General features: G+C 71.2%; 49 protein-coding genes, 1 tRNA gene and 1 pseudogene (1 of these 51 only partly in view). 18 read left to right on the forward strand and 33 right to left on the reverse strand.

Annotated elements, in window-relative coordinates:
• Positions 1 to 241: 241 nt before the first annotated feature.
• The 12 genes and pseudogenes from OO63_RS44955 to OO63_RS43930 all read right to left on the reverse strand — a co-directional run bounded on the left by OO63_RS44955 (position 242) and on the right by OO63_RS43930 (position 12,790).
• A complete protein-coding gene (locus OO63_RS44955; protein WP_030362053.1) occupies positions 242 to 1,231 on the reverse strand; it encodes an alpha/beta hydrolase in 990 nt (329 codons plus the stop codon).
• Positions 1,232 to 1,462: 231 nt separating this feature from the next.
• On the reverse strand, positions 1,463 to 2,767 hold the full coding sequence (kynU, locus tag OO63_RS27560) for a kynureninase (protein ID WP_078619391.1): 1,305 nt from the start codon (positions 2,765 to 2,767) through the stop codon (positions 1,463 to 1,465).
• A complete protein-coding gene (locus OO63_RS27565) occupies positions 2,760 to 3,644 on the reverse strand; it encodes a tryptophan 2,3-dioxygenase family protein (protein ID WP_234311373.1) in 885 nt (294 codons plus the stop codon). The genes kynU and OO63_RS27565 overlap by 8 nt, the downstream gene beginning before the upstream one ends.
• 178 nt (positions 3,645 to 3,822) lie before the next feature.
• Positions 3,823 to 4,236 carry a DUF3151 domain-containing protein gene (locus OO63_RS46090; protein WP_030362056.1) on the reverse strand — a complete coding sequence of 138 codons (414 nt, stop codon included), beginning with the start codon at positions 4,234 to 4,236 and terminating at the stop codon, positions 3,823 to 3,825.
• A 144-nt stretch (positions 4,237 to 4,380) separates the two neighbouring features.
• Positions 4,381 to 5,451: pseudogene (locus tag OO63_RS27570) on the reverse strand (MalY/PatB family protein); the annotation flags it as partial.
• Positions 5,452 to 5,544: 93 nt separating this feature from the next.
• Positions 5,545 to 6,567 carry a class II fructose-bisphosphate aldolase gene (fbaA, locus tag OO63_RS27575; protein ID WP_030362058.1) on the reverse strand — a complete coding sequence of 341 codons (1,023 nt, stop codon included), beginning with the start codon at positions 6,565 to 6,567 and terminating at the stop codon, positions 5,545 to 5,547.
• Positions 6,568 to 6,731: 164 nt separating this feature from the next.
• A complete protein-coding gene (gene pyrE / locus OO63_RS27580) occupies positions 6,732 to 7,283 on the reverse strand; it encodes an orotate phosphoribosyltransferase (protein WP_030362059.1) in 552 nt (183 codons plus the stop codon).
• 74 nt (positions 7,284 to 7,357) lie between these two features.
• A complete protein-coding gene (locus tag OO63_RS27585) occupies positions 7,358 to 8,161 on the reverse strand; it encodes an aldose epimerase family protein (protein WP_030362060.1) in 804 nt (267 codons plus the stop codon).
• A 612-nt stretch (positions 8,162 to 8,773) separates the two neighbouring features.
• Positions 8,774 to 9,649, reverse strand: a complete 876-nt coding sequence (locus OO63_RS27590; protein ID WP_030362061.1) for an SRPBCC domain-containing protein — start codon at positions 9,647 to 9,649, stop codon at positions 8,774 to 8,776.
• 70 nt (positions 9,650 to 9,719) lie between these two features.
• Positions 9,720 to 11,309, reverse strand: a complete 1,590-nt coding sequence (locus OO63_RS27595) for a polyamine aminopropyltransferase (protein WP_030362062.1) — start codon at positions 11,307 to 11,309, stop codon at positions 9,720 to 9,722.
• Between the two features lie 195 nt (positions 11,310 to 11,504).
• The gene (locus OO63_RS27600) at positions 11,505 to 12,026 is read right to left on the reverse strand and encodes a DUF2617 family protein (RefSeq protein ID WP_030362063.1); all 522 of its coding nucleotides are present in this window, start codon (positions 12,024 to 12,026) and stop codon (positions 11,505 to 11,507) included.
• 491 nt (positions 12,027 to 12,517) lie between these two features.
• Positions 12,518 to 12,790, reverse strand: a complete 273-nt coding sequence (locus tag OO63_RS43930; protein ID WP_078619397.1) for a hypothetical protein — start codon at positions 12,788 to 12,790, stop codon at positions 12,518 to 12,520.
• Between the two features lie 182 nt (positions 12,791 to 12,972).
• Here OO63_RS43930 and OO63_RS27605 point away from each other — a divergent pair, with 182 nt between their 5' ends.
• Together OO63_RS27605 and OO63_RS27610 are read left to right on the forward strand one after the other, a co-directional pair.
• A complete protein-coding gene (locus tag OO63_RS27605; protein WP_051811261.1) occupies positions 12,973 to 14,226 on the forward strand; it encodes a pyridoxal phosphate-dependent aminotransferase in 1,254 nt (417 codons plus the stop codon).
• A gap of 89 nt (positions 14,227 to 14,315) precedes the next feature.
• Complete coding sequence (locus OO63_RS27610) at positions 14,316 to 15,509, forward strand: glycosyltransferase family 39 protein (protein ID WP_397622141.1); 1,194 nt, start codon at positions 14,316 to 14,318, stop codon at positions 15,507 to 15,509.
• Between the two features lie 21 nt (positions 15,510 to 15,530).
• Here the strand turns inward: OO63_RS27610 and OO63_RS27615 are convergent, their stop codons facing one another.
• Both OO63_RS27615 and clpB read right to left on the reverse strand, forming a co-directional pair.
• Complete coding sequence (locus tag OO63_RS27615; RefSeq protein WP_030362066.1) at positions 15,531 to 16,073, reverse strand: type III secretion system chaperone family protein; 543 nt, start codon at positions 16,071 to 16,073, stop codon at positions 15,531 to 15,533.
• 93 nt (positions 16,074 to 16,166) lie between these two features.
• The gene (gene clpB / locus OO63_RS27620) at positions 16,167 to 18,794 is read right to left on the reverse strand and encodes an ATP-dependent chaperone ClpB (protein WP_051811253.1); all 2,628 of its coding nucleotides are present in this window, start codon (positions 18,792 to 18,794) and stop codon (positions 16,167 to 16,169) included.
• Positions 18,795 to 18,927: 133 nt separating this feature from the next.
• On the opposite strand from clpB, the gene OO63_RS27625 reads away from it, so the two are divergent.
• On the forward strand, positions 18,928 to 19,344 hold the full coding sequence (locus OO63_RS27625) for a pyridoxamine 5'-phosphate oxidase family protein (protein ID WP_030362068.1): 417 nt from the start codon (positions 18,928 to 18,930) through the stop codon (positions 19,342 to 19,344).
• Positions 19,345 to 19,527: 183 nt separating this feature from the next.
• Here OO63_RS27625 and OO63_RS42490 read toward each other — a convergent pair whose 3' ends face one another.
• Positions 19,528 to 19,899, reverse strand: coding sequence for a Rieske (2Fe-2S) protein (locus OO63_RS42490; protein ID WP_051811263.1), 372 nt, complete (start codon positions 19,897 to 19,899; stop codon positions 19,528 to 19,530).
• Positions 19,900 to 20,221: 322 nt separating this feature from the next.
• Between OO63_RS42490 and OO63_RS27635 the strand changes: the two genes are divergently transcribed.
• From OO63_RS27635 to OO63_RS47605, 3 genes are all read left to right on the forward strand, one after another.
• Positions 20,222 to 21,211 (forward strand): hypothetical protein, encoded by a 990-nt coding sequence (locus OO63_RS27635; RefSeq protein ID WP_030362070.1) that lies wholly within the window; start codon positions 20,222 to 20,224, stop codon positions 21,209 to 21,211.
• Positions 21,208 to 22,188, forward strand: coding sequence for a helix-turn-helix transcriptional regulator (locus OO63_RS27640; protein ID WP_030362071.1), 981 nt, complete (start codon positions 21,208 to 21,210; stop codon positions 22,186 to 22,188). Before OO63_RS27635 ends, OO63_RS27640 begins: the two co-directional genes overlap by 4 nt.
• A gap of 663 nt (positions 22,189 to 22,851) precedes the next feature.
• The gene (locus tag OO63_RS47605) at positions 22,852 to 23,220 is read left to right on the forward strand and encodes a helix-turn-helix transcriptional regulator (RefSeq protein WP_346009340.1); all 369 of its coding nucleotides are present in this window, start codon (positions 22,852 to 22,854) and stop codon (positions 23,218 to 23,220) included.
• Here OO63_RS47605 and OO63_RS27650 read toward each other — a convergent pair.
• The 3 genes from OO63_RS27650 to OO63_RS27660 all read right to left on the reverse strand — a co-directional run bounded on the left by OO63_RS27650 (position 23,217) and on the right by OO63_RS27660 (position 25,628).
• The gene (locus tag OO63_RS27650) at positions 23,217 to 23,648 is read right to left on the reverse strand and encodes a hypothetical protein (RefSeq protein WP_030362073.1); all 432 of its coding nucleotides are present in this window, start codon (positions 23,646 to 23,648) and stop codon (positions 23,217 to 23,219) included. The two genes, OO63_RS47605 and OO63_RS27650, sit on opposite strands and share 4 nt — an antisense overlap.
• Positions 23,645 to 24,274 (reverse strand): MmyB family transcriptional regulator, encoded by a 630-nt coding sequence (locus OO63_RS27655; protein WP_157854064.1) that lies wholly within the window; start codon positions 24,272 to 24,274, stop codon positions 23,645 to 23,647. The genes OO63_RS27650 and OO63_RS27655 overlap by 4 nt, the downstream gene beginning before the upstream one ends.
• A gap of 373 nt (positions 24,275 to 24,647) precedes the next feature.
• Positions 24,648 to 25,628, reverse strand: a complete 981-nt coding sequence (locus tag OO63_RS27660) for an MBL fold metallo-hydrolase (RefSeq protein WP_030362075.1) — start codon at positions 25,626 to 25,628, stop codon at positions 24,648 to 24,650.
• Positions 25,629 to 25,924: 296 nt separating this feature from the next.
• Between OO63_RS27660 and OO63_RS47005 the strand changes: the two genes are divergently transcribed.
• Positions 25,925 to 27,184: a helix-turn-helix transcriptional regulator gene (locus OO63_RS47005; protein ID WP_051811255.1), complete on the forward strand. Its 1,260-nt coding sequence runs from the start codon at positions 25,925 to 25,927 to the stop codon at positions 27,182 to 27,184.
• Positions 27,185 to 27,337: 153 nt separating this feature from the next.
• A complete protein-coding gene (locus OO63_RS27670) occupies positions 27,338 to 28,540 on the forward strand; it encodes a helix-turn-helix transcriptional regulator (RefSeq protein ID WP_078619393.1) in 1,203 nt (400 codons plus the stop codon).
• Positions 28,541 to 28,849: 309 nt separating this feature from the next.
• On the opposite strand, the gene OO63_RS27675 is transcribed toward OO63_RS27670, so the two are convergent.
• The 5 genes from OO63_RS27675 to dnaK all read right to left on the reverse strand — a co-directional run bounded on the left by OO63_RS27675 (position 28,850) and on the right by dnaK (position 33,918).
• A complete protein-coding gene (locus OO63_RS27675) occupies positions 28,850 to 29,368 on the reverse strand; it encodes a hypothetical protein (RefSeq protein WP_030362078.1) in 519 nt (172 codons plus the stop codon).
• 206 nt (positions 29,369 to 29,574) lie between these two features.
• Entirely contained in the window at positions 29,575 to 30,030 is a 456-nt protein-coding gene (locus tag OO63_RS27680) for a heat shock protein transcriptional repressor HspR (protein WP_030362079.1), read from the reverse strand.
• Between the two features lie 4 nt (positions 30,031 to 30,034).
• Entirely contained in the window at positions 30,035 to 31,234 is a 1,200-nt protein-coding gene (dnaJ, locus tag OO63_RS27685; protein ID WP_030362080.1) for a molecular chaperone DnaJ, read from the reverse strand.
• Between the two features lie 84 nt (positions 31,235 to 31,318).
• Positions 31,319 to 32,047, reverse strand: a complete 729-nt coding sequence (gene grpE / locus OO63_RS27690) for a nucleotide exchange factor GrpE (protein ID WP_030362081.1) — start codon at positions 32,045 to 32,047, stop codon at positions 31,319 to 31,321.
• The gene (gene dnaK, locus OO63_RS27695) at positions 32,047 to 33,918 is read right to left on the reverse strand and encodes a molecular chaperone DnaK (protein ID WP_030362082.1); all 1,872 of its coding nucleotides are present in this window, start codon (positions 33,916 to 33,918) and stop codon (positions 32,047 to 32,049) included. The genes grpE and dnaK overlap by 1 nt, the downstream gene beginning before the upstream one ends.
• 355 nt (positions 33,919 to 34,273) lie before the next feature.
• Between dnaK and OO63_RS27700 the strand changes: the two genes are divergently transcribed.
• Together OO63_RS27700 and OO63_RS27705 are read left to right on the forward strand one after the other, a co-directional pair.
• The gene (locus OO63_RS27700) at positions 34,274 to 36,541 is read left to right on the forward strand and encodes a (Fe-S)-binding protein (RefSeq protein ID WP_030362083.1); all 2,268 of its coding nucleotides are present in this window, start codon (positions 34,274 to 34,276) and stop codon (positions 36,539 to 36,541) included.
• Between the two features lie 139 nt (positions 36,542 to 36,680).
• Positions 36,681 to 37,994 (forward strand): FG-GAP repeat domain-containing protein, encoded by a 1,314-nt coding sequence (locus OO63_RS27705; RefSeq protein ID WP_030362084.1) that lies wholly within the window; start codon positions 36,681 to 36,683, stop codon positions 37,992 to 37,994.
• Here OO63_RS27705 and OO63_RS27710 read toward each other — a convergent pair.
• A complete protein-coding gene (locus OO63_RS27710; protein ID WP_030362085.1) occupies positions 37,966 to 38,196 on the reverse strand; it encodes a hypothetical protein in 231 nt (76 codons plus the stop codon). The two genes, OO63_RS27705 and OO63_RS27710, sit on opposite strands and share 29 nt — an antisense overlap.
• Positions 38,193 to 38,417: a hypothetical protein gene (locus tag OO63_RS43935; RefSeq protein WP_078619398.1), complete on the reverse strand. Its 225-nt coding sequence runs from the start codon at positions 38,415 to 38,417 to the stop codon at positions 38,193 to 38,195. Before OO63_RS43935 ends, OO63_RS27710 begins: the two co-directional genes overlap by 4 nt.
• Positions 38,418 to 38,638: 221 nt before the next feature.
• Between OO63_RS43935 and OO63_RS27715 the strand changes: the two genes are divergently transcribed.
• Positions 38,639 to 39,490, forward strand: coding sequence for a helix-turn-helix domain-containing protein (locus tag OO63_RS27715; protein ID WP_030362086.1), 852 nt, complete (start codon positions 38,639 to 38,641; stop codon positions 39,488 to 39,490).
• A gap of 58 nt (positions 39,491 to 39,548) precedes the next feature.
• Here OO63_RS27715 and OO63_RS27720 read toward each other — a convergent pair whose 3' ends face one another.
• The 4 genes from OO63_RS27720 to OO63_RS27735 all read right to left on the reverse strand — a co-directional run bounded on the left by OO63_RS27720 (position 39,549) and on the right by OO63_RS27735 (position 42,935).
• Entirely contained in the window at positions 39,549 to 39,752 is a 204-nt protein-coding gene (locus OO63_RS27720) for a hypothetical protein (RefSeq protein WP_030362087.1), read from the reverse strand.
• Entirely contained in the window at positions 39,749 to 40,255 is a 507-nt protein-coding gene (locus tag OO63_RS42495; RefSeq protein ID WP_051811256.1) for a hypothetical protein, read from the reverse strand. The genes OO63_RS27720 and OO63_RS42495 overlap by 4 nt, the downstream gene beginning before the upstream one ends.
• Before the next feature lie 86 nt (positions 40,256 to 40,341).
• Positions 40,342 to 41,604: a helix-turn-helix domain-containing protein gene (locus OO63_RS27730; protein ID WP_030362089.1), complete on the reverse strand. Its 1,263-nt coding sequence runs from the start codon at positions 41,602 to 41,604 to the stop codon at positions 40,342 to 40,344.
• Between the two features lie 77 nt (positions 41,605 to 41,681).
• Positions 41,682 to 42,935, reverse strand: coding sequence for a helix-turn-helix domain-containing protein (locus tag OO63_RS27735; RefSeq protein WP_030362090.1), 1,254 nt, complete (start codon positions 42,933 to 42,935; stop codon positions 41,682 to 41,684).
• A gap of 285 nt (positions 42,936 to 43,220) precedes the next feature.
• Here OO63_RS27735 and OO63_RS27740 point away from each other — a divergent pair, with 285 nt between their 5' ends.
• The 5 genes from OO63_RS27740 (at position 43,221) to OO63_RS27760 (ending at position 50,665) form a co-directional block, all read left to right on the forward strand.
• Entirely contained in the window at positions 43,221 to 44,615 is a 1,395-nt protein-coding gene (locus OO63_RS27740) for an FG-GAP-like repeat-containing protein (RefSeq protein ID WP_030362091.1), read from the forward strand.
• A gap of 57 nt (positions 44,616 to 44,672) precedes the next feature.
• Positions 44,673 to 46,106: an FG-GAP-like repeat-containing protein gene (locus OO63_RS27745; RefSeq protein WP_030362092.1), complete on the forward strand. Its 1,434-nt coding sequence runs from the start codon at positions 44,673 to 44,675 to the stop codon at positions 46,104 to 46,106.
• A gap of 296 nt (positions 46,107 to 46,402) precedes the next feature.
• Complete coding sequence (locus tag OO63_RS27750) at positions 46,403 to 47,872, forward strand: FG-GAP repeat protein (protein WP_030362093.1); 1,470 nt, start codon at positions 46,403 to 46,405, stop codon at positions 47,870 to 47,872.
• A gap of 78 nt (positions 47,873 to 47,950) precedes the next feature.
• Positions 47,951 to 49,429: an FG-GAP-like repeat-containing protein gene (locus tag OO63_RS27755; RefSeq protein ID WP_030362094.1), complete on the forward strand. Its 1,479-nt coding sequence runs from the start codon at positions 47,951 to 47,953 to the stop codon at positions 49,427 to 49,429.
• Positions 49,430 to 49,555: 126 nt separating this feature from the next.
• Positions 49,556 to 50,665 carry a Yip1 family protein gene (locus OO63_RS27760; RefSeq protein WP_030362095.1) on the forward strand — a complete coding sequence of 370 codons (1,110 nt, stop codon included), beginning with the start codon at positions 49,556 to 49,558 and terminating at the stop codon, positions 50,663 to 50,665.
• A gap of 98 nt (positions 50,666 to 50,763) precedes the next feature.
• Here the strand turns inward: OO63_RS27760 and OO63_RS27765 are convergent, their stop codons facing one another.
• Both OO63_RS27765 and dcd read right to left on the reverse strand, forming a co-directional pair.
• Entirely contained in the window at positions 50,764 to 51,261 is a 498-nt protein-coding gene (locus tag OO63_RS27765; RefSeq protein ID WP_030362096.1) for a phosphoribosyltransferase, read from the reverse strand.
• A gap of 8 nt (positions 51,262 to 51,269) precedes the next feature.
• On the reverse strand, positions 51,270 to 51,845 hold the full coding sequence (dcd, locus tag OO63_RS27770; RefSeq protein ID WP_030362097.1) for a dCTP deaminase: 576 nt from the start codon (positions 51,843 to 51,845) through the stop codon (positions 51,270 to 51,272).
• 686 nt (positions 51,846 to 52,531) lie between these two features.
• On the opposite strand from dcd, the gene OO63_RS27775 reads away from it, so the two are divergent.
• Positions 52,532 to 52,602, forward strand: a tRNA-Gly gene (locus OO63_RS27775).
• Between the two features lie 218 nt (positions 52,603 to 52,820).
• Here OO63_RS27775 and OO63_RS27780 read toward each other — a convergent pair.
• Complete coding sequence (locus OO63_RS27780; RefSeq protein WP_157854065.1) at positions 52,821 to 54,866, reverse strand: dynamin family protein; 2,046 nt, start codon at positions 54,864 to 54,866, stop codon at positions 52,821 to 52,823.
• A 169-nt stretch (positions 54,867 to 55,035) separates the two neighbouring features.
• Complete coding sequence (locus tag OO63_RS27785) at positions 55,036 to 55,722, reverse strand: DUF2848 domain-containing protein (protein ID WP_030362099.1); 687 nt, start codon at positions 55,720 to 55,722, stop codon at positions 55,036 to 55,038.
• Positions 55,723 to 55,915: 193 nt separating this feature from the next.
• On the opposite strand from OO63_RS27785, the gene OO63_RS27790 reads away from it, so the two are divergent.
• Positions 55,916 to 57,099: the 5' portion of an MFS transporter gene (locus OO63_RS27790; RefSeq protein WP_051811258.1), read on the forward strand. Its footprint extends 247 nt past the window's final position; 1,184 of the gene's 1,431 nt are visible here — the first part of the coding sequence; its start codon is at positions 55,916 to 55,918; the stop codon falls past the right edge of the window.

Genomic DNA, 57,099 nt, shown 5'->3' on the forward strand with positions numbered 1-57,099 from the left:
GCGCTTGAGGACGAGGCGCGAAGCGCCGATACGGGGGCGCCCCCGGCAGGGCTGACGGTGCCCGGCTTTCGGACAGGCCCGGGGCAAGCCCGGGCGGGCGGGCGGGAGAAAGCCCGTCCGGCGCTTGAGGACAAGGCGCGGAGCGCCGATACGGGGGCACCCCCGGCAGGGCTGACGGTGCCGGGCTTTCGGAGAGGCCCGGGGCGAGTTCGGGCGGGTGGGTGGGTGCGAGGGAGGCCGGTCAGAAGGCCAGCTGGGCGATCTCTTCGGCGACGACCGCACACGCATCAGCCGCCGGATCAATCAGAGGAAAATGCCCGACGTCCTCAAGAAGCGTCAAGCCGACCACCTCTCCGGCCTTGGCCGCCGCATCCGCGTACGCCTCGGACACGGCCTGCGGCACGACGATGTCGGTACGCCCCTGCACGACGGCGGTGGCGATCCCGGTCGGCAGCAACACCGCCGGATCAGCCTGCACGAGCCGCTCCTCGAACAGCACCTCGGCACCCCCCGCCTCCGCCTCCGCCCCGGCCCCAGCCGCGGCCCCGGCCCCAGCCCCAGCCGCGGCCCCAGCCCCAGCCCCAGCCCCAGCCCCAGCCCCAGCCACACCCAAGAACTGCCGCACCGCCCCGGAACACACCCCCAGCTCATCGGCCACCCGCAGATCCCCGATGGGCGCCAGCGCCACCACACCCCGCAACGGAGCGGGCCGCGCCAGGTGCCACGGCGAGCTCTCCGGCAGAACATGCCGCGCGGCCGCCCACAGCGCGAGATGCCCCCCGGCCGAGTGCCCGGTCAGCACGACCCGGTGCGGGTCGGCCACGGGCAGGGCCGCCCGGACGAGCCCGGGCAACGCGTCGAGCGCGGCGGCCACGTCGTCGAGGGTGTCGGGCCACCGCCCGGCGACAGGCCCCACACCGCCCTGCGCCGGCACAAGCCCCCCAGAAGCCCCCCGCCGATACTCGACATTCGCCACGGCGAACCCCCGCCGCGCCAGGAAGTCCGCGAACGGTGACACGTGCGCGCGGTCGTACGGAGCCCGCCACGCGCCCCCGTGCAGCACCACGACGAGCGGCGCACCCCGCTCGGCGGCGCCGCGCGGGGCGTAGAAGTCGATGACCTGGTCCGCGTGTGCCCCGTACGCGGCGGTGGCGTCGGGCAGGACCGCGGGATGCGCGAACGCGGAGTCCTGCTCGGCGGCATCGCGGGCCACGGCGGCGTCGTCCGGCATACGGCAACCCTCTCAAACTCGGCCACTGGCCGCCCCTCGACCACCGGCAGCAACTGTCCGGCGGCCGACGGGCGTTCGTACCATGATCCAGATTTGCCGGACGGTATCAGGATCCGGCCGGAAGACGTGCCGCAGGGCCCACCGCACCGCCCCATCCAGCGACCCCGGAGCGCTCTCCCCGGCCACGGGGAGCCCTCGGGGGCCGCGGGACGCCACGGTGGGCACCCCCGGCTACACCGCCACCCCGGGCGCCTCCGCCAGCGTCTGCGCGAGGACCCACGCGGCCCGCTCCGCGTCCGCGAACGACACGTACAGCGGCGTGAAGCCGAAACGCAGCACGTCCGGCTCCCGGAAGTCACCGACCACGCCCCGCTCGACGAGCCGCTTCATGACCTCGGCGGCGTCCGGGCAGCGCAGCGCGATCTGGCTGCCCCGCTCGGCGTGCGCAGCGGGCGTGACCGACTCGACGCGGCCCGCGGGGACGTACGCGGCGACGCACTCCAGAAAGAAGTCCGTCAGGGCGAGGGACTTGGCGCGCACGGCCGCCATCGACACGCCGTCCCAGACGTCGAGCGCGGCGTCGAAGGCGAGCAGCGACAGGATGTCGGGGGTGCCGACGCGACCGCGTGCGGCACCGGGAGCGGGCTCGTACGCGGACCGCATCCCGAAGGGCTCGACGTGCGAGTTCCAGCCGGGCAGCGGCGAGTCGAAGTGCGGCTGGTGCTCCCGGCGCACGTACAGGTACGCGGGCGAACCGGGGCCGCCGTTCAGGTACTTGTAGGTGCAGCCGACGGCCAGGTCCACGCCCTGCTCGTCGAGTCCGATGGGCAGCGCGCCCGCCGTGTGGCACAGGTCCCACACGGCGAGGGCGCCCACCGCGTGCACGGCGGCGGTCAGTCCGGGCAGGTCGTGCAGGCGCCCCGACTGGTAGTCGGCGTGGTTGAGCAGGACGGCCGCGGTACGCGGACCGAGCACGCCGGGGACGTCCGCCGGGGCCACCGGGATCAGTCGGCAGCCGGTGAGGCGGGCGGCGGACGCGGCGATGTACCCGTCCGTGGGGAAGGCCGTGGCGTCGACGACGAGTTCGTCACGCCCCGCGTCCGGGGAGGCCCCGTCCCCGTCCCGCTGACGGACGATGCGCACGGCCGCCACGAGCGCCTTGAAGATGTTGACGCTCGTCGAGTCGGCGACGACGACCTGGCCGGGGGCGGCGCCGATCAGCGGGGCGAGCCGGTCGCCGATCCGCTCCGGCGCGGTCCACCAGCCGCTCTCCTCCCAGGAGCGGATGCGCAGTCGGCCCCACTCGCGGGTGATGACGTCGACGACGCGGGCCTCGACGCCCCGGGACAGCGCGCCCAGCGAGTTCCCGTCGAGATAGACGCTCTCGTCGAGCACGAACTCCGCGCGCTTGTGGGCGAGTTCGTCCTTTTCGTCCAGGGCTGCGGCGGCGTCGCCGAGCCGCGCCCGCAGGGCCTCCAGAGCCACCTCGCCCGCTTCCGACACCGCTGCCGTCTCCGACCTCTCTGACTCAGACATGGCTGCGCGCCGTCCACAGCTCGGGGAACACGTTCTTCGTGGCTCGTTTCTCCAGCCAGGCCACCCCGGCGGAGCCACCCGTGCCGGTCTTGGAGCCCATGGCGCGGCGGGTGGCGACCAGATGGTCGTTGCGCCATCGCCAGACCAGCTCGCCGACGTCCGTCAACGCCTCGCCGAGCCGGACCAGTTCGGCGCCCTCGTCCCCGGCGTACAGGGCCGTCCAGACGGCCTCGACCTCGGGCGAGGGGTCGTACCTGCGGGAGATGTCACGGTCGAGGACCGCGGCCGGTACCGCGTGCCCGCGCCGGGCGAGGAGCCGAAGGACCTCGTCGTACAGGCCCGGTTCCTGCAGCGCCTTCTCCAGCTCCGCGTGCACGCGCGGGGCGCCGCGGTGCGGCACCAGCATGGACGCGGACTTCTCGCCGAGCAGGAACTCCATGCGCCGGTACATCGCCGACTGGAATCCGGAGCCCTCCCCGAGCGCCCCCCGGTAGGAGTTGAACTGGGCCGGGGTGAGCTGCCCGAGCGGCTTCCACGAGTGGTTCAGGGCCTCCAGCTCCCGCACCGACCGCTTCAGGGCGGCGATGGCCACCGGCACGTCGTCCTCGCGCAGAGCGCGCGCGGCGGTCTCCCACTCGTGGACGATGACGGTGAACCACAGCTCCATCACCTGCGTGGTGACGAGGAAGACCATCTCGCCGGGGTCGTCGGACCGCGGATGCTGAAGGTGGGTGAGGACGTCCGCCTGGACGTAGTCCTCGTAAGGGGTGGTGCCTGCGAAGTCGAGGTTCGGGCCGTCCGGGCTCTCGCCGTCCGCCACCGCGGACTGCGGGCCGGGCTCGTGCGCCGCGTGCGCCGCGTGCTCCTCGTGGGACATCGCTGTCTCCTGATACGTACTCCAGGTAGCGGTCCGCCCCTGCCGGTACCGGCACGGGGGCCCCGGTCCCTGCTCGCATCCTCCGCAACATCCCGGAAAACGGCAAGACCTGCCTGGTCACACCGGGTGTCCAGGCAGGTCGTGCGCGGCCCGCGGGTGCGGTGGCCCGGCGGGGCCGCTAGCCAAGCGTGTCCGCCGCCGTCGCCGAGGAGTCGCGCAGGAACGTCGAGCAGCGCTCGTACTCCTCCTGCTCGCCGATCGAGCCCGCGGCGCGGGCCAGGGCGTGCAGGGCGCGCAGGAAGCCACGGTTCGGCTCGTGCTCCCACGGGACCGGGCCGTGGCCCTTCCAGCCGCTGCGGCGCAAGGAGTCAAGACCGCGGTGGTATCCCGTACGTGCGTACGCGTACGACTCGACGACTCGGCCTGCCTCGTACGCCTCGTCGGCGAGGCGGGCCCAGGCGAGGGACGACGTCGGGTACTTCGCCGCCACCTCCGTGGCCGGGGTGCCGGCCGCGAGCAGCTCGCGGGGCTCCGGGTCGTCGGGCAGGTGGGTCGGGGGCGGTCCCCCGAGCAGGTTCTCGTGAATGGCCATGGGACAAGTCTGCGGCATGCCGGACCCTGCCGGGGGCTCCCCGACCCCGCCCCTTCCCGAAACTGGGGCTCCGCCCCAGACCCCGCTCCTCAAACGCCGGAGGGGCTGAATAATCACGCCGGTGCGGCAAGGTTCCAGCCCGCCCCCCGGCGCCCCATACGTAACCCCCGGCATGACGGCGACCCCCTCCCGCTCGACCAGAATCCGCTGAAGGGCATCGTCGTCGACACCCCCCAGCACCGGCCGCAGATCGATCCACGCCAGATACCCGGCCTGGGGCGGGCACCAGCCGAGACCGGGGAAGGCCGCGTCGAGGCGCTCCTGGACAAGGCGCAGATTCCCGTGTGTATAGGCACGCACGGCATCCAGCCAGTCCGCCCCCTCCCGGTACGCGGCGATGTGCGCGGTGAGCGAAAGCACGGCAGGCGAGGCAAGCCCTTCCCCCGTGTTCATCCGCTCGACGAACTCCGCATGGTCGTCCGGATCCCCGACGATTCCGTAACTCCCGCTCAGGGCAGGGAAGTTGAAGGCCTTCGTGCCGGAGGTGACGAGGGCCCACCGCCCCCGCGCGTACCGGGTCCACGGCAGGTGGGTGAACCCGTCGTGGGTGAGGTCGGCGTGGATCTCGTCGCTGATGACGGCGACCCCGTGCCGCTCGCACAGCGCGGCCGTCGCGGCGAGTTCGGCATCGGTCCACACCCGCCCGGTCGGGTTGTGCGGCGAGCAGAGCAGCAGCACACGGCTGTCGGGCCGCGCCAACTCGGCCTCCAGCAAAGCCAGTTCGGGGTCCACGACAGGGACGCCGCGCAGTTCGCGGCCAAGGCCCGTGACCGCCTTCCGGAAACCGTCGTACGTGGGGGTGTGCACCACCACCCCGTCCCCGGGCTCCGTCCACATCCGCAGGAGCTGGGATATCTGGTTGAGCACGGACGGGGCGTACACCAGGGAGCCGGGGTCGACGTCGGTGTCGTGGCGCTGCTTGAACCAGTCGCGGATCGCGCCCCGGAAGTCGTCGTTGCGCCAGTCCGTGTAGCCGAAGACGCCGTGCGCGATCCGCCGCTGGAGCGCGTCGAGGACGGGCGGCGCGCAGGCGAAGTCCATGTCGGAGATGGTGAAGGGGAGCAGGTCGGGGACGGGGAACCGATCGGCGATGCCGTCCCACTGGACGCACCAGGTGCCGTACCGGTCGACGGGGGTGTCGAAGTCGTACGTCATGGCCACAGCTGTGTTCCCTTCCGGACATGCGTCGGGCCCGGCACCCACGGGGAGCGCCGGGCCCGACGGACAGACGTGCGGGCGGACAGCGGACTACTTGAGCTTCGTGCCGCTGGAGCGCAGGTTCGCGCAGGCCTCGGTGACCCGCTTGGCCATGCCCGCCTCGGCGGACTTGCCCCAGGTGCGCGGGTCGTAGGTCTTCTTCGAGCCGACCTCGCCGTCGACCTTCAGGACGCCGTCGTAGTTCTTGAACATGTGGTCGGCGACGGGACGCGTGAAGGCGTACTGCGTGTCCGTGTCGAGGTTCATCTTCACGACGCCGTTCTCCAGCGCCGTCGCGATCTCCTCGGCCGTGGAGCCGGAGCCGCCGTGGAACACGAAGTCGAAGGGGGACTGCTTGCCGTACTTGGCGCCGACACCCTCCTGGAGGTCCTTCAGGAGCTCGGGGCGGAGCACGACGTTGCCCGGCTTGTAGACGCCGTGGACGTTGCCGAAGGAGGCGGCGAGCAGGTAGCGGCCCTTCTCGCCCAGGCCCAGGGCCTCGGCGGTGCGGATCGCGTCGTCGACCGTGGTGTACAGCTCGTCGTTGATCTCGTGGGTGACGCCGTCCTCCTCGCCGCCGGTCGGGGTGATCTCGACCTCAAGGATGATCTTCGCGGCACGGGCGATCTCGAGCAGTTCCTGGCCGATGGCCAGGTTGTCGGCGAGGGTCTCGGCCGAGCCGTCCCACATGTGGGACTGGAAGAGGGGGTTCTGACCGGCCTTGACGCGCTCGGCGGAGACCGCGAGGAGCGGGCGGACGTAGCCGTCGAGCTTGTCCTTCGGGCAGTGGTCGGTGTGCAGCGCGACCGTGATGTCGTACTTCGCCGCGACGATGTGCGCGAACTCGGCGAGGGCCACCGCGCCCGTCACCATGTCCTTGCTGTACTGGCCGCCCAGGAACTCCGCGCCACCCGTGGAGATCTGGATGATGCCGTCGCTCTCCGCCTCCGCGAAGCCGCGCAGCGCAGCGTGCAGGGTCTGCGAGGACGTCACGTTGATGGCCGGGTAGGCGAACTTGCCTGCCTTCGCCCGGTCGAGCATCTCGTTGTAGACCTCGGGGGTTGCGATGGGCATGTGTCCGCTCCTTGTGATGTGCGGGGTGAGTGCTGCTCTGTTGCTGTGTCCCTGACCTGGGGTACCTGGATGACCGGTGGGACCGGTGGTACCGGGGGCGACGCCGTCGTCGCCCCCATCTTTCCAGACTCGCCGGATTGCTCCAGCTGTACGTCATGTACCGATCAGTCGAGGCCCAGCTCGTCCTTCGAGTACGCGAAGAGGTACGGGACCCCCGCGCCCTCGGTGATCTTCTCGGCGGCGCCGGTGGCGCGGTCCACGATCGTCGCCACGCCCACGACCTCGGCCCCGGCCGCGCGGACGGCCTCCACGGCGGTCAGCGGGGAGCCGCCGGTGGTGGAGGTGTCCTCGACCACGAGCACCCGGCGGCCCTTGATGTCGGGGCCCTCGACCTGGCGCTGCAGGCCGTGCGCCTTGGCGGCCTTGCGGACCACGAACGCGTCGATCCGCTTCCCGCGGGCCGCGGCGGCGTGCAGCATCGAGGCGGCGACGGGGTCGGCGCCCATGGTGAGCCCGCCCACGGCGTCGAACTCCAGGTCCGCCGTCAGGTCGAGCAGGACCTGCCCGACCAGGGGGGCGGCCTCGCCGTCGAGGGTGATGCGGCGCAGGTCGACGTAGTAGTCGGCCTCGATGCCCGAGGAGAGCGTCACCTTGCCGTGCACGACGGCCTTGTCCTTGATCTGCTGCAGCAGGTCGCCGCGTACGTCGTTCGTCATGGCTACGAGCTTAAAGGCGCCGCGGACGTCACAGGCGCCGCCAGGTCCAGGTCACGGTCGCCGCCAGGTCCGCGTCACAGGCGCCGCCAGGTCCAGGTGGTCGACGTCTCCAGGGGCTCCAGCGGGGTGACGAGGCGCGGTGCCGTGTTGAGCCCGTTCGGCGGGCCCGTCTGCGGCTCCACGCACACCGCTTCCGCGGGCTCGTCGTACACCACGACCCACTGCTCCCTGCTCGCCACCTTCAGCTCCAGGCGGCCCGGCCAGGTCAGGGTCACGTCGACGCCGTCGGGCATCCCGAAGCAGTCGTCCCAGGGGCCGGGGGTCGGGTCGATCCTCGTCCCCGTGGGGAGGTGGTCGTCGCCGCGCAGCTCCTGCCAGGCGGCGTCGAACTCCAACCGGACGCCCTCGGCGTCGGCGGGGTCGCCCGCCAGGTGGCGGTTGAACCACGGGTGCCAGCCCGCCTGCGCCGGGAACGAGTCCTCGTACGTCTCGATCGCCATCCGCAGCGTCAGGGCGTCCTCGGTCAGCTCCACGATCTGCGTGACCCGGCCCGGGTAGGGCCAGGGGTCCGTCAGGTCGTACGTGAACACGGCCTCGCGGTCGGTCACCCGGGCCGTCTTCCACGCGGCGTCGCGGGCCGTGCCGTGGATGGCGTGCGGCGGGGAATTCACCGGCAGCTGATGCAGGACGTCCCCGTTCCTGAACCTGCCCTCCCTCGTCCGCCCGCACCACGGCACCATCGGGAAGCTGCCGTACCGCTCCCCCTGCCGCAGCAGCTCGACCCCGTCGACCCGCAGACTCCCGACCCGGCACCCGTCCCCCGGCCGCACGGCCACATCCGCGCCACCCGCACCCAACCTGATCTCATCGCTACTCACCCCCCGACCTTACGACCCACTCCCCGACGGGGCCTTCCCCAATCCCACCCTTCCCCGAAACCGGGGCTCAGCCCCCGACCCCGGGGGTGGGTCTCCCCTCCGGGCAGAACAGCTCCCCCCCCCGATCGGCGCTCCGCACCTCGTCCTCAAACGCCGGACAGGCTTTCCCCCACCCACCCGCCCCCACCATTGCTTCGCCCGAGGCAGATCGCACTGCCTGCCCAGCGCACCTTCAGCCCCCCGGGCACCTATCAGCCGACACCTATCAGCCCGCCCCGGCCCTATCCAGCCCGTCCAGCACTTGAGGACAAGGCGCGAAGCGCCGAAACAGGGGCACCCCCGGCAGCGCTGAGAGTGCCGGGCTTTCGGACAAGCCCGGGGCAAGCCCGGGCGGGCGGGCGGGAGAAAGCCCGTCCGGCACTTGAGGACAAGGCGCGAAGCGCCGAAACAGGGGGGCACCCCGGCACGGCTGAAGGTGCCGGGCTTTCGGACAAGCCCGGGGCAAGTCAGGGCGGGCGGGTGGGAGAGAGCCCGTCCGGCGCTTGAGGACAAGGCGCGAAGCGCCAAGACGGGGGTGCCCCCGGCCCAGCCGCTCCAGGCGCCCCGCCAGATTCAGCGGCGCCGCCGCAACACCCGCCCCACCACAATCGCCGAAGCCAACACCACAGCCGCAGCAGGCGCAGCCCACCGCAACGTGGCGACCCCGCCGGCCATCGCCTCGGGCACCGGCACAGGCGCGTACCTCCCCCGGGGCGGAGCGTGATCGACCTCCTCCGCACTGCGCCCGATCATCGTCCGCCGAGCATGCGCGGCCTCGGCCGCGGCCCCGCCCCCGACCTCCAACGGCCGGTCGAGGTCATCGGCCAACGGATCCAACGACGGCGGCGGCACCTCGGCCTCGTAGATCCCCCCGACCCCCTTGGCGGAGCCGTCGGAGGCATCACCGACGTCGGAACCGTCGACGACATCGGCGGCATCGACGACATCGGCGTCGGCGACATCGGCGACGTCGTCGACGCCCCCCGCCCCCGGGCCACCCCCCTCCACAGAAACCGCAGCGGCCAACCCCTCTCCGAACCGCCCCAGCAACCTCCGCACAGCAGCCTCCACAGCCTGTGGAGAACTCCCGGCGATCTCGGCGATGCGCCCGTCCCCGGACCCCGTCCCGGAGAAGGCGACGCTGGTGCCGCCCTCCGCACCGGGAGCGAGCCGCAGGACGAGGGAGAACTTCACGGAGCCGTCGCCGCGCACCTCGGTGCCCTCGCCGTCGAGGGAGTAGGAACCCCCGCTCCGGGGGGCGAGCCGCAGGGCACCGCGGTAGGTGATCGTGTGCCCACCGACCCGCACCCGCAGCCGCCCGGACAGGGGCGGCGACTCCGCGTCGGCATCACGCTGCAACCCCGGCACAGCGCCGGCGACCCGCTCGGGGTCGGCCAGCGCTTCGCGGAGCGGCTCTTCCGGGACCGGTACGAACACCTCATGCTCCATGACAGTCGAGCGTACCCACGCCCACCGCGTGATGTACGCCTCTTGCCCGCGCCGAGGGCCGGACGACCCGTCAGTCGGCGTACCGCGGATGCACGAGGGTGGAGGGCGGCATGGGCTCCCGAGGGGCGGGGCGGACGCGCTGGGCGGCGCGCGCACCGGACCGCAGGATGGCGGAGTCCGCGGCGGCGACCAGGCTTTCGTGGCCGCGGGCGGCGAGGACGAAGCCCCAGTCGCGGGGGTGCGCGGAGCCGTCGGCGGTGCGGTCGGGTCCGGCGGCGAAGCCGGAGTGACGGCCCGTCACGCGGTAGGGGGTGGTGGCGAGGCCCGCGGCGCGCAGGGTGGCGTCGACGGTCCAGTAGGCGTGGGCGCGGGTGACGACGGGCCCGGCGTGCACGGCGAGGCGGCCGCCGTCGGTGAGGGCGCGGGCGACGAGGCCGTAGAACTCCTGGGAGTACAGCTTGGTGCTCGCGGTGATGCCGGGGTCGGGCAGGTCGGCGACGACGACGTCGTAGGGGAGGCGGCGGGCGTGCGGCCCGCGCAGCCAGTGGAAGGCGTCGGCGTGCACGACCCGCACGCGCGGGTCGCGGTAGACGTGGCCGTTGAGTTCGCTGAGCGCGGGATCGCTGCGGGCGAGCCGCACGACACCGGGGTCGATCTCGACGACGTCGACGCGGCGCACCCCGGAGTGGCGCAGGACCTGGCGGGCGGCGAGCCCGTCGCCGCCGCCGAGGACGAGGACGCGGGCGTGCGGCCCGCCGCGCATGGCGGGCTGGACGAGCGCCTGGTGGTAGCGGTGTTCGTCGCGGCCGCTGACGCGGAGCCTGCCGTCGAGGAAGAGGTCGAGGGATTCGCGGCGGCCGCCGGTGAGGACGACTTCCTGGACGCCGGTCTGGACGGCGACGCGGATGTCGGAGCCGTAGACGGCGCGGCGGGCGGCGCGCTCGAAGTCGTCGACGAGGACGGCGGCGGAGGCGAGCACGGCGAGGACGGTGACGTTGGTGGCGAGGAGTATCCAGCGCCCGCGCCCGCTGAGGTCGCGGCCGAACAGGCCGAAGACGAGGGCCCCGCCCGCGAGGACGTTGACGGCGCCGGTGAGCAGCGCCCCGGTGAGCTGTCCGAACCAGGGCAGGAGCAGGAAGGGGAAGGCGAGTCCGCCGACGAGCGCGCCGACGTAGTCCGCGGCGAACAGGTCGGCGACCGCGCCGCCCGCGTCCTGCCGCCGCACGCGCTGGATGAGGACCATCAGGAGGGGCACTTCCGCGCCGATGAGGACGCCGATGGCGAGCGAGAACGCCACGAAGAGGTAGCGCGAGCCGCCGGCCCACACCTCGCCGCGGTCCCCGGCCCAGGCGAAGGCCGCGTACAGCGTCATGGCGCTGCAGCCGCCGACGAGGGCGAGCGCGGCCTCGATGAGTCCGAATCCGGCGGCGGCCCGGCAGCGCAGCCGCTTGGCGAGCAGCGAGCCGATGCCCATCGCGAACACCATCACGGACAGGACGACGGAGGCCTGGGTGACGGAGTCGCCGATCAAGTACGAGGCGAGGGCGACGAGTTCGAGTTCGTACACGAGTCCGCAGGCGGCACAGATGAACACGCCCGCGAGGACGAGGAACCGGCCTGTCCGGGGCGTGACGGGCAGACGCTCGGGCGGCTCGATCACGCTGCGAACGCTACGTCACCGAACGCTTACACCAAGTCCCCCACAAGGGTGGAGGTGCCCGGGTAGACGTGTAGGACGCGTAAAGGGCCGCAGGGCGTGTGCGGGTGACACCGGTGCCGCGCCCGCGCACACGGGTCCGCCCTCACCCCGGCCGTCCCGCCCGTCACCGGGCGCCCGCCGGGGAGTTGCGGCACGTCACAGCGGTGCGGGCATCCGCACGCCGACGCGGGTCCTGGTCGCCACCAGCTGTCCGTCCTGCGGATAGGCGTGCCAGGTGCGCCACATGACCGATCCTTCGTGACGCTGGGCGAGCATCGCGGTGAAGGCGTGCGGGATGCCGGGGAAGACTCCGGCGAGGCCGTGCGGGTGCTCGGTGACCAGGGCCAGCAACTCCTGGGCGCGGCCCGCGAACTGACCCCGTGACAGGGTTTCGACGCAGGCCGCGAACTCGTACTCCCACTCGCCCACCCGCTTGGACACGCCGAGCGGCAGCGGGGTGCTGCTGCCGGGGATGCAGGCCACCGTCTCGGAGCAGCTGCCGCCGCGCTCCTCCTCCAGGAGCACTTGGTGGGACGCCCCGAGGAGCCTCAACTGCACGGTGGCGCCGGACAGTTCGAGGTCGAGCGTGGCCAGGGCGGGCAACGGCTCGCGACCGAGGGCCCAGGCCAGGTCCCCGGCGCGCGTGTCGGTATAGACAGTCTTCAGGGTCGTGAGCATGGGTCGGCTCCGCTAAGCACGCAATGGAGGTGGGGGGCCGGCGCACCCGGTCGGACACCGGGTGGTCGGAATGCCGGCTCGTGCCCACGGAGAAGTCCCGATCGTTGATTGAACTGAGAACGTCCGAGGGCGGTGTGACGGTTAAGAGGGAATCATGAACTGCGACACTGCCACAGCGTTTTTACCCAACTTCGTAGGGTTTCCATCCCCTAGAGGGCCGAACAGTTCATCTGTTCACGTTTCTGCAAACTCAGACGATCCAGAAGCATCCCGGTACGGTCGCCAATAGCCCCATTTCGCCCCTGCCATCCCGCGACACCTCCCTGCGCAGCACTTTCTCCGTGCGAGCCGTCAACTTCCGTCCCCCGCACCGGGCGACAGCAAGACATCTGCCCGTCAAGGCCGTCGGCACACGCTCCCGACAACGACGAAGCGCCCGCCGGGAGTTGACTCCCGCCGGACGCTTCACCCAGTGGACCAGCTGCCCCGTGTCAGCTGCCTCCGCCGCATCCACCCCCGCCACCGCCGCCGCAGGAAGAGCCGCCGCCGCAGGACGAGGAGCCACCACCGCAGGACGAGCCACCGCCGCAGGAGGTGGCCCCGCTGTGGTTGCCGCTGCTCGAACTGCCGGACGCCCACCAGCTGCCGCTGCCGGCCCCGGACGCCGTACGCCGTCCGCGGCTGCCGCGCACCCGGGCGGCACCGATCGTCAGCCCCGCGATCATCAGCACCACAAGCCCAAGGAAGAGGACGACAAGAATCATGTCCCTCACTCACCTTTCCGTTCCCCCGATGCACCGGACGCCTCGTGTTCCCCCGGGATCACAAAGGCTCCGGCGCCCTGCGGTCGTTGTCCCGCGTCGTTGCGTGACAAGGGGATGCCCCCGGCCATTCGCGGCCAAAGCAGAGTTGAGGAACTCCAGAGGTTCGGCGCAGGATGGCGGCCATGACGTCCTCTCCTTCCGGTCCCGGCACCACCGGCACCACCGGCGCCCCGGGCTCCTCGGCGAGCGGCCGCCCGCTGCTCAACCGCCGCCTGGCCGAATTCGGCACGACGATCTTCGCCGAGATGTCCGCCCTCGCCGTGCGGACGGGGGCGATCAACCTGGGTCAGGGCTTCCCCGACACGGACGGCCCCGATGAGGTCCGGGAGGCGGCGGTGCGGGCGCTGCGCGACGGGCGCGGCAACCAGTACCCGCCGGGCCCGGGCGTCCCCGAGCTGCGCGCGGCCGTAGCGGAGCACCAGGCGCGGGTCTACGGCCTGTCCTACGACCCCGACCGGGAGGTCCTGGTCACGGCGGGCGCCACCGAGGCCATCGCGGCCTCGCTGCTGGCCCTGGTCGAGCCGGGCGACGAGGTCATCGCCCTGGAGCCGTACTACGACTCGTACGCCGCCTCGATCGCGCTCGCGGGCGGCACCCGGGTGCCCGTCACGCTGCGCCCCCGGGACGGCCGCTTCGTCCTCGACCTGGACGAGCTGCGCGACGCCGTCACCCCGCGCACCCGCCTCCTTCTCCTCAACACCCCGCACAACCCGACGGGCACCGTCCTGACCCGCGAGGAGCTGGCCGCGATCGCGGAGCTCGCCGTCGAGCGGGACCTGCTCGTGGTCACCGACGAGGTCTACGAACACCTGGTCTTCACCGACGAGACGACGCCCGCGCACCTCCCCCTCGCGTCCTTCCCCGGCATGCGCGAGCGGACCGTCACCATCGGCTCGGCGGGCAAGACGTTCTCCTTCACCGGCTGGAAGGTCGGCTGGGTGACGTCCACGCCGGAGCTGGTCACGGCGGTGCGCTCGGCCAAGCAGTATCTGACGTTCGTGGCCTCGGGCCCCTTCCAGTACGCCGTCGCGGAGGCCCTCGCGCTGCCCGAGTCGTACTTCACGGGCATCCGCGAGGACCTGCGCGCCAAGCGGGACCTGCTCTCGGCGGGCCTGACGGCGGCGGGCTTCGAGGTCTACCGCCCGCAGGGCACGTACTTCATCACCACCGACATCCGCCCCCTCGGCGAGGACCGTTCGCACGGCGGCGACGGCTTCGCGTTCTGCCGCGCCCTGCCCGAGCGCGCCGGTGTCGTCGCCATCCCGAACGCCGTCTTCTACGACCACCGCGAGGCGGGCGCGCCCTTCGTGCGGTTCGCGTTCTGCAAGCGCGCGGAAGTCCTCGCGGACGCGGTGGAGCGGCTCAAGGCGCTGTAGTACGACGGCGGGCGCGGCCGGGCGACGGCACCCACCCACACGGACCCACCCGGCTCGCGCCCGCCGCCACGACCCCGGAGGGTTCGGGTGTGACCCACCCGAGCCCCACCGTCCCGGCCCCGCTCACCAAACCGCCCCGCACCCGCTGTCTGGCCCTGGAGCCCAAGGGCCCGACGGCGGTGCGCGCCCTCGGCGTCTTCGCCGCCGCCCGCCTCACCGGGCTGCTCGCGGTGACGGCCGTGGCGCACGCCACCGGCCAGGACACCTTCCGGCTGCTCGGCCGCTCCTGGGACTCCCGCTGGTACACCGGCATCGCCGCCCACGGCTACGGCCGCACCCTGTACTTCGAGCCCCCCGTCGTCCAGAGCGACCTGGCGTTCTTCCCGCTGTACCCGGGCCTGATCCGCGCGGTCACCACCGTCACACCGCTGTCCCACGGGGCGGCCGGACTGCTCGTCTCCTGGCTCGCCGCAGGCGCCGCCGCACTCGGCATCTACGTCATCGCGACCCGCCTGTACGACCGCCGCACCGCGACCGTCCTCGTGCTCCTGTGGGGTCTCATGCCCCACTCCGTCATCCTGTCGATGGCGTACACCGAGCCGGTCCTCACCGCGCTGGCCGCCTGGTCCCTGTACGCGCTGCTCACCGGGCGCTGGCTGTGGGCGGGCACGCTCGCGGCGCTCGCGGGCCTGGCCCGGCCGAACGGCTTCGCGGTGGCGGCCGCGGTCCTGGTCGCCGCGGTCTGCGAGATCGTCCGGCGGCGCGGACGCGGAGTTCCCCACAGGCTGTGGACGGGCGCGCTGCTCGCCCCGCTCGGCTGGGGGGCGTACGTCCTGTGGGTCGGGGCCCGGAAGGGCGATGTGCTCGGCGGCTACTTCGCGGTGCAGCGCGGCTGGGGCTCGCGCTTCGACTTCGGCGCGGGCTCGCTCGCCTTCGTCAAGCACCTGCTGCTCGACGGCGACAAGCTGGTCTTCTCCATGACCCTGGTGATCGTCGCGGTGGCCGTGCTCCTGTACGCGCTCCTGGTGGCCGAGCGGGCGCCGCTGCCGCTGCTCGTCTACACCGGCGTGCTGCTCCTGATCACGGTCGGCGGCTCCGGCTTCTTCGAGTCCAAGCCGCGCTTCCTGCTGCCCGCCTTCCCGCTGCTCATCCCGCTCGCGTGCGCGCTCCTGCGGACGGCGAGAGCCCGGCCGCGGGCCGCCTACCTGGTGGTGGGCGCCTTGGCCGGGCTCTCGGTGGCGTACGGGACGTATCTGGTGACGATCGCCCGCATGCCCTTGTAGTCACCGCGGTGCGGCGGGCCCTCAGGCCTCGTCGTCGCCGGGCTTCTCCTCGCCGTCGGCGGAGTCGACGGCCTGCTCCAGGCCCAGCTGCTCGACGAGCCAGCGGTCGAACTCGATCGCGGCGCGCACCCAGCTGACGGTCGACGACACGAAGTGCTCCAGGGAGACACCCGTGCCGATCAGCATCTGGGCCTCGCCGATGAGGCGGACCGTGCCGTCGTCGTGGGTGTGGCTGTAGACCTTGGGCCACAGCGTGCGGCGGTTCCAGTCGTCGATGGACTCGAGGAGCTGGAGCTTCTCCTCGATGCCGTGCGGCCGGTCGTAGAACGTCCGCACCGAGAAGACCGCCTGGTCGTCCTCGCCACGGAACATGAAGTACGTACGGAACTCCTCCCACGGCGCCGCGAGGTCTCCCTCGTCGTCGACGACGTACTTGAGTTCCATCTGGTCCAGGAGCTGCTTGACCAGGTCCTGGTCAGGGACGACGGGGCCCGCCGGTCCTGCGCCCTGCTGCGGTTCGGGCTGGCCCCCGAAATTCGGAATCGAGGACGGGTCGATGGTCACCGTGTATTTCCCTTCGTACGGATTGAGCCATCCTCTCCCATGCCGGGCGGGGGCTCGCAACCCCCGCCCGTCTTTGTGACCGGTTACGGCGCCTTACAGCGACTTCCCCGCCGCCTCCGGGGCCGTCCCGGCCGCCGCGGGACCCACGATGAGCCCGTCCCCGAAGACGTCCACGCGGACCGTGTCCCCGTCCTTGACCTCGCCCGCGAGGATCTCCTTGGCGAGCCGGTCGCCGATGGTGGTCTGGATCAGGCGGCGCAGCGGCCGGGCGCCGTACGCCGGGTCGTTGCCCTCGTCCGCGAGCCAGGCGAGCGCCGCGGGCGTGACGTCGAGCGTGAGCCGCCGGTCGGCGAGGCGCTTGGCGAGCCGGGCGATCTGCAGCTCGGCGATGTGCGCCAGCTCGTCCTTGCCGAGCGCGGAGAACACCACGAGGTCGTCGAGCCGGTTCAGGAACTCGGGCTTGAACGAGGCCCGCACCACTTCCAGAACCTGCTGCTTCTTCTCCTCCTCGCTGGTCAGAGGCTCCACCAGATACTGACTGCCGAGGTTGGAGGTGAGGATCAGGATGGTGTTGCGGAAGTCCACCGTCCGCCCCTGCCCGTCGGTCAGTCGCCCGTCGTCGAGGACCTGGAGCAGCACGTCGAAGACCTCCGGGTGCGCCTTCTCGACCTCGTCGAGCAGCACCACCGAGTACGGGCGCCTGCGCACGGCCTCGGTGAGCTGGCCGCCCTCCTCGTACCCGACGTAGCCGGGCGGGGCGCCGACGAGCCTCGCCACGCTGTGCTTCTCGCCGTACTCGCTCATGTCGATGCGGACCATGGCCCGCTCGTCGTCGAAGAGGAAGTCGGCGAGGGCCTTGGCCAGCTCGGTCTTGCCGACGCCGGTCGGGCCGAGGAACAGGAACGAGCCGGTGGGGCGGTCGGGGTCGGCGATCCCGGCGCGGGTGCGGCGCACGGCGTCGGAGACGGCCTGGACGGCCTCGGTCTGGCCGATGAGGCGCTTGCCGAGCTCGCCCTCCATGCGCAGCAGCTTCTGCGTCTCGCCCTCCAGGAGGCGGCCGGCGGGGATGCCGGTCCAGGCGGCCACGACGTCGGCGATGTCGTCGGGACCGACCTCCTCCTTGACCATGGTGTCGGCCTCGGCGGCCTTCTCCTCCTCGGCCTCCGACGCGGCCTCCAGGTCCCGCTCCAGGTCGGGGATCTCGCCGTACAGGAGCTTCGACGCGGTGTCGAAGTCGCCGTCGCGCTGGGCGCGCTCGGCCTGCCCGCGCAGCTCGTCGAGCTTCTCCTTCAGCTCGCCGACGCGGTTGAGGGACTGCTTCTCCTTCTCCCAGCGCGCGGTGAGCCCGCGCAGCTCCTCCTCCTTGTCGGCGAGGTCGCGCCGCAGCTTCTCAAGGCGCTGCTTACTCGCCGGATCCGTCTCCTTGCTGAGCGCCAGCTCCTCCATCCGCAGCCGGTCGACGGCGCGCTGCAGCTCGTCGATCTCGACGGGCGAGGAGTCGATCTCCATCCGCAGCCGCGACGCGGCCTCGTCGACGAGGTCGATGGCCTTGTCGGGGAGGAACCGCGAGGTGATGTACCGGTCGGAGAGGGTGGCGGCGGCGACGAGCGCGCTGTCGGCGATCTGCACCTTGTGGTGGGCCTCGTACCGCCCCTTGAGCCCACGCAGGATGGCGATCGAATCCTCGACGGACGGCTCGGCGACCAAGACCTGCTGGAAGCGGCGCTCCAGGGCGGGGTCCTTCTCGATCCGCTCGCGGTACTCGTCGAGGGTGGTGGCGCCGACCATCCGCAGCTCACCGCGGGCGAGCATGGGCTTGAGCATGTTGCCCGCGTCCATGGCGGAGTCCCCGCCGGCGCCCGCACCCACCACGGTGTGCAGCTCATCGATGAACGTGATGATCTGCCCGTCGCTCTCCTTGATCTCGGAGAGCACGGTCTTCAGGCGCTCCTCGAACTCGCCCCGGTACTTGGCCCCGGCGACCATGGCCCCCAGATCGAGCGACACGAGCCGCTTGTTCTTCAGCGACTCCGGCACGTCGCCCTTCACGATGCGCTGCGCGAGCCCCTCCACGACGGCGGTCTTGCCGACGCCGGGCTCGCCGATGAGCACGGGATTGTTCTTGGTACGCCGCGACAGGACCTGGACGACCCGCCGGATCTCCTGGTCCCGCCCGATGACCGGGTCGAGCTTGCCCTCGCGGGCGGCGGCGGTGAAGTCCGTGCCGAACTTCTCCAGGGCCTTGTACTGCCCCTCGGGGTCAGGGGTGGTCACGCGACGCCCTCCACGGCTCGTCTCGAAGGCGTCGAGCAGCTTCTTCGCGCTCGCGCCGTTCTGGTTCAGGACCTCACCGGCGGCGCCGCCCTTTGCGGCGAGGCCGATGAGCAGATGTTCGGTGGAGAGGTAATCGTCGCCCAGCTCCTTGGCGCGCTGCGCCGCGTCGGCGACGACGGCGAGCAGCTCGCGGTCGGGCCCCGGCGGGGAGACCGTCGACCCGGTGACGCTGGGCAGCCCCGCGAGGACGCGCTCGGCCCCGGCGCGCACGGCCGCCTGGTCGGCGTCGACCGCGGCGAGCAGGTCGGTGATGTTCTCGTTGTCCTGCCCCTCCAGCAACGCGAGCAGCAGATGCGCGGGGGTCAGGTCGGGGTTGCCACCGGACACGGCCCGGCTGGTGGCCGCGTTGATCGCGTCCCGGCTCCGGTTGGTCAGCTCGGCGTCCACGTGCGGGTTCTCCTCCTGGGTCGCGGTCGGTCGGGGCTCACGGCCCCATGCTGACTTAGACAGCGTACATAAAGTTGAGTCTATTCCGCTCAAGGGTGGGTGGGAACGGATGCGCGGGCTAGGTTTCCTGCCCATGAGCATCGACCTGGGCGACCCGCCCGCCGCCTACCTCAGCTTCTGGCGCGAGCGCCATCTCTGCACCCTGACGACCCTGCGCCCGGACGGCACCCCGCACGTCGTCCCGGTCGGCGTCACCTTCGACCCGGAGGCGGGCATCGCCCGCGTCCTCGCGAACAAGTCCAGCAGGAAGGTGGCCCACGTCCTCGCGGGGACCGGAGTGGACGGTCCCGGCGCGCGGGTCGCGGTCTGCCAGGTCGAACGGCGGCGCTGGGCGACCCTGGAGGGCCTCGCCGAGGTGTCGGCGGAGCCGGGGCGGGTGGCGGAGGGGATGCGGCGGTACGAGGAGCGGTACGGACGGGTGCCGTCGCCGAACCCGGACCGGGTGGTGATCGAGATCCGGGTTACGCGGGCGCTGGGGAAGGTGGGCTGAGGGGCGCGGCGCTTGGCCGGGGCGGGGTGGGCTTGGCCGGGGCGGCTCGGCCGGGGCCGCTTGGCCGGGGCGGCCGGGCGCGAGTATCCGCGCACACCACAGCGGCGCCACCGTGTTCAGGTCCACGGTGGCGCCGCTGCTGGGGGAAGCACCTGCGCGATTTACAACGACGGGGGAATCGCGTCAGGCGCTGCGGGGGGTGGCTGCGAGGGAGTCTGCGGAGGCGGTCTGCCGCTCGACGGCTTGCCGGTCGGCCTCCCGCTTGCGCTTGTCGATCACTTGGTGGTCGCGCTGGTCGAGGTTCACGAAGACCATGCCGTACCGCACGGCACAGCGGACCGGCTGCGGCGCGCCGCGGGGGCGGCGCAGGCAGCGGTAGGCACGGATGTCCTCGTCGTCGTCGCGGACGATGACGACGGGTTCTCCGACCAGGGTGACCATCAACGAGTCGCCGGGGTGGGGGATCGCGGTGACGAGGTCGATGAAGTGCCAGCCGGAGCGGTAGGCGGTGGCCATTTCGCGACGGAAGGTGCGGTCGTCAGGGGGAGTGGCCATGACCGGACCACCCCCGTAGCAGCGGACGGCGTAACGCTCCACGAGACATCACCGGTCGTCGCCGCCGATGATTCGTCGCTCGATACCGCAGGCCTGGGGCTACTCCACGCCACGTCTCCGGGAGCTACCGCGATGAAGGCTGCGGCGGCGAAGGCGATGGCAAGCACCGAGCGAAGCATTCTTGGGAACATGATCGGCTTCGTCCTCACTTGATAGGTCCTCTCCCCCGGCTCCAAAGAGACGATGTCTTAATCGAGCACGTTGAAGCCACAGGAGCGATGCATCATGTTCCTGTACGTTCAGGACCCTGGGGGGTGGAGATTTGCTCACAACAGGCACGAAACAGACACATCCTCACCTCATCACCGAGCTCTGCGATGAGGGAGCGCGCCTCTACGGCAGCGCACTGAGTGCCGGCCGTATCGCTCGGGCGGAGGTTGAGACCGCGCCATGCCTGCTGGAGTTCGCCCTTCTGCACCCCGACCCGGACGATGCGAACTGGCTCCGTCCGGTTCCACCGTCAGCGGTACTGGCGCAGCGCCTCCATCCTATTGAGCGCGAAATTAGTGACCGGCGACGGTTCTCCATCGAACTAGCCGACGCTTTTGAGCCGTTCATGGCCATCAGCGCACAGCCCGCCGAAGCGCTCAACGCGATCGTTGTTCTCGAAGGCCTGCCAAGCATCAACGCGACTCTGGACGCGGCAACGAACGCCTGCACAGAGGAGATACTCACCATCCAGCCGGGCGGCATCCGGCACTACGACGATCTGGCCAAGTCTCTCGCCCGCGTGAAGGAACCCCTTCACCGCGGCGTGCGCATGCGTACGCTCTATCAGCACACAGTGCGTCACGGTCCAGGAGTCTTTGCCTACCTTGAGCAGCTCGAATCCAACCAGGTCGAGGTGCGGACGCTCGAAGAGAGCATCGACCGCATGATCATCTTTGACCGATCCATGGCCCTCATTCCTGCCCGCCGCGACCGTCAGGTCGCCCTGGAACTGCGCCATCCGGGCCTCGTCGAGTACCTGGTCTCCGTATTCGACCAGTTCTGGCAGAAAGCAACCCCCCTCTCCGAGGAACCTCACTACCCTTCCGCCGCCGACGGCATCACGGGAGTCCAGCGCACCATCGCCCGCCTCCTCATCGAAGGCCACGTAGACGAAGCCATCGCCCGCCGCCTCGGCATGAACGTGCGCACCTGCCGCGCCCACATCGCCAAAATCGCCGCCGCCCTGGGCAGCGGAAGCCGCGCCCAGCTCGGCTACCTCATCGCCCAGTCCGGCATCCTCGAGCAGGACAAACCGAGATGACCACCGAACCGCGCCCGCACCCTCACGGCCCCGACGAGTTGTGCGACGCGGGTTCGGCCCTCTACGCCCGCGCCCTGCGCGAGGGCCGCGTCCGCCACCGGGAGGCCGACACCGCCCCCTGCCTCATCGACTTCGGCCTCCTCCACCCCGACGTCGAGGACATGACGTGGCTGCGCCCCACCGCGCCCGCCGTGGCCCTGCCCCAACTCCTGCGCGGCATCGAGGACCACATCGCCCGCCACCGGGAGCGGGAGGAACGCCTGACGGCGATGTTCGAGCCGCTGATGGCCCTGGACGCGCGGCAGGCGGCCGGCGGGGAGCCCCCCGAGATCACCGTCCTCGACGGCTTCGAGCGCATCAACGCGGCGATCGACCGGGCCATGGCCGACGCCTCCGAGGAGGTCCTCACCGTTCAGCCCGGCGGCGTCCGCTCCCCCGAGGTCCTGGCCGACGCTCTCCCCCGCGAACAGGAACTGCTCGCCCGCGGCTGCCGCATGCGCACCCTCTACCAGCACACCACCCGTCACTCCCTCCCCGCGCTCGCCCATTACGAGCAACTGGACGGCGACGTAGAGGTACGCACGCTCAATGAGGTAACCGAACGCATGGTGGTCCTGGACCACTCAGTGGCTTTCATCCCCGCGAGCAAGGACCGCACGGTCGCCCTCGAAGTACGCCAACCGGCCATCGTCGACTACCTCATCACCACCTTCGAACGACTGTGGCGACTGGCCACGCCGATGTTCCCGCACGCGGCCCAGCTCCCCGCCGAGAACGGCATCACCACCCGTCAGCACGCCATCGCCGAACTCCTCGTGGAAGGCCTCACCGACACGGAGATAGCCGCGCGGCTCGGCATGAACGTGCGCACCGCCCGCGAACACATCGCGAAACTCGCCGCGATCCTCGGCAGCAACAGCCGCGCCCAGCTCGGATATCTCATTGGTCAGTCAGGGATCCTCGACCAGAATCACTAGCTGTCGGGCACCTGAGGCGGGGGACTTCGGGCAAGTACGGGGAGAGGCAGCGACGTGATGGTGGAGCACAGTCCGCACGCGGAAGAGCCGTTGTGCGACGTCGGCAGAGACACATACCTGCGCGCCCTCCAGGAGAGAAGGCTCCGAATTCACGAGGCCGACGGGATCACTTGCCTCGCCGACCTCGGCCTCCTGCACCCGGATGCCGATGACCCGCTGTGGCTCCGGCCCGTGGCGCCATCCGTAGCCCTGCCTCAACTGCTCCACCGCGTGGAAGAACACATTGCCCGACAACGGTGGCTCGGCGCGCGAACAGCCATCGCCTTCGAGTCACTCATGCCACTGCCCGACGCGAAGGGTCCCGCGTCACCCTCGTCGCCCGTTACGCTCCTGGACGGGATCCATCAAATAATGCCGGCCATAGCCCGGGCAGCAGACAGGTCCTCCCAGGAGATCCTCGTCATCCAGCCCGGCGGCAAACGGCCCGCCGAAAAGCTCCCCGCAGGCATCCCCATAGAGCAGGGTGTGCTCGACCGAGGCGGACACATGCGCACGCTGTATCAGCACACAACGCGGCATTCGCAGCCCGCTCTGAACCACTATGAACAGCTGGATGGCAACGTCGAAGTACGCACATTGGACGAAATCCCGAAACGCCTCATCATGTTCGACCGTACATACGCGTTCGTCCCCGCCAGCAAGAGCCGCGACGACGTCGCACTCGAACTCCGGCAGCCAGCCATCATCAACTACCTGGTCGCCACCTTCGAACTCCTCTGGCACCTGGCCACCCCCATGTTCCCCAACCCGGAACCACTCCCCACCACAAACGGCATCACCCCCCGCCAACAGGCGATAGCCGCCCTCCTCACCGAAGGCCTCACCGACGCCGACATCGCCGCCCGCCTCGGCATGAACGTCCGCACGGCCCGCGTCCACATCGCCAAACTCTCGGCGGTCCTGAAGAGCACCAGCAGGGCCCAACTCGGCTACCTCATCGGGAAGTCAGGAATCCTCACGGACAGGCCCTAGTGGTACACCGCCCGCTGCAAGGGCAGCCCCAACGCCCGCAGCGCCGAGCGCACCACACACTCCGCGTCCAAGGCCTCCGCGCCAAGATCAAGCACAGCGGACTGCTCCCACCGCACCGACGAGGGGCGCCCCATGCTGACCTGCCAGACAGGCCCGCGGTCGTCCAGGGCGATGTTGAGGACGCGGACCACGGAGACCTTGGCGACGACCTGGAGGGGGAAGTCGCCGGCCAGCATCTGGCGGTCCACGACCCAGGTCACGGGATAGCCGCGGCCGTTGAGGTCGGCGGCCATGGCGTGCAGGAGCGTGGCGAGCGAGGCGCGCTCCAGGACCGGACCGACCGGGGGCGCGGGGGTGACCGGCGCCATCGGGGCCACCTGGCCTACCGTCAGCGTCGGCACCGCCGGTGCGGCCTTCTCCAGCCTCATGCCGATGTCGGCTTCTCGTCGAGCAGGTCGAAGAGCAGCACCACATGCCGCGCGCCCGGTGAACTCGCCGGTTCCGAGACGACCATCGTGATCTGTCCGGGGCCTTTTCGCGGGTGGTAGAGGGGCCGGACGTCACCGTCGGGGTGGATGTACACCTCGGTGCTGCGCTCGTAAATGGGCCCCGCGTACTTGTCGCGTTTCACGTCCGCGTTCAGCCGCGCGAGCGAGCGGTTCTCCGGATGCTGAATGTGGGCGAGCCGGATCTGGTTGAGAATTCCGGGCGCCCAGCGCGTCTCCCAGTCCGTGAGAATGTGATCGCGGGCCTCGTCGGCGAGCGCCATCCACCGCATGGTGTTCTCCGGCGGTATGCCGCCGTCGAAGATGTCGGCGAACGGCTGGTTGTACGCGACCAGATCCCATTGGACGTTGTTCACGTACGAGATCTCGCGCTGCCCGGAGACGGCCCGCTGCCACGCCGCGGCGGCGGGCATCAGGACGCCGTCCGTGGGGTCCAGGGGATGCGGCGGCCGCTGGCCGAGGCTGAGCAGATAGACCTGGGTGAACTCGTCCTCGCTCATGCGCAGGATCCGCCCGACCTCGCGCAGATAGTCGTCGCGCGGAGACATCTTTCCGCTTTCGAATCGGTGGTACGTACCCACCGAGCGGTTCATGAGGATGTCCATGTCGGGTTGTGCGAGACCGTGCACGCGGGGCCCGGGACGCCCCGTCGGCTTCGGCGTCAGACCCACTTCCGCGGGGGTGATTCTGGAACGCAGTTCTTTGAGTATGCGACGCAGCGCTTCCTCGTCCACCGCGCCCCCCTTTCCCGCTTCCCCGCTCCCCGTAGCCATGAACATGGCCTGCCACGGGCACGGTTCCTGCACCATAAGCCCAAACGAGTCGCCGACCAACAGATCGTATTCAGCGGGCTCTTCCGCGTAGCGGCCGGGTGGTCGCGGCGGGGCGCGGACGGACGGGGGAGCGGTTCGGACGCGGAGGTCAGCCGGCCGCCACCGTGGCGTGGTGGTGCGTGTACGCCCAGCGTGCCGCCTGCGTGGCCAGGTCCACCATCTCGATGGGCGCCGTGGCCTCGCCGAGGTGGTGGTACTCGATGAACGTCAGCATGACGACCCGCTCCGGCGCACCCAGGTGCGGGTGGAATCCGCCGGCGAGGATGTCCGCCGCGGCCTCGTACGCGCCGAGCCCCCGCCCGTGCCGCTCCCTGATCTCCCCTTCCAGGTCGCGCAGATAGCCGATGTACGCGCGCACCCCGTCGGGCCCGATGACCCTGCCGTGGCCGGGCACGATGTGCTCGGCGTCGAGCGCGAGCACCGCCTCGGCGGCCCGGACGACCTCGGCGAGCGGCCCCTCCCAGTGCACGGGGTGGTCGCCCTCGAAGATGACGTCGCCCGCCATCACGACGCCCTGCCCCGGCAGATGCGCCACCAGGTCCCCGGCCGTGTGCGCGGGCCCCACTTCGAGCAGGCGCACCTCGATGTCCCCGACCTGGAAGTCGTACGAGCCGTTGAAGGTGACGGTGGGCGGGACCACGGTGATGCCGGTGTAGTCGTACGCCCCGAAGCGTTCGCGCGCGTACCAGCCGAGCGGGTTGGCCGGATCGCTCGCGTGCACCAGGTACTGCATCTGCTGCGGGGAGATCTCGCGGCAGTGGCGCTCCAGGCTCGCCTGGGAGCTGATGATCTCGGCGCCGGGGAAGAAGGCGTTGCCGAAGCAGTGGTCGCCGTTCGCGTGGGTGTTGACGATCGTGCGGACCGGGGTGCCTGCGGGCAGGGTGCGGTCGGCGGCGGCGATGAGCGCGCGGGTCATGCGCTCGTCGTAGGGGGTGTCGATGAGCGCGGTGTCGTCGCCCGAGGTGATGAGCAGGCAGTTGGCGAGGCCCCAGGAGCCCGCGGCGCCGCGCGGCGCCCAGAGGTAAAGGCCGTCGCCGCTCAGGGCGGTGAGGTCCACAGGAAGGTCCATGGACGTATTTTCGTCGGGAGTCGGGGGTTCCCCGGCTGTGGGGATGGCCACAGTGGCGCCACCGAGTATCGTTGAATCTTGAATAATTGGATTCGCATCGCAGGGGATAAACCCGCCATTGATATCGGTTCTCCCGTTGACAAGGATGGCGAGTCACGAAGGATGACAGCTCACGGAGGATGACGGCCCAGGCTCACAACTCGCGGGTGCCCGCCCGAGGGTGACGGCTCGTCGGTGACAGCCGACCTCGGCCGCCGTCATTCGCGCGATCACTGCAATCCGAGCAGGGGGAGCATGTGCAGGACGTAGCGACGCAGGCAGCCCCCACCGCCCGCGGGGGCCCGCAGGGCACGGCCGGGTTCCGCCTGACCGGACCCGCCCCGGGCGGGGAGCCCGCCGCCCGCCACCACGTGCCGCACGAGCCCGTGGACGTGTGCGAGGCCGGCCGCGCGCTGTACCTGCGAGCCCTTCAGGAACGCCGAGTTCCCGCCAAAGCCGCCGCCGCCACCCCCTGCCTCATCGACACCGGGCTCCTCCACCCGGACCCCGACGACGCCACCTGGCTGCGGCCCACCGCGGCCGCGGTCGCCCTTCCGCGCCTCCTCGACGACATCGAGGGGCGCGTCGCCCGCCAGCGCGGCCGCGCGACCCGGCTCGCCGCCTCCTTCGAGCCGTTCCTGCGGCTCGGCGCCGACCGGACGTCCGACCTCTCGGCCTCGCCGGTCACCGTGCTCAAGGGCATCCCGCGCATCCGCCTCGCCGTCCGGCAGGCGATGGCCGAGGCCTCGCAGGAGATCCTCGGCATCCAGCCCGGCGACTCCCGGCCGAGGCTGCTTCCGCACAACGAGCCCTGGCGCCTGGAGGAGTTCGCCGCGCGCGGCGGGCACATGCGGATGCTCTCGCGGCCGCGTACGGCCGACGACGTGCTGCCGGGGCTGCGGCGGCCCGAGCCGTCCCCGCACGGGCCCTCCGTCGTGGGGCCCGCCGCGCCAGGACCCTCCCTGCCGGGCTCCTCCCCGCCCGGCCCCGGACAGCCCGGATCCGCCCCGACCGGACCAGGACAGCGCGGTCCCGGCGGGTCCGGGCCCGCGAGCCGCGCCCGTACGACTCCCGCCCCCTGGGCCCCCGCGCCCGCGAGGGCTGTCGGACGTGAGGTCCGTACGCTCGACGAACTCCCGCCCTGCCTCCTCGTCTTCGACCGGGACGTCGCGTTCATCCCGGCCGTCGAGGACGGCTCGGTCGCCTTCGAGCTGCGCTCCAGCGCCCTCGTCAGTTATCTCGCGACGGCCTTCGACATCCTGTGGCGCCTGGCCACACCCCTGTACCGCGAGGACGCCCCGGCCCCGCCCGAGCAGGAGATCAGCGACGTCCAGCGCGCCATCGCGCACCTCCTCACCGAGGGCCGCACGGACGCGGAGATCGCCCGGCACCTGGACATGAACGTCCGCACCGTCCGGCTGCACGTGGCCCGGCTCGCCGCCCTCCTCGGCAGCCGCAGCCGCACCCAACTCGGCTATCTCATCGGCCGCTCGGGCCTGGTCGAGCACCACCGGTAGGCACACCGCGCGCCCGCGCCCACCCCCGCGCACGGGCCCGCCCCGGCACGCCGTCTCCGCGATCCCGCGCGCCCATGGCCTCATGGAGGTGCTGCCCCCGGCACGCACCGCACCGCCGAGCGCGGGCAGCCTGATCGGGGAGGGAGTACGACCATGTCCAGCGAGCAGAGACCCGGATCCACGGAGGACCCAGCACCCACGACCGCCCCGCCCGACCCACCCCCCTCACCCGACCCGAACGCCCCTCACACCCCCCACGACCCCGACACCCTCTGCCCGCCCGGCGCCGCCCTCTACGCCCGGGCCCTGCGCGCGGGCCGCGTCCACACCCGCGAGGCCGAACCGACCCCGTGCCTCGTCGACTTCGGACTCCTTCACCCCGACATCGACGACATGCAGTGGCTGTTGCCGAGCGAGCCCACGAGCGCGCTGCTCGGCCTCCTGCGGGGCATCGAGGAGCAGGTCGGGCAGGAGCGGCAGCGCGAGGCGGAGCTGATGGCGGCCCTGGAGCCCCTGCTCACCCGCGTACCCGCGGCGCCGGACATCCCGACCGACATCCCCGTTCAGCCGGAGAGCCCAACCGGCGCCCCCGCCCGGCCGGGCGGGCCCACCGACACCACACCCGGGCCAGAAGGCCCCACCGACACCCCGCCCCACCCCGCGCGCCCCGTCAGCCCCGCGCGCCCCACCAGCCCCGCCCTCACCCTCCACACCTCCCTCCCCCGCATCACCCACGCCATCGACGCGGCCGTGTCCCGGTGTGCGGAGGAGGTCCTGACGATCCAGCCGGGCGGGTTCAGGCCGATCGCGGACCTCGGTGCCGCGCCGCCGCGCGAGCAGGCGCTGCTGTCCCGGGGCTGTCGGATGCGCACGCTCTACCAGCACACGACCCGGCACGCCTTCCCCGTGATCGCGCACTTCGAGCGCCTCGACGGCGACGTGGAGGTGCGGACGCTGAGCGAGGTCACCGACCAGCTGGTCGTGTTCGACCGGGCGGTCGCGTTCGTACCGGCGGACCGGGACGCCACCGGGGCCCTGGAGATCCGCGCGCCCGCCGTCGTCGGCTATCTGGTGGCGCTCTTCGAGCGGCTGTGGCGCCTCGCCACGCCGATGTTCCCGCACCCGGCGGCGCCGCAGCCCGCCAAGGACGGCGTCACCGCGCGACAGCGGACCATCGCCGAACTCCTCGTCGAGGGCCTGACGGACGCCGAGATCGCCGACCGGCTCGGCATGAACGTGCGGACCGTACGCGTCCATATCGCGAAGCTCACCGGCACCTTGGGGAGCAGGAACCGCACGCAACTCGGATTCCTCATCAGTCGCTCAGGAATCCTGCGCCCCGGGCACCCCGCGTGAATCACGATCGTCCGGATTTGCCGCTACTTGCCCCCACCTCCGCCCCTTGCACCGCAGCAAGTTGACGGTAGCGGAGCGTGGGCGAGCCGTTGCATCGTGGTGATGGCGGCAGGGAGCGGCCAGAGCCCGTCTCAGGTACTGGAACCGACCGCTCCCGGCGGCCGAGTGGCTCTGTCGTGGTCTCCCCCCGCAGAGTCGCGCTTCCCTAAGGGGTTGCCCCGGTTCGGCCGCGTCCCGTGGCCGAACCGGGGCGCTCGCGCTTCGGGGGGAGTGAGCGCCCCGTCCCGCGGGCGGCCCGGGGTGGGCTGCTCAGGCGTGCGCCGCGTGGTCGTCGGCCCACTCCTGCAGCAGTCGCTCCCGCTCACCCCTGCGGGGCGAACCGCCCTCGTGCGCGCGGCCCCACGCGGCCATCGCGGCCAGCGTGGTCATCAGCGTGGCGGCGCCCTCGGTGAGGCGGGCGAGCAGGGCGCGCGAGAGGTCGTACTCCTTCTGGGAGTAGCCCACGGCGGCGGCGACGTACGCCGTCAGCTCGATCTCCTCGTCGGCCGTGCCGACGCACACCGTCATCGTCGGCGCGTCGTCACCGCCGCCCATGCCGACCGTGAGCGCCATGTCGACGACGGCGCCGACCTGCCGCTTCAGGGACCGCACGGGCACGTCCTCGACGGTGAGCGCCTGGACGTCGTCCCACAGCCACAGGCCGGACTGTCCATGGCCGATACCGGCGATGCCCTCGGGTGTCAGGCGCACCCCGGGGGCGAGCCCGGCCGGTTTCGATCCCACGTACACATCGCCTTCGGCGATCCAGAACAGCCCCACCATGGCCATGGTCTTCCAGCTCCCCCTGTGCCGAGCACAGCGCTCGATTCGATTGCGCGGTCGGGCGAGACGGGCTGGTCAGGGGCGCTCCGCGCCCGGCCCTCGGTCGTCGTTCCTCGCCCCGCCCACTATAAGGAGGCAAGCGAGCGGGCCGGGAGTTCCCCGAGGGAGCTCCCGGCCCGGACAGAGCGCGGTGCGTGCGCCGGAGCGCGCGGTCAGGCCTCCGGCGACCTCTTCGGCCGCCACACCACGAGCGCGCTGGTCTGCTGCACGTCCTGGTACGGCACGAGGTCGCGGCGGTACGAGGCGTGCACCGCGGCTTCGCGCTGCTGCATCGCCGCCGCGGCGCCCTCGACGGCCGCCGACAGCTCGGCCACCCGGGACTGGAGCGCCGTGACCTGGTTCTCCAGCTCGATGATGCGCTTGATGCCCGCCAGGTTGATGCCTTCCTCCTGCGACAACTGCTGGACGGTGCGCAGCAGTTCGATGTCGCGGGCGGAGTACCTGCGGCCCCGGCCCGCGGTGCGGTCGGGCGAGACCAGGCCCAGGCGGTCGTACTGCCGCAAGGTCTGCGGATGCAGGCCGGAGAGCTGGGCCGCCACCGAGATGACGTACACCGGGGTCTCGTCCGTCAGTTGATACGGGTTGCGTCGGCGGCCGTCCCGCTCCATGAGGTCACGCTCCCTTCGCGGCCTTGAACAGTTCTGCCCGCGGATCGGTGTCCGCAGTCGCCTTGCGGTAGGCCTCAAGGGCCTCCTGCGCGGCGGGGGTGAGGGTGGTCGGCACGGCCACCTCCACGGTCACGAGCAGATCGCCCCGGGTGCCGTCCTTGCGGACCGCGCCCTTGCCGCGGGCGCGCATGGTGCGGCCGTTGGGCGTGCCGGGGGGCAGCTTCAGGGTGACGGGCGGGCCGCCCAGGGTGGGCACCTTGACCTCGCCGCCGAGCGCCGCTTCCGCGTACGTCACCGGCACGGTCACCGTCAGGTTGTCGCCCTTGCGGCCGAACACCGGGTGGGCGTCCACATGGACGACCACGTACAGGTCGCCGGCGGGGCCGCCGCGCTCGCCCGGGGCGCCCTTGCCGCGCAGGCGGATGCGCTGGCCGTCGCTGACGCCCGGCGGGACGCGGACCTGCATGGTCCGCGAGGACTTGGCGCGGCCGCTGCCGTGGCAGACCTCGCAGGGGTCCTGCGCGATCAGGCCGCGGCCCTTGCAGTCCACGCACGGGTCGGTCAGCGAGAAGCCGCCACCGCCGCCGCGCGAGACCTGTCCGGTGCCCACGCACGTCGGGCAGACGCGCGGGGTGCCGTTCTTGTCGCCCGTGCCCGAGCAGGCCTTGCACGGGGCCTGGGACGACATGCGCAGCGGAACTGTCGCGCCGTCCACGGCCTCCGTGAAGCTCAGCGTGACCTCGGACTCGATGTCCTGGCCGCGGCGCGGCTGCGTACGCGTGCCCGCGGTCGCGCCGCCGCGGTTGAACAAGCCCCCGAAGACGTCACCGAGGCCGCCCCCGAATCCGCCGGCGCCCGTCTGTCCGCCTCCGCCCGGGGCGCCGCCTCCGAAGAGGTCGCCCAGGTCGAAGTTGAACGATCCGCCGCCGCCGGGGCCGCCCGGGCCCGGCCTGAATCCTCCGCCGTTGCCGAAGAGCGCGCGGGCCTCGTCGTACTCCTTGCGCTTCTTGGGGTCGCCGAGGACGTCGTTCGCCTCGGAGATCTCCTTGAAGCGCTCCTCGGCCTTGGCGTTGCCCTTGTTGGCGTCCGGGTGGTTCTCGCGAGCCAGCTTCCGGTACGCCTTCTTGATCTCGGCTTCGGTGGCGTCCTTGGGGACGCCGAGGACCTTGTAGTAGTCCTTCTCGATGAAGTCCTTGGTGCTCATCCCCGACGTCCCTCCTTCCCTGTCATCCGGCGGGCCCCGGCGCCGAGGTCGCCCTCGGCGCCGAAGCCGCCGTCCGTGTCGGCGTCAGCCCTCGTCCGGGCCACCGCTCTCCTTGCCCTTGGCGTCCGCGGTGTCCGCGGCGCCGTCGGCCTTGCTCTCCGCGTCCGCGGGCGCGCTGTCGTCGCCCTCGGCGCCGGACTCCGCCTTGACCGTCTGCGCGCCGGGCTGAGGCTCGGCCACCGCCACGCGCGCGGGGCGCACGATCCGCTCGCCGATGCGATACCCCGGCTGGAGAATCGCGACGCACGTCGTCTCGGTGACGTCCGGTGCGTAGCTGTGCATCAGCGCTTCGTGGATCGTCGGGTCGAAGGGCTCGCCCTCCTTGCCGAACTGCTGCAGACCCATCTTGGCGACGACGGTCTCCAGCGCCTCGGCGACGGACTTGAAGCCGCCGACCAGTTCGCCGTGTTCCCTCGCGCGGCCGACGTCGTCGAGCGTCGGGAGCAGTTCCGTCAGGAGGTTCGCCGCGGCGATCTCCTTGACCGTCACCTTGTCCCGCTCCACCCGGCGGCGGTAGTTCTGATACTCGGCCTGCAGCCGCTGGAGATCCGCGGTGCGCTCGGTGAGCGCGGTGCGGACCTGGTCCAGCTGGGCGGTCAGGCCCACGATCTGGCTTGCGTCCCCGGCCGGGGCCGCCGGGCCCTCCTCGGTGGAGGGCCCGTCGGCCTGCGGCGCCTTCTCTTCAGGGGTGGCGCCGGAGGGGACGTCGGGCTGCTCGGCGTTCTCGCCGAAGCCCGGGGTCTCCTCCGTCATCAGGCAGCGCCGCCCTTCGCGTCACCGGGCTTCTCGTCGTCGACGATCTCGGCGTCCACGACGTCGTCTTCCTTGGACATGTTCGGGGCCTCGGCGCCCGGAGCGGCACCCTCGGCGCCGCCCGCGGCCTGCGCGGCCTGGGCGTCGGCGTACATGGCCTGGCCCAGCTTCTGCGAGACGGCGGCGACCTTCTCGGCGGCGGTGCGGATCTCGGCCGTGTCCTCGCCCTTGAGCTTCTCCTTCAGCTCGCCGACGGCTTCCTCGACCTCGGTCTTGACGTCGCCGGGGACCTTGTCCTCGTTGTCCTTGAGGAACTTCTCGGTCTGGTAGACGAGCTGCTCGCCCTGGTTGCGGGACTCGGCGGCCTCGCGGCGCGACTGGTCCTCCTCGGCGTACTTCTCGGCCTCTTCGCGCATGCGGTTGACCTCGTCCTTCGGCAGCGAGGAGCCGCCGGTGACGGTCATCTTCTGCTCCTTGCCCGTGCCGAGGTCCTTCGCGGTCACGTGCATGATGCCGTTGGCGTCGATGTCGAAGGCGACCTCGATCTGCGGGACGCCGCGGGGCGCCGGGGGCAGACCGGTCAGCTCGAACATGCCGAGCTTCTTGTTGTACGCCGCGATCTCGCGCTCGCCCTGGTAGACCTGGATCTGCACCGACGGCTGGTTGTCCTCGGCCGTCGTGAAGATCTCGGAGCGCTTCGTCGGGATCGTGGTGTTGCGCTCGATCAGCTTGGTCATGATGCCGCCCTTGGTCTCGATGCCGAGGGACAGCGGGGTGACGTCGAGGAGCAGGACGTCCTTGACCTCGCCCTTGAGGACACCGGCCTGGAGCGCGGCGCCGATGGCGACGACCTCGTCCGGGTTCACGCCCTTGTTGGCGTCCTTGCCGCCGGTCAGCTCCTTGACGAGCTCGGCGACGGCGGGCATGCGGGTGGAGCCACCGACGAGAACGACGTGGTCGATCTCGGAGAGCTGGATGCCCGCGTCCTTGATGACGTTGTGGAACGGCGTCTTGCAGCGCTCCAGGAGGTCGGACGTGAGCTGCTGGAACTGGGCGCGGGTGAGCTTCTCGTCCAGGTGCAGCGGGCCCTCGGCGGACGCCGTGATGTACGGCAGGTTGATCGTGGTCTCCGTGGAGGAGGACAGCTCGATCTTCGCCTTCTCGGCGGCCTCGCGCAGGCGCTGGAGCGCCATCTTGTCCTTGGAGAGGTCCACGCCGTGGCCGTTGTTGAACTGCTTGACCAGGTAGTCGACGACGCGCTGGTCCCAGTCGTCGCCACCGAGGTGGTTGTCGCCGTTGGTGGCCTTCACCTCGACGACGCCGTCGCCGATCTCCAGGAGGGACACGTCGAAGGTGCCGCCACCGAGGTCGAAGACGAGGATCGTCTGGTCGTCCTTGTCCAGGCCGTAGGCCAGGGCGGCCGCGGTCGGCTCGTTCACGATGCGCAGGACGTTCAGGCCCGCGATCTCGCCGGCCTCCTTGGTGGCCTGGCGCTCGGAGTCGTTGAAGTACGCCGGGACGGTGATCACGGCGTCCGTGACCTTCTCGCCCAGGTACGACTCGGCGTCGCGCTTCAGCTTCTGCAGGATGAAGGCGCTGATCTGCTGCGGGTTGAAGTTCTTGTCGTCGATGCCCACCTTCCAGTCAGTGCCCATGTGGCGCTTGACGGAGCGGATGGTCCTGTCGACGTTGGTGACCGCCTGGCGCTTCGCAACCTCGCCGACCAGCACTTCACCGTTCTTCGCGAAGGCGACGACGGACGGCGTGGTCCTGGCACCCTCGGCGTTGGTGATGACGGTGGGCTCGCCGCCCTCCAGAACGCTGACGACGGAGTTAGTCGTGCCCAGGTCGATGCCGACCGCACGTGCCATTTCAATGCCTCCAGATAACTTCTTGAGTGGAACTCACTCAAGAATGCATCAGGGGTTCCCAGGAGTCAACAGACCTGAGTCGGGCCGACTCAACTCTTATCTCGCCCTTACACGCAACCCCAGGGGGCACCATCTGAGCCCGTCCGGCGATTGAGGACGAGCGCGGAGCGCGATCAGGGGCCACCCCGGGGCGCGGCGCCCTGTTGCCGCACAGAGCGGACGCCATAGCGACGCAGATCACCGCCCCGCTGGCTACAGTGCGACTGAGTAAGTGGGTAGTCTCAGACGGACTGCATAAGTTACCGCTTAGTAATACGTTGGATTGCCCACCCTCGCAGGCCCGAGGAGCCCCGAAATGCAACTCGCCGCGATCATCGTGTCGCTGGTCCTCATCGCAGTCGGCGTCGCCCTGTTCGGCCGTGCCATCCTGCAGATCTACCAGTTCATGCGGCTCGGCCAGCCCGTGCCCGCGGGAACGAGGACCGACGCGCCCGCCGAGCGCACCCTCACCGTGGCCAAGGAGTTCCTCGGCCACACGCGCATGAACCGGTGGGGCGTCGTCGGTGTGGCGCACTGGTTCGTCGCGGTGGGCTTCTTCTCGCTGCTCCTGACGATCGTGAACGCCATCGGCCAGCTCTTCAAGGCCGACTGGATGCTGCCGGTCATCGGTGACTGGGCGCCGTACAACATGTTCGTCGAGTTCCTCGGCACCATGACCGTGCTCGGCATCCTGACCCTGATCGTCGTCCGGCAGCTGAGCCGCCCCGACCGGCCGGGCCGCAAGTCCCGCTTCGCGGGCTCCAACACCGGCCAGGCGTACTTCGTCGAGTCCGTCATCCTCATCGTCGGCGTCTGCATCTTCACGCTGCACGCCCTGGAGGGCGCCCAGCACCACGTGGACTCCTACGAGGCCTCGTTCTTCATCTCGTACCCGTTCGTGTCGTGGTTCGGGGGCATGGACGTCTCGACGCTCCAGAACCTCACGTACTTCTTCGCGGGCCTGAAGATCGCGACCTCCTTCATCTGGATGATCACGGTCGCCCTGAAGACCGACATGGGCGTCGCCTGGCACCGCTTCCTGGCCTTCCCCAACATCTGGTTCAAGCGGAAGGCCGACGGCTCGACCGCGCTCGGCGCCCTGCTTCCCATGACGACCGGCGGCAAGGAGATCGACTGGGAGGACCCGGCCGAGGACGCCGTCTTCGGCGTCTCCCAGGTCGAGCAGTTCTCCTGGAAGGGCCTGCTCGACTTCTCCACCTGCACCGAGTGCGGCCGCTGCCAGTCGCAGTGCCCCGCCTGGAACACCGGCAAGCCCCTCTCCCCCAAGCTCCTCATCATGTCGCTGCGCGACAACGCGCACGCCAAGGCCCCGTACCTGCTCGCGGGCGGCGGCAAGACGATGGAGGGCGAGGAGAAGGCGTCGGCCGAGCAGCTCGCCGACGTCCCCGCGGCGGCCCTCGCGGAGGCCGAGCGCCCCCTCATCGGCACCCTCGAAGAGAACGGCGTCATCGACCCCGACGTCCTGTGGTCCTGCACCACCTGCGGCGCCTGCGTCGAGCAGTGCCCGGTGGACATCGAGCACATCGACCACATCGTCGACATGCGCCGCTACCAGGTGATGATCGAGTCCGCGTTCCCGTCCGAGGCGGGCACGATGCTCAAGAACCTGGAGAAGAAGGGCAACCCCTGGGGCCTGGCGAAGAAGCAGCGCCTGGAGTGGCTGAAGGAAGTCGACTTCGAGGTGCCGGTCGTCGGCAAGGACATCGAGGACCTCACCGAGGTCGAGTACCTCTACTGGGTCGGCTGCGCGGGCGCGCTGGAGGACCGCGCGAAGAAGACCACCAAGGCCTTCGCCGAACTGCTCCACATGGCGGGCGTCAAGTTCGCGATCATGGGCGGCGACGAGAAGTGCACGGGTGACTCGGCCCGCCGCCTCGGCAACGAGCCGCTGTTCCAGCAGCTCGGCGCGGAGAACGTGGCGTCCTTGAACATGGCGTTCGGGGAAGACGACGAAGACGAGTCGACGAAGAAGCCCAAGACCGCGAAGAAGATCGTCGCGACCTGCCCGCACTGCCTCAACACCCTCGGCAACGAGTACCCGCAGCTCGGCGGCGACTACGAAGTCATCCACCACACGCAGCTGCTCCAGCACCTCATCGACGAGGGCAAGCTGATCCCGGTGACCCCGGTCGAGGGCCTGATCACCTACCACGACCCGTGCTACCTGGGCCGTCACAACAAGATCTACACGCCCCCGCGCGAGATCATGGACAAGGTCCCGGGCCTGCGCCAGCAGGAGATGCACCGCCACAAGGAGCGCGGCTTCTGCTGCGGCGCCGGTGGCGCGCGGATGTGGATGGAGGAGCGGATCGGCAAGCGCATCAACACGGAGCGCGTGGACGAGGCGCTGTCCCTCAACCCCGACATCGTGTCGACGGCCTGCCCCTTCTGCCTGGTCATGCTCACCGACTCGGTCAACGGCAAGAAGAACGACGGCGCGGCGAAGGAGTCGCTCCAGGTCGTGGACGTGGCGCAGCTGCTGCTCGACTCGGTCAAGACGCCGGTGGACCCGGCGGGCGACGAGGAGGCGGCGGACGCGCCGGAGCCGGAGCCGGTGAAGTAGCCGCTACGGCGGTACGTGGTTCACGGTGGGGCCGGTTTCGCCTGGGGCGGGACCGGCCCTTCGTCGTTCGTGTAAACCTGTGGTGCTGTCGGTTCTGTCGTGAGCATGAAGTCACGCGGTGACGTTGGGGTGGGTGGGCATGAGGAGTTCCGGAAGACGTCTGCTGGCCGTCGTCGTGGGCGGCGTCCTGGTCCTCGCGGGGTGCGGGGGCGGTGGCGAGTCCCACGCGCGCGCCAAGAACACCGGCTCGGCCGGACTCGCGAACAAGAGCGCACCTCAGCAGCCCGTCCCGCGCGGCAAGGGCAGCAAGGTGCCGGACGACTTCAACGGGGACGGCGCCCGGGACCTCGTACTCGACGCGCTCGCGCACCGTGGACACGGCGACGATCCCGGAATCGGCATCGTCTACGGAAGCGACCGCGGCCTTGTCCCGGGGGCACGGCAGTTGCTGACCGCCCACGCCAACGGAGCCCGTACGAAGGGCCAGTTGCCCGCCGCGTTCGAGTCCGAGGCGGCCTGCGACCTGAACGAGGACGGCTTCACCGACCTCGTCGTGTCGACGGACCCGCCCTACAACGGCCAGGGCAGGCCCCCCGTCCCCCTCCAACTCCTCTTCGGCTCCCCTTCCGGCCTCACCGGCAAGGCGGTGAAGCTCCAGGTGCCCGACCGGGCCAGGCTCGGCAACGACTGGGCGGACCAGCCGGTGTGCGGCGACTTCGACGGCGACGGCGCGCACGACCTCGTGCTGCACGCGAGCGGCGCCCATCTCACCTTCCTGCGTGGCCCGTTCACGCGGAAGGGTGCCCCGCGCGCGGCGGGCAAGCCGATCACCGCCCCCGGCAACGACCTGGCCACCGGCGCGCCCGCCGTCGACGTGAACGGCGACGGCTACGACGACCTGGTCGTCCGCGAGGAGGCTCGCGCCTCGAAGGGCAGCCTGGTCCTCGGCGGCCCCAAGGGCCCGGCCCGCACCGGCGTCCTCTTCCCCGCCGCGACCGACATCGCCTTCGGCACGTTCGGCCGCGCCAAGGACATGGACGCTGCGCTCGCGGCGCCCGGCGGCATCGCCCTGCGCTACGACGTCCCCGGCACGGCCCGCGCGAAGATCGCCGTCCGGAACGCGTCCGTGTACGCGGGCGACCTGGACGACGACGGCCGCAGCGAGCTGGTCGTGGGCGGGGGCGGGCCCGGTGAGGTGTGGGTGTACCGGGGCCGGGCGGCCGGTCTCGCCGCCAACGCGACGGCGACGCTGGTGCCGTCGCGGGGCCGGGACGGGGTCGTCCAGGTCCTCAAGGTGGCCGACTTCGACGGGGACCGGCGGGCGGATGTGGTGGTGCGGACGGCCTGGGGGCAGGGGCGGGATCGGGTGGAAGTGTATTCCGGCCGGGCGGGGGCGGAGGGGCCGGTGGCCCGGGGGGCGGGGGTCACGTTCTCGACGGTGGGGTTCGGGTAGTCGCCGGGCGGGCTGCCCTGCGGGCACTCAGGGAGGCGTTCCTGGCGGTCTTCCAGGCCTCGTGCAGGCCGCCGCCGGTGGGGCAGTCGTCCCCGCCGCTCGTGTCCCCGTCCTGGCACGGGCGGCAGCCGTACAGGTGGATGACGTAAGCGGTGTACGCCACCGTGGCCCGCGCGTCGAGCTCGGCACCGCCGCTGCTCACGACTGCGGTCCCACATGGCTTGCCGCCGCTCCTCGCCGGATCACTGCGGCCAGGCGCGTCGCCACGTCCGAGCGCACCCGCCCCAGCTCGACGAGCCGCAGTTGAGGTGAGGCGGGGTCGCCCCTGAGTGAGGGCAGCACGATGCCCGCATCAGCCAGCGCCGCTCTCAAGGCCTCCACCGCTGCGTGCGGGTCGACGTCCTTGCGTTCTGTCGTTGCCATGAACGGAACGCTAGAAGTCACGAGTTGGCTGGCGGTACGCTGTTTTCTCGAGTTTGCTCTCCGCCCGCCAAGATTGCTGATCTTTTCTCGCAGGCCCTGCCTGACCCCGTGGAACGGGGGCGAAGGCCCGGCCAAGCTGATGGATCAAGACTCCTGGAAGGGAGAGCGTCCATGGCTCGCCAGTTGCGCCCGGCACGGACAGCAAGGTCGAGGGTTGACCGGTGACCACTGACTACCAGCAAGCCAGGGTGGCCCTGGGGGCGCGACTGCGCGAACTCCGGTTCACCTGCCCCGGTGGTCGGCTCACCGGTCAGCAGCTCGCCCAGCGGCTCGGCTGGCCCGGTTCCAAGGTCAGCAAGCTGGAGAACGGCAGGCAGACGGCCACACCCGAGGATCTGAGGGCGTGGGCCGACGCGACCGGCCAGCCGGGCGCGTACGCGGAGCTTGCCGCCCGCCTGGCGGGGTTCGAGTCACACATCAGGTCCTGGCGTCGCGCGCTGGCGAACGGCTTCAAGCCGCTGCACGAAGGGCTGAGCGCCGAGATCGACCGCACCTCGGACCTGTGGATCTGGGAAGAGTCCGTGATCGCGGGACTGTTGCAGACCCCCGAGTACGCGCGCCACGTCATCCAGCGCTACGCCGAGCTGCTGGGCGGAGCCAGCGACATCGAGGCCGCCGTGCGTTCCCGGGCACAGCGGCAGGAGTGGCTGTACCGGCCCGGTCACAAGCTGCGCGTCCTGATGTGGGAGGCCGCGTTGCGATCGCTGATCTGTCCGCCCTCGGTGCTGGCCGCGCAGCTCGACCGCCTCACCGGGATGCTCGGGATGGACACCGTGGAGCTCGGCATCGTCCCGTTCACAGCCTCTGTGAAGATCGTGCCCGCCAACGGCTTCTGGGTTCTTGACGACCGCCTGGTGGTCGCGGAGGACTGGCACGCCGAGATGTGGTTGGACGACGCCGACAACATCGCCTTGTACGGGAAGGTCTGGAAGACCCTCAGCGAGTCGGCCGTGTACGGGGCCGACGCCCACAACGTGATCAACGCGGCCCGGCGCGCCCTGAACCCTCAGTGACCCATCGTGGGAGTTCCGGGCGCCCCGAGTGACGGGGTCACGTTCTCCACGGTGGGGTTCAGGTAGTCGCCGGGTGCGGTGTGCGGCGGGCGCGCAGGGAGGCGTTCCTGGCTGTTTTCCAGGCTTCGCGCAGGCGGGTGCCGGTGGTGCAGGCGTCGTCGCCGTTCGTGTCCCCGTCCTGGCACGGGTGGCAGCCGTGCAGGTGGCTTACGTAAGCGGTGTACGCCTCCGTGGCCCGCGCGTCCAACTCGGCGGTGCTCACGGCTCGACCGCCCGCAGAGTCTCCGCCGTCATGAGCAGCGCGCTCAGGTGCGCGGGGTCGCACAGGTCGCCGGGGACGGTGGGCTGGACGACCCAGCGGGTGAGGGTCGACACCGGGTGGCCCAGGCGCGGGACGCCGAGGAAGGTGTGGGTGGTCAGTCGTTCCTCCGGCCTGTTCCAGGGGGAGTTGGGGGCGATGAGGACGTAGTACGGGCCGGAGGCGCTGCGGGTGTCGCGGATGACGGGGCCCGCGAGCCAGTCGCGCAGGAAGGCGGTCACGGTGGGCAGGTCGTCGCTGTGGACGGCGGCATGGACGCGGGTGGCGGGGACGCGGATGGCGTCGAAGCGGGGGCCGAGGGGGAGGAGGGCGATGCCGCGTTCGGCCCAGGCGGCGTGGACGGTGGCCGGGTGGGGGTCGGCTCCGGCGAGCCAGGCGCTGGTGCGGTGTTTGTCGAGGTCGGGGAGGGGTGTCGGGGGTCCCGGATGCGGGGGGAATCGGGTCACGTGGTCGACCGTAGGTACGGCCGGGTCCTCTAAGGGGCAGGGCCCCTGACCCCTCACCGAGGGGGAGGATTCCTACCCCTCGGTGATCAGACGGGCACGCCAAGTTCCCGCGCCAGCCCTTCGGCGTCCTCACGCACCATGCTCGGCCCCGACGTCACCAGGCCCGGCAGCGCCGACCGCGTGAAGAGGTTGAACTGGATGGTCTCCGGGGACTCCCGGTGGGCACGTTGCAGGTACGACACGACGGCGGCGCCCTCGTTGCGCAGGCCGTGCGCCCGCGCCGTCTCGATGAGGTGGTACGAGCGGCGGGTGGCCGAGGGGATCCGGCGCAGGTTCAGGGCGTCCGCGACCTCCAGCGCCTTGCCCGGCTGCACCAGGTCGTTGTGCATGGTGATGGCGTATCCGTCGACGACGCCCCGCCCGAAGATCAGCCACGGGTGCGCGTAGTCGTCGCCGAGCCTGCGTGCCGCCGCGTCGGCCTTGTCCCAGTACCGCCACGCGTCCCCCGCCTGCCCGGTCTTGGCGTAGGACAGGGCCACCGCCAGGTGGAGCAGCCCTCGGCGGGCGATGCACTCCGGGTCCTCCGTGTCCGGCAGTAGGGCCACGGCCTGCTCGGCGAGTTCGACCCGCGCCTCGGCCGCCTCGCCCGCGTCGCGGTGGACGTGGTTGACGTACCAGGCGGCTGCGGCGATGGCACGCGGGCTGTCGGCGTCCTGCGCCGCCGCCATCGCCCGGTCGCCGGTGAGCATGATCAGGTCCGGGGCGGGCTGGAAGGACAGGAACAACTGAGCCAGGTGGTACGCCTCGGCCTGTGCCATCAGCGCCCTGCGCCGGTCCGCGCCTTCGAGGGTCCGGGCGGCGTGCCGGGTGTCGGCGAGCAGTGCGGGCAGGAGACGGCCGATGCGGGTGCGGTTGCCCTCGGCGGAGTCCCGCCCGGTTGCGGGCTGTTCAGCCGCGTGCCACAGCTTCCACGCCTGCCGCAGCCTGGCGGCGAGCACCTCGACCGGCTCGGCCGGTCGGGCGGCGGCAACCAACTGGTGCTTGTTCAAGGCCTGCTTGACGAGGGGCAGTTGCCGGTGCTCGGCCTTGGTGAAGCTGGCGGCGGCGATGCGGTCGTCCCCGGTGAGTTCCGCGATGTCCTCGACCCCGAGGACCTGCGCGAGCCGCAGCAACTTGGGCAGCCGGGGCATCGCGATGGTGCCCCGCTCGATGGCCTTCACCCACTCCTCGGAGTGGCCCATCACGTCCGCGACGTACGCACGGGTCCTGCCCGTACGGGTCCGCGCGCGCTGCACACGCTGGCCGAAGGTGAGCTGAGGTACCTCACCGGTGTCGGGGGTCTCGGTCATACCGGCGCCTCCGTTCAGGGCTCGACTCTCCGAACGTACCCCTGAAAGCCGCCCGTGCACGCAAGAAGCCTGGTCCTTCAGGCGGCCGACAAGCCGATCCCCATGGCCAGTTCGGCCGCGCGGTGCCGTCGGCCCGCCTGCTTCGACTCGGTCTCCTCCAGGATGATGCGGCGGGCGTAGCCGTTGTAGCGGATCGTCTCGGGGGCGGCCTCGTAGGCCTTCTGGAGGGTGGCGATCGCCACGTCCGGCTGACCGTCGAGCTGGAAGCCGCGGGCCTCCTCGATCCGGTGCCGGGCCCGGCGCGGCCGTGACCTGATGACGGTCTTGTCCGCGCGGGCCGCCTGGCGCACCGACTCGCCGCCCTGGCGCAGCTCGACCGCCACGGTGACGGCGTGCGCGCCCATGATCGCCCGGCTGAAGCTGGTGACGGGGTGGAAGTAGTCGGCGGGGAGGCGGGCCGCCATGTCCTTCGCCTTGTCCCAGTGCCGCCACGCCGTGCCGGTGTCGCGGCGCCGGGCGGCGGTGTACCCCAGCTCGAACTCCAGGGCGCCCGCGATGGCGAGGACGTCGGCGGCGGCGTCCGGGAGGAGGGGTTCCAGGAAGCGGACGGCTTCGACGTTGATGGCGTCGGCGGCGTCGAAGTGCCGGGGCCCGCTGTCGCGGTGGGCCTGCGCCAGGAGCCAGGCGGCCACGCCGATGGCGTGCGGGTCGCCGGAGTCCTGTGCGGCGACCATGCCGCGCTCCGCGACCCGCCACAGCAGGGCCGCGTCGGGCTGGTAGGCGAGGAAGAACTGCGACAGCGAGTACGTCTCGGCAAGGTGGGCCTGGGCCGCTCGCCGCTCGGCCGCCGTCTCGGCGTGCCGGGCGATCGCCCGCGCGTCGCGGATCAGGTCGGGCAGCAACCTGCCGATGGTCTCGCGGTGGTTGGGCGACTGGTGCCGGGCCTTCCAGGCCGCGTGCAGGCGGGCCTCCAGGTGTGCGACGGGGGGCGGTTCGACGGCCGTCGCTAGGGCGAAGTCGTCGACGGCCGCCTGGACGGCGGCGAGGCGGGGGTGGCCGGGCCCAGCGAACAGATCCACGTGCGCGTCAGGGCGGCCGGTCAGCTCTGCCAGGTCGCGTACCCGCAGCGCCTCGGCGATGCGCAGCACCATGTCGAGCGCCGGGGCCCGCTGCTGGCCGTTCTCGATCTTGCGGAGGGTGTGCACCGACACCCCGACGAAGTCCGCGAGTTGGGCGCGGGTCATGCCACGGCGCTCGCGCAGGATCTGCACGCGCTGGCCGAAGCGCAGCGGATCGGCGTACGGGTCCGGCGTGTCACCTGAGGACGTCACGGCCTTGCCCCTCTCTGAACGGCTCACCACCGCCAGCGTATGGCGCGCGGCCGGACGCGCGTGAGCCTTCCGCGCACTCCGGGCACGCGTGGGGACGCGGAGGCGCCTGGGACCGAGGCCCGCCCGCCCCGTGCCCGGGGGAGCCGAGCCCCCTCCCCAGAAGCCCCCGGCTCGCACAACCTTTCCCACCCCCCACCGGTCACACCCCCGGAACCCCACACCACCGTTCACCCAAAGTCCACCTCCAGGTGACCCCCGGTGAACCCACAAGCCCGGGAGCCCCACGTGCGCGCAAGAAGCCTGGCCGTCGCGGTCGCCGCCGCAGCCCTCACCGCCGGAGGGCTCACGCTGCCCCTGGCCGGGACGGCCGTCGCGGCGCCCGCCGCCCTGAAGGACGACTTCAACGGGGACGGCTACCGCGACCTCGCGGTGGGCGCGCCGAACGGCAACTCGGTGACGGTCACGTACGGCTCGGCCTCCGGCGTGAAGCCGGGACGCGGCACGACCGTCACGCAGAACACCGCCGGGGTGCCGGGTACGACGGAGCCCGGCGACGAGTTCGGCGAGAGCGTCACCAGCGGTGACGTGAACAGCGACGGCTACGCCGACCTGATCGTGGGCGCCCCCGGCGAGAAGACCCCCGGAAAGCCCGGCGGCACCGTCACTATCGTCTGGGGCGGCAAGAACGGCTTCAAGACGGGCGGCAAGACCCTCACCGCGCCGAGCGCCGACGACCGCCGGTTCGGCGAGGCCGCGACCTTCGTCGACATCGACGGGGACGAGGTGGCCAACCTCGCGGTGATCAGCGGCAACCACTGGTGGTACTACGCCGACGGCACCCCGCAGGACGGCCGCGCGATCCCGCTCGAAACCGACTTCCTGCCCAAGAACGTCCGCCTGGACGACATGACCGCCGGCCACTTCACGAACAAGGACGGCTACACGTACATCCTCGCGGGCGAGCGCGAGGACGGCGGTGCCTACACCGCGTACATGAAGGGCGGCGCCGGTGACCTCGGCTACTGGTCGGGCGTCCTGGCCGAGGGCGACGACCGGACGGCGACGCGCGGACCGCTCGCCGGGGGCGACGTCAACGGCGACGGCTACGACGACCTGATTACCGGCAACCCGCGCGCGGGCAAGGGCGGTTCGGTCAGCGTGCGCCTCGGCGCCGACTCCAAGCTGGGCGCGCCCGTGACGTACACGCAGGACAGCGCGGGCGTGCCGGGCGCGGACGAGGCGGGCGACGGCTTCGGCGCGGCGGTCGCCGCGGGCGACGTGACCGGGGACGGCCGCGCGGACGTGGCCGTGGGCGCGCCCGGCGAACAGGTGGGAACCGTTCCGGGCACGGGGAGCGTGACCCTGTTCAAGAGCGCGGCGAACGGTGGCCTGACCGGTGGCAAGGCCTGGCACCAGGAGACGACGGGCGTCCCTGGAGTCGCCGAGAAGAACGACCAGTTCGGATCTTCCGTGCGCCTGAAGGACATCAACAGGAACGGCAGGGCCGACCTGGCGATCGGTGCGCGCGGCGAGGACATCGGCACGTCGGCGGACGCGGGCGCCGTGTGGGTCCTTCGCGGTACGACGACGGGTGCGACGACGCCGTACGCGACCTCCTTCAACGGCTCGGACTTCGGCGCGGGCGGCGCGGGGCGCGGCTTCGGCGAGACGCTCCGCTAGGCACTGCCGCCGCGCCGACCTTCAACTCACCTACGTACAACGCTGGTTGGAGCTACCTTGCGCAAGAAGACTCTCTCCGCCGCCGTGCTGTGCGCGGCGACCGTACTCAGTGTCGCGGGCCTGTCCGCGACCCCCGCCGCCGCGGCCGGGCCCGCCCCGAAGCCGAAGGCGGACTTCAACGGCGACGGCTACGCGGACCTCGCGGTCGGCGTGCCCGGCGCCACGGTCGGCGGCAAGGCCAAGGCGGGCTACGTGAACGTGGTCTGGGGCGGCAAGAAGGGCCTCGGCGGCCACGGCTCGACGACCGTCAGCCAGGGCACCGCCGGGGTTCCCGGCACCGTCGAGAAGGACGACGGCTTCGGGGCCTCGGTGTCGACCGGCGACATGAACGGCGACGGCCGGACGGACATCGTCGTGGGTACGCCCGGTGAGGACAACTCGGCGGGAGCCTCCGCGGGCACCCTCACCGTCCTCTGGGGCGCCAAGTCCGGCATCAAGGGCGGCTTCACGGCCGCCAACGGCGCCTACGCGGGCAACCAGATCGGCGGCCTCGTCAGCACCGGCGACTACGACGGCGACGGCGACCAGGACATCGCGCTCAGCACGAGGAACGACGAGCGCGCCGCGATGGAGACGCGCCCGGGGCCGTTCAAGGCCGGATCCCCCGCGACCCTCCAGCGCGTCGACAGCTGGCACTTCAGCGGTCCCCGCGCGGTGACGTCCGGCGACTTCGACGCGGACGGCCGCGACGACCTCGCGGTCACGTACGGGGGCATGGAGATCGCGGGCACGGCCGTGTACGGCACCAAGTCCGGGGCGTGGAAGGCGGCGTGGCGCGCGGGCGACACCGCGACGGCGCTCGCCACCGGCGACTTCGACGGCGACGGCACCGCCGACCTCGCCCTCGGCGAGGTGCGGCCCAACCCCGAGGCGGAGGAGGGCGACGAGGGCTTCTGCGCGGAGCGGCTCGGCGGCGCCATCGCGACCGTCTACGGCAAGTCCGGTACGACCCTGGGCGGCGCCGTGTCCTGCACCACCCAGGACACGGACCGCGTCGACGGCAACGCCGAGGCCGACGACAACTTCGGCGCGGCGCTCGCCGTGGGCGACCTCGACCGCGAGGACGGCGACGAGCTGATCGCGGGCGCGAGCGCCGAGTCGGTCGGCATCGACAAGGACGCCGGCGCGTACTGGATCCTGGAGTCCACCGGCACCGGCAAGGAGCTGTACGGCTCCGGCCTCAACCAGACGTCCCCGGGCGTCCCCGGCACGTCCGAGGCGGGCGACCGCTTCGGCGCGGCGATCGCCGTGGACGACTACAACGGCGACACCTACCCGGACTCGGCCGTCGCCGCTCCCGGCGAGAACGCCTCGTCCGGCGGGGTCTGGTACGGCACCCCGAAGGACCGCCCGTCGCCGCAGGTGTCGGTGACTCCGGCGAAGCTGGGGCTCGCGGGGGCGCGGGCTTACGGGGCGGTGCTCGGCCAGTAGGACGGTGAGTGGGCCCGCGCGGGACCAGGGCGGCGATGCGCGGGCCCGCACAGGACGGTGTGATGGGGGCGCCCGCGCCTCCCCGGCGAGCGCGGGCACCTCCCTCTCACCACACCCCTTCATCACTGCCCCAGCGCTCCCCCTCCATAACGACACGGCAACTGCTCATCGACCTCATACAACCCACACATCCCACAAGTGGTCTCTCCTAGACCGAGGTTGAGGACAACGCGCCCACGAACGCGCGGCCAACCCCCGGCAAACACATTCACCGGCACCGCAGGAGAGACCACCGCATGGCCCAGCTCAAGCGCACCACTTCCCGCGCCACCGCGACGGCCGCCGTTCTGGCGCTGACCGGCGGGCTCCTCACGCTCGTGGCACCCACGGCATCGGCGGCACCCGGCCCCCGACTCACGGCACCGGACGCGGACTTCAACCACGACGGGCGCGCGGACGTCGCCACGTCGACCTCGGGCACGTACGTCGGCGGCAAGGCGGCGGCGGGCGCCGTCACGGTGACGTACGGCAAGGAGGGCGGCGTCGGCCGCAGCGTGGCGTACACGCAGAACAGCACGGGCGTGCCCGGGTCCGCCGAGAAGGGTGACGGGTTCGGGGCCGACCTGGCGTACGGAGACTTCGACGACGACGGCTACGACGACCTCGCCGTCGGCGTGCCGGGCGAGGACGTGGGCGGCGACAAGGACGGCGGCTCCGTCCAGGTCCTGTGGGGCTCACCGAGCGGCCTGAAGGGCGGCACCACCCTCAAGGACCCGCGCCCCACGCGGCACGACCGCTTCGGCGGCGTCCTCGAAGCCGCCGACTTCAACGGCGACAAGAAGGCCGACCTGGCCGTCGGCACCGGCACCACCGCGGTCGTCGACATCCTGCGCGGCGGCTTCAGGCGCGGCGGCGCGACGGGCGGGCACTCCACGGTCAAGGCCCGCATCCACGGCAACGGCGAGGTCGGCGTCCTCAACCTGCACTCGGGCGACGCCGACGGCGACGGCTACGAGGACCTGATCGTCAACGGCTACGAGAACACCGCGGCGGCCCCGAACGCCAACTTCTGGATCCCCGGCTCCCGTTCGGGCCCCAAGGCGTCCGCCGCCAAGAAGCTCCTGCCGGGCATCGTCACGGACCTGGGCGACGTCAACAAGGACGGCTACGACGACGTGGTCATCGGCACGTCGTGGGACAACGGCGTCGCGGGCGCGGCCAGGGGCGGCGCGGTGAACGTCCTGTTCGGCGGCAGGAGCGGCCCGGACAACGACGAGCGCGCCAAGATCACCCAGAACACCTCCGGCGTCCCCGGCAGCGGCGAGAAGGGCGACTCCTTCGGCGACGAGCTGGACCTCGGCGACATCAACGGCGACGGCAACCTGGACCTGGTCGTCGGCGCCCCCGGCGAGACCGTCGACGGCGTCGCGGACACCGGCGCCGTGACGATCCTCTACGGCAAGTCGGACGGCTCCGGCCTCTCCGGGCGCGGCGCGAAGCTCCTCACCCAGAACACCCCCGGCGTCCCCAACGACGACGAGAAGCACGACTTCCTCGGCTCGGACGTCCACGTCGACGACCTGAACGGCGACCTCCGCGCCGACGTGCTCCTGGGCGCCGTCGGCGAGAACGGCGGCAACGGCGCCGTGTACCCGCTGCTGTCCCGGCCCTCCGGCACACTCACGGGCACCTCCGGCATCTACCCCGGAACGGCGAACCTCTCCGGCACCGGCACCCCGCGCCTGGGCGCCAACTTCGCCGACTGACCCTCACCCCACAACCGTTCCCCAACCCCACGTGTCACACAGGTGAACTCAAGCCACCACCAACGAGTTGGAGCCCCTGTGCGCACACGCACCCTCGCCCTGGCCGCCGCCACGGCCCTCGCGGCGACCGGACTCACCCTGCCGGTCGCCGCGGGTGCCGCCGCGGACGAGCCCGCGCCGCCCGCCGCCGAGAGCGACTTCAACGGCGACGGCTACGCCGACCTGGCCGTGGGCGTCCCCGACGCCTCGGTGGGGGGCAAGGCCAAGGCCGGGTACGTGAACGTGGTCTGGGGCGGCCCGAAGGGGCTGCGCGGGGCCGGCAACGTACGCGTCACGCAGTCCACCAAGAACGTCCCCGGCACCCCGGAGGCCGGGGACAGGTTCGGCGCGGCCGTCGCCGTCACCGACGTGGACAACGACGGGTACGCGGACCTCGCGATCGGCGCGCCCGGCGAGGACATCGACGGGCGCGCCGACACCGGCGGCGTGACCGTCGTGTACGGCGACGCGGGCGGCTTCGCCGGGTCCCACACGGCCGCGCGCGGCGAGAAGGCCGGGGACCGGTACGGCAACGCCGTCGTCGCCGCGGACTTCACCGGCGACACGGACATGGACCTGGCGATCGGCGGCACCGACAAGGTGGTCGTCAACTACAACCCGCGCGCCGACCGCACCCAGCCCGGCATGGGCGACCGCATGGGCGGCCGCGCCCCCGTCCTGTCGACGGGCGACTACAACGGCGACGGCCGCAGCGACCTGGCCGTCGCGTACTACACGAAGCAGCAGCCGTACACGCAGTCGCACGTCATGCTCTACCACTACGACAGCCGCGAGGGCCGCCTCCTCCTCGACTGGGCGAACAGCAACGGCGCCACCTCCGCCTTCGCCACCGGCGACTTCGACGGCGACGGCCGCGACGACCTCGCCCTCGGCAACTGCCGCGAGATAGCCGACGAGAACATCGACGACCCGTGCGGCCCCGAGGAGCTGACCAAGGGCGGCGGCATCCACATCCGCTACGGCGGCGACCGCCCCAACGACTTCGGCACCCGCAAGCAGACCCTCAACCAGGACACCCCGGGTGTCCCCGGCGTCGCCGAGACCGGCGACGGCTTCGGCGAGGCTGTCACCGCCGCGGACGTCAACGGCGACGGCCGCGACGACCTGATCGTGGGCGCGCCCGGCGAGGCCATCGGGGCGAAGAAGAACGCGGGCAGCGCCACCGTCCTGCTCGGCGGCAAGAAGGGCATCCTCGACGCGGACGACGAGATCGGCGACGGCGCGGCCAAGGGCTACGCGTTCCAGCAGGACACGGACCGGATCCCCGGCACCGCCGAGACCGGCGACCGGTTCGGCGCCGCGCTCGCCACCGGCGACCACGACCACGACGGCACGCCCGACCTGGCCGTGTCCGCCCCCGGCGAGAACGCCTCGGCGGGCGGCGTCTGGGCCGTCCCGGGCGCGCTCCCGCCCGGCACCACCGCCCTCACCCCCAACTCCCTCTCCCTTCCGGCCACTTCCACCGCACTGGCGTACGGGAGCGTTCTCGGGCGCTGACCCGAGCCCCTGACCTGGGGTTGTCCCCTCAGGGTCCCCCTAGGGGTTGTCACAGCTCAGCCGCAAACCCGCTCTCCTCCACAGGACGGACGACCGCACCCCGTCAGACCAGGTACGTTCGATTCCGTGGCTGGATTCAGGAGCGGACGCGGCGGCCGGGACAACCGCGCACAGCAAGGACCCCGACAGGGCCCGCCCCAGGGCGGGCACCCCGGTCAGGGCGGTCACCCGGGGCCGCACCAAGGACCGCGGCAGGACCCGTACGGACAGCAGGCCCCTCAGGGCGGCCAGGCGCCGTACGGGTACCCGCCCGCGCCCGGCGGCGGCCGCCCGGCCCCGCAGCCGTACGGCGGGCAGCCGCCCTACGGCGGCCCGGGCCCCGGCCAGTACGGCGGCGGGCAGCGCGGCGGCCACGGCGGCCCGCAGGGCGGCGGCCAGCACCACGGAGGCGCCCAGCAGTGGCCGCAGCCTCCGGGCGGCCAGGGCGAGCCGGAGTACTTCGGCGGCCAGGGCGGGCACGGGGGCCAGGGCGGACACGGCGGGCACGGCGGGCACGGCGGCGGGCACGACCCGTACGCCGCCAACAACGCCGGGCACACCCAGGCCTTCTCCCTGGGCGAGGACCCGTACGGCACGGACCCGTACAACGACGGCGGCAGCTACCGCGCAGGACAGGCCCCGCCCGGCCCCATCGGCCCGAAGCTCCCCTGGAAGGAGCTGCTGCGCGGCATCGTCTTCCGCCCGGTCCCGACCTTCCTCCAGATGCGGGACTACGCGATGTGGGCCCCGGCCGTCATCGTCACGTTCCTCTACGGCCTGCTCGCCGTCTTCGGCTTCGACGAGGCCCGCGAGGACGTGCTGAACGCCACGCTGTCCACGGCGATCCCGTACGTCATCACGACCGGCGTCGCGATCTCCCTCAGCGCCTTCATCCTCGGCATCGTCACGCACTCCCTGGCCCGCCAGTTCGGCGGCGACGGCGCCTGGCAGCCGACGGTCGGCCTCTCCATGCTGATCATGGCGATCACGGACGCCCCGCGCGTCGTCGTCGCCCTGTTCCTCGGCGGCGGCAACGGCTTCGTCCAGCTCCTCGGCTGGGCCACCTGGCTGGCGGCGGGGGCACTCCTCACCCTCATGGTGAGCAAGTCCCACGACCTGCCGTGGCCGCGGGCGCTCGGCGCGTCGGCGATCCAGCTCCTGGCGATCCTGTCGATCGTGAAGCTCGGCACGTTCTGAGCTTCCGTACACAGCAGTCCGTACACAGCAGAGGGCCCCGGCGAGCACAAGCTCACCGGGGCCCTTCGCATACGTGTCCCGTACGCCGGAACTGACCGCTACGCGTCGAGAACCTGCCCCTGCCGCTTCACGACGGGCGGCTCGACACTCCACGGGAAGTTGATCCACTCATCGGTGCGCTTCCACACGTACTCGCACTTCACGAGCGAGTGGGACTTCTCATAGATGACGGCGGAGCGCACCTCGGCGACGGTGTCGAGGCAGAAGTCGTGGACGAGCTTCAGCGTCTTCCCGGTGTCGGCGACGTCGTCGGTGATGAGCACCTTCTTGTCGGAGAAGTCGATGGCGTTGGGCACGGGGGCCAACATCACCGGCATCTCCAAGGTCGTCCCCACCCCCGTGTAGAACTCCACATTCACCAGGTGGATGTTCTTGCAGTCGAGGGCGTACGCGAGCCCGCCCGCGACGAAGACGCCGCCGCGCGCGATGCTCAGCACGATGTCGGGCTCGTACCCGTCGTCGGCGATGGTCTGCGCGAGCTCGCGGATCGCGCCGCCGAACTTCTCGTACGTAAGGTTTTCGCGAACGTCACTCATGCTGGGGCTCACACCTGGGTCCGATGGAAATTGAGGAAGGAACGGGAGGCGGTGGGGCCGCGCTGGTTCTGGTAGCGCGAGCCGTAGCGCTCGGACCCGTAAGGGGACTCGGCGGCGGAGCTCAGCCGGAACATGCACAGCTGGCCGATCTTCATCCCCGGCCACAGCTTGATGGGCAGCGTGGCGAGGTTGGAGAGCTCCAGGGTCACGTGACCGCTGAACCCCGGGTCGATGAACCCGGCGGTGGAGTGCGTGACGAGCCCGAGCCGCCCGAGGCTGGACTTGCCCTCCAGACGCGACGCAAGATCGTCGGGGAGGGTGATGACCTCGTACGTCGAGGCGAGCACGAACTCCCCGGGGTGGAGGATGAACGGCTCGTCCCCCTCCGGCTCGACGAGCCGGGTCAGATCCGCCTGCTCGACGGACGGGTCGATGTGCGGGTAGCGGTGGTTCTCGAACACCCGGAAGAAGCGGTCGAGGCGCACGTCGATGCTCGACGGCTGCACCATGGATTCGTCGTAGGGATCGATCCGGACCCGCCCGGCGTCGATCTCGGCCCGGATGTCCTTGTCTGAGAGAAGCACGCACCGAGGATACGCAGAGCGCGCGGGACCGCCCCAATCGGACAGACCCGCGCGCCTCGGATACGGGGTTCCCCCCTTACCGCTTCTGCAACTCCACCGGAACAGCGTGCCGGAGCCGGGCACACCGAGGACATCGGATCAGCCGGCCGGGGCCGAGCCGGTCGGCCTGCTGCATCGGGAACGAAGCGGTGCTGAACACGTGCCCTTCGGCACAACGGACGACGGTGCGCTCCATCAAGTCCTCGGGTCCCTTCCCCAGAGCCGTTACGCGAGTGCCGTCCACCTGTGACGGGGGGCGTTCCCGGCCCTTGAACGGGCCGTTTCCGACCCTTGTCCAGAGGCCGTTTCCGACCCCCTCCGACCGACGGCGAAAGCCACATTACGGGATGAAAGGGACGGCACTCCAGGCGGCACTCCGTCTCTCACGGCCCCTCGCACGGGGCCCTCACACAACCCCCACGGCGCCCCTCCGGACACCTTCGGGAAAACCCCTGGCCACACCCTGAAGCACCCCCGCAGCCCCCCGCAGCACCCCCGAGGCGGCCCCTACCGTACGCCCCAACTCCCTTCGCCCGCAGTCACGCAGAGCCCACGCAGCGCAGCGGGGCCTCGGCGCGGCGGCGCCCGGGGCCTGGGATGGGGTAGAGTGTGCGAAGCTACGAAACCGGTTCAACCGGGAGCGTCGCGCGGGTGTAGTTTAGTGGTAGAACATCAGCTTCCCAAGCTGAGAGTGCGAGTTCGATTCTCGTCACCCGCTCTTCTTCTGAGCCCCAGGTCATCGACCTGGGGCTCGTTTGTTGCCCGGACCGGGCGGGCGTCCGAACCGCGCTTCCCCGGGCGCCCCGGACGCGAGCCGCCACCCAAGGCTGCGCTCGCACGAGGAAGCCGCGCACCATTGCCCGCCGCAGCGCCAGGGCCGCGGCGCAGGCTCACCCCTGGCGGGCGCGCCGGACGACATCTCGAGCGACTCGTGCGTCACATCGCTTTCAATGTGCGGAGGGATTCGAGGAGTGCGTCTGCTTCAGTGCAGAGCGATTCGAGCTGATCGATGGAGCCCTGCCGTGCTTGGTTCTCCGGGTGTGCGATGCGCTCACGGACGTGATCCCGGGAGCGTTCGAGTTGCTCCCGGTACTGGGCCAGGTTGTCCATCAGGTGATCGATGACATCTGTTCCCTGAACGCTTGTCGCCAGCGTGAACTGTTCTTTGATCGCTGCGGCTTCGGAGTCCATCGCACTGATCCACTCGTCCTGGAGCACTTGCAGGGAGCTGATTCTGCGCTTGCGGCGATGAACGCCGAGGAAGACCAGTGCGGCGACCCCTGCGACGAGTCCGGCGGGCGGGAAGAGCGTGCCGGCCGCCGCGAGACCGTACAGCCAGCCTCCGCCCGCTGCGACGGGGGTGACGATGCCGACCAGTGCCGCTGCACGCTGGACCACGTCATGGCGGGTGGTCGAGGGCCGGGCCTGCTGGGGCACGGAGAGATTGTTCACGTCCAGGGTGAAGTCTGGGAGCCGTCCTGCGAGATCCTTGTCGCCGAAGACTTGGTCGACCGTCTGGACGATGTCCTGCTTGAAGGCTTCGAACTGTTCGGTCCAGAGCGTCGCAGGCCCGGCCTGGGCCTCGATCCAGGTGCGGAGTACCTGGGCCTTGGACACCTGAATCTGGTTCGCTTTGGTGGGCCTGTTGAGGTCGGTGGCCCTGATGACGTGGTCCAGCTCGGTGTGGAGGTGGCCCGCGAGGCGCGTGAAGGGGCGGACGGTCCGTGCGATGCGGTTCTGAAGTTTGCGTTCCAGGTCCTCGCGGATGCGAGGCAGGGCTGTGTCCAGGAGCTCCAACCCCCGCTGCTGGCTCTCCAACAGTTCCTTGAGTTCGTCGATCTCAAGGCGTTCGTTGCTCAGTCTCTCGGTGAGTACCTGGTTCCGCGGAGCCATGAGGACCTGAGCTTCCGTCGCCACCGCGGCGATGTGCTTGGTTCCGGTCCCGGTACTGATCAGGTCCTCGATCGCCTGACGCAGTGTCGCCATGCGGCTTTCCGCATGCATCCGTTGTGCGGCGGCCTCTGCTCCGTCCGCGCTGAGTTTGTCGGCGCGTGCCTCGTTGGCGGGTGAGACCGGCAGGAAGCCTTCGCCGATGAAGCCCAGGTCCGGTCGGCCGTCCAGCGTGAAGTTCTCTCTCAGGTAGTCGTTGTTGCGGGCGACCGTCGCCTGCCACTCCGGGGCGTTTCTGAAATCGAGATTGTCCGCCGCATCGATGGCGGTGACCACCCACACGACCCTTTTCCGCGACAGTAGATAGTGGTCGTACAGGAAGCGGATCAGATCAAGGTCACGCTCTGAAAGGGTACGGCTGGCGTGAGTGACGTACATGAAGCAGTCCGCGTCGGCCATCGCAGTCCGAACGATCATGTCGTGGATCGGGTTCGGGGAACCGTAGCCAGGCAGGTCGTAGAGCTTCGCCGGGAGTTCGGCTTTGGCGAGCATGATTTCGAGTTCGGCGACCTCGCGGCCGCGGTGCGCTCGGAGGCGGTCCGTCATGTCCGCTTCGTGCATCGCGTACGCCGCGACCACCGAGGGGGCAGGAGAGTTCCCGACGTCCTCCCACTCGTCCTCGCCGGAGTCGGTGAACCGCACGCGCAGATAGCCGGTGCCCGACGCGTCGACGGTGGCCTGTTCGTCGACCGGAACCACGCTGGCGGGACAGGCGGTTGTGGGAATCGGGGACGAGGGCAGCAGTCCGACGAACTTATCTGCGGTCTGACCGTTGGAAGTTGGCACCTCAACCAGCTCAAGACCCCTCTGCAGTCCACTCAGAAGGAAGCTCTTGCCGGACGAGAAGGCCCCCAGCAGCGCCACGTTGATCAGGGTTGAGGCCGCCCGCGTCCTCAACCGTTTCATCGTGCCCGCGTCCTCGAGCAGCTCCTGTGACCAGTCCGCAGGGGTCTCGGGAGCGGCTGATGCGGCACGCATCCACAGCTCGCACCGATCGAGAACACTGCGCAGTTCGTTGCGTGCTTCGTCCACATCCCTTGGCACAGTCACAGCACAGGTATAGCCCAGGTTGGAGAGGTGGGCAGGTGCTTCCGGAACACTCGTCAGCTCCGTAGGTCCAGTTGTGGACCCACCTACGTGTGAACGTATCCCGGCAGCGCGAGCACGGTCGCCCAGGATCCCGACGTACGTGACGCCCCCCTCAGCCGATCGGCGCCGCCATCAGCCGGACGTCGTAGTGGAGGCGGATCGTGTCCCCGGTGGCCGGGTCGGCCAGTTCCACGGTCCAGGCGTCGGCGAACTGGTTGACGCCGGGGGTCATGGGGATGGTGCCGGAGATCAGGACGGTGCCGGGGGTGAGCGCGTCGCGTGCGCGCAGGACGTCGGCCCAGTAGGCGGGGGTGAGGAGTTCGGCGAGGGTGCCGTGCTGGATCTCCGTCGAGGTGTCGCCGTGGGTGACCCAGGCGCGCAGGGTGAGGGCGTCGAGGCGGGACTCCACGTCGGCCAGGCGCCAGGCGCGGCGGGCGAGGACGTCGGGGCCCGCGTTCTTGCTCCAGGCCACGCCGTGCACCTCCAGGTCGCGGTCGGTGTGGTCGCAGGCGGCGGTAAGGAGCAGTTCCCCGCCGTCCGCCACGACGAGCGCCCACTCCGCCTCGCCCGAGGTGCGCCCGTGCTGGGCGTGGACCCGGTCGGTCTGCTGGGCGAGGTAGGGGGAGACGGGGTAGAGGGCGGGCGTCACGGACGGGCCGGGCACGCCCAGTTCGGCGAGCTCCGCGACGTGTGCGGCGACGTCCTCCTGGCTGCGTCCGGCGTAACCGGCGTTGAGGACCTGGACGACGTCGACCTCGCGGGTCGATCCGTCGGGCAGTTCGAAGGTCAGCACGGTCATGTGGGCACTCCAGGGGTCGAGGGTGGAAAGGGGGAGGGGGAGGGGCCGTGGCTCGCGCGCCCCGCTACATCCCGGTCCATCCGTTTTTCGTCGTCGCGAACTTCTCCCGCAGGGGCTTGCGCATACGACCTGTATACAAGAAGTATGCCGGAAGGTCGATGTCCCCCGGCCTCCCCCAGCAAGGATGGGAACCATGTCCGACACCCCGAAGGACGACACGAAGGACAACGCACAGTCGTCGGACCGGCGCTCCGGCGTCCGCCGGGCCTTCGTCGCGAGCCTGACCGGCACGGCCCTGGAGTGGTACGACTTCGCCGTCTACTCCGCCGCGGCCGCCCTGGTCTTCGGCGACCTGTTCTTCCCCTCGGAGGACCCGCTCACCGGCACGCTCCTTGCGTTCTCCACGTACGCGGTCGGCTATGTGTCGCGCCCGCTGGGCGGGTTCGTCTTCGGTCGCCTCGGTGATGTGATCGGCCGCAAGAAGGTGCTGATCGCCACGCTGGTCCTGATCGGCGCGGCCACGTTCCTGATCGGTGTCCTGCCCGCGTACTCGACGGTCGGCGTGGCCGCGCCGATCGCCCTGGTCGTGCTGCGCTTCGCGCAGGGTGTCGGCGTCGGCGGCGAGTGGGGCGGCGCCGTCCTGCTGTCCAGCGAGTTCGGGGACCCGCGCCGCCGCGGCTTCTACGCCTCCGCCGCCCAGGTCGGCCCGCCCGCCGGGAACCTGCTGGCCAACGGCGTGCTGGCCGCCCTCGGCGCGCTGCTGACCGAGGCGCAGTTCGAGTCGTGGGGCTGGCGGGTGGCGTTCCTGTTCTCCGGCGTCCTCGTCGCGTTCGGGCTGTGGATCCGGGCGAAGCTGGAGGAGACGCCGGTGTTCAAGGCGATGGCGGCCGAGCAGTCCCGGCCGGAGGCGCCCGTACGCGAGGTGTTCACGACCCAGCCCCGCGCCCTGCTCGCCGCGATCCTGTGCCGCGTCGGCCCCGACGTGCTGTACGCCATGTTCACCGTCTTCGTCCTGACGTACGCCACCAAGGAACTCGACATGTCACGCGGCTCCGCCCTCGCCGCCGTGCTCATCGGCTCCTCGGTCCAGGTCTTCCTGATGCCCCTGGCCGGTGCGCTCTCCGACCGGGTCAACCGCCGCCTGCTGTACGGCGCTGCCTCGGTCGCCGCCGGTGTGTGGCCCTTCGTGTTCTTCCCGATGGTCGGCGGCGGCAGCTGGCTGCCGCTCGCCACGGGGGTCGTCGTGGGCCTGGTCATCCACTGTTGTCTGTACGGCCCGCAGGCCGCGTTCATCACCGAACAGTTCGAGCCCCGGCTGCGCTCCACCGGCTCGTCCCTGGCCTACACCCTCGCCGGGATCATCGGCGGCGCCGTCGC

It is taken from the genome of Streptomyces alboflavus (assembly GCF_000716675.1).
Lineage (GTDB): Bacteria > Actinomycetota > Actinomycetes > Streptomycetales > Streptomycetaceae > Streptomyces > Streptomyces alboflavus.

What these genes read in the sequence shown, in the direction of transcription:
- OO63_RS44955 (WP_030362053.1), bottom strand. Translation starts at nt 1,231, where the DNA reads ATGCCGGACGACGCCGCCGTGGCCCGCGATGCCGCCGAGCAGGACTCC.
- kynU (WP_078619391.1), bottom strand. Translation starts at nt 2,767, where the DNA reads ATGTCTGAGTCAGAGAGGTCGGAGACGGCAGCGGTGTCGGAAGCGGGC.
- OO63_RS27565 (WP_234311373.1), bottom strand. Translation starts at nt 3,644, where the DNA reads ATGTCCCACGAGGAGCACGCGGCGCACGCGGCGCACGAGCCCGGCCCG.
- OO63_RS46090 (WP_030362056.1), bottom strand. Translation starts at nt 4,236, where the DNA reads ATGGCCATTCACGAGAACCTGCTCGGGGGACCGCCCCCGACCCACCTG.
- fbaA (WP_030362058.1), bottom strand. Translation starts at nt 6,567, where the DNA reads ATGCCCATCGCAACCCCCGAGGTCTACAACGAGATGCTCGACCGGGCG.
- pyrE (WP_030362059.1), bottom strand. Translation starts at nt 7,283, where the DNA reads ATGACGAACGACGTACGCGGCGACCTGCTGCAGCAGATCAAGGACAAG.
- OO63_RS27590 (WP_030362061.1), bottom strand. Translation starts at nt 9,649, where the DNA reads ATGGAGCATGAGGTGTTCGTACCGGTCCCGGAAGAGCCGCTCCGCGAA.
- OO63_RS27600 (WP_030362063.1), bottom strand. Translation starts at nt 12,026, where the DNA reads ATGCTCACGACCCTGAAGACTGTCTATACCGACACGCGCGCCGGGGAC.
- OO63_RS43930 (WP_078619397.1), bottom strand. Translation starts at nt 12,790, where the DNA reads ATGATTCTTGTCGTCCTCTTCCTTGGGCTTGTGGTGCTGATGATCGCG.
- OO63_RS27605 (WP_051811261.1), top strand. Translation starts at nt 12,973, where the DNA reads ATGACGTCCTCTCCTTCCGGTCCCGGCACCACCGGCACCACCGGCGCC.
- OO63_RS27625 (WP_030362068.1), top strand. Translation starts at nt 18,928, where the DNA reads ATGAGCATCGACCTGGGCGACCCGCCCGCCGCCTACCTCAGCTTCTGG.
- OO63_RS42490 (WP_051811263.1), bottom strand. Translation starts at nt 19,899, where the DNA reads ATGGCCACTCCCCCTGACGACCGCACCTTCCGTCGCGAAATGGCCACC.
- OO63_RS27640 (WP_030362071.1), top strand. Translation starts at nt 21,208, where the DNA reads ATGACCACCGAACCGCGCCCGCACCCTCACGGCCCCGACGAGTTGTGC.
- OO63_RS47605 (WP_346009340.1), top strand. Translation starts at nt 22,852, where the DNA reads ATGTTCGACCGTACATACGCGTTCGTCCCCGCCAGCAAGAGCCGCGAC.
- OO63_RS27650 (WP_030362073.1), bottom strand. Translation starts at nt 23,648, where the DNA reads ATGAGGCTGGAGAAGGCCGCACCGGCGGTGCCGACGCTGACGGTAGGC.
- OO63_RS27655 (WP_157854064.1), bottom strand. Translation starts at nt 24,274, where the DNA reads ATGTCTCCGCGCGACGACTATCTGCGCGAGGTCGGGCGGATCCTGCGC.
- OO63_RS27660 (WP_030362075.1), bottom strand. Translation starts at nt 25,628, where the DNA reads ATGGACCTTCCTGTGGACCTCACCGCCCTGAGCGGCGACGGCCTTTAC.
- OO63_RS27670 (WP_078619393.1), top strand. Translation starts at nt 27,338, where the DNA reads ATGTCCAGCGAGCAGAGACCCGGATCCACGGAGGACCCAGCACCCACG.
- OO63_RS27675 (WP_030362078.1), bottom strand. Translation starts at nt 29,368, where the DNA reads ATGGCCATGGTGGGGCTGTTCTGGATCGCCGAAGGCGATGTGTACGTG.
- OO63_RS27680 (WP_030362079.1), bottom strand. Translation starts at nt 30,030, where the DNA reads ATGGAGCGGGACGGCCGCCGACGCAACCCGTATCAACTGACGGACGAG.
- dnaJ (WP_030362080.1), bottom strand. Translation starts at nt 31,234, where the DNA reads ATGAGCACCAAGGACTTCATCGAGAAGGACTACTACAAGGTCCTCGGC.
- grpE (WP_030362081.1), bottom strand. Translation starts at nt 32,047, where the DNA reads ATGACGGAGGAGACCCCGGGCTTCGGCGAGAACGCCGAGCAGCCCGAC.
- dnaK (WP_030362082.1), bottom strand. Translation starts at nt 33,918, where the DNA reads ATGGCACGTGCGGTCGGCATCGACCTGGGCACGACTAACTCCGTCGTC.
- OO63_RS27700 (WP_030362083.1), top strand. Translation starts at nt 34,274, where the DNA reads ATGCAACTCGCCGCGATCATCGTGTCGCTGGTCCTCATCGCAGTCGGC.
- OO63_RS27705 (WP_030362084.1), top strand. Translation starts at nt 36,681, where the DNA reads ATGAGGAGTTCCGGAAGACGTCTGCTGGCCGTCGTCGTGGGCGGCGTC.
- OO63_RS43935 (WP_078619398.1), bottom strand. Translation starts at nt 38,417, where the DNA reads ATGGCAACGACAGAACGCAAGGACGTCGACCCGCACGCAGCGGTGGAG.
- OO63_RS27730 (WP_030362089.1), bottom strand. Translation starts at nt 41,604, where the DNA reads ATGACCGAGACCCCCGACACCGGTGAGGTACCTCAGCTCACCTTCGGC.
- OO63_RS27750 (WP_030362093.1), top strand. Translation starts at nt 46,403, where the DNA reads ATGGCCCAGCTCAAGCGCACCACTTCCCGCGCCACCGCGACGGCCGCC.
- OO63_RS27765 (WP_030362096.1), bottom strand. Translation starts at nt 51,261, where the DNA reads ATGAGTGACGTTCGCGAAAACCTTACGTACGAGAAGTTCGGCGGCGCG.
- OO63_RS27785 (WP_030362099.1), bottom strand. Translation starts at nt 55,722, where the DNA reads ATGACCGTGCTGACCTTCGAACTGCCCGACGGATCGACCCGCGAGGTC.